Source organism: uncultured Sutterella sp. (genome assembly GCF_937923675.1).
Classification (GTDB): domain Bacteria; phylum Pseudomonadota; class Gammaproteobacteria; order Burkholderiales; family Burkholderiaceae_F; genus Sutterella.
Window position 1 is genome coordinate 1 of record NZ_CALDXB010000030.1, and the last position, 57,671, is coordinate 57,671.

The 57,671-nt window shown below is 60.6% G+C and carries 45 protein-coding genes and 1 riboswitch (1 of these 46 running past the window's edge); of the genes, 19 read left to right on the forward strand and 26 right to left on the reverse strand.

Annotated features, from left to right (window positions below):
- Positions 1-134 precede the first annotated feature (134 nt).
- The gene (locus tag Q0106_RS04030) at positions 135-449 is read left to right on the forward strand and encodes a hypothetical protein (RefSeq protein ID WP_297609157.1); all 315 of its coding nucleotides are present in this window, start codon (positions 135-137) and stop codon (positions 447-449) included.
- Positions 450-637: 188 nt separating this feature from the next.
- Here Q0106_RS04030 and Q0106_RS04035 read toward each other — a convergent pair whose 3' ends face one another.
- The 7 genes from Q0106_RS04035 to Q0106_RS04065 form a co-directional block, all read right to left on the reverse strand.
- Positions 638-2,437, reverse strand: a complete 1,800-nt coding sequence (locus tag Q0106_RS04035; protein ID WP_297609160.1) for an FAD-binding protein — start codon at positions 2,435-2,437, stop codon at positions 638-640.
- Between the two features lie 158 nt (positions 2,438-2,595).
- A complete protein-coding gene (locus Q0106_RS04040; RefSeq protein ID WP_297609162.1) occupies positions 2,596-4,047 on the reverse strand; it encodes an FAD-dependent oxidoreductase in 1,452 nt (483 codons plus the stop codon).
- Entirely contained in the window at positions 4,044-4,760 is a 717-nt protein-coding gene (locus Q0106_RS04045) for a response regulator (RefSeq protein ID WP_297609164.1), read from the reverse strand. The genes Q0106_RS04040 and Q0106_RS04045 overlap by 4 nt, the downstream gene beginning before the upstream one ends.
- Before the next feature lie 2 nt (positions 4,761-4,762).
- A complete protein-coding gene (locus Q0106_RS04050) occupies positions 4,763-6,448 on the reverse strand; it encodes a PhnD/SsuA/transferrin family substrate-binding protein (protein WP_297609166.1) in 1,686 nt (561 codons plus the stop codon).
- A 400-nt stretch (positions 6,449-6,848) separates the two neighbouring features.
- Complete coding sequence (locus Q0106_RS04055; RefSeq protein ID WP_297609168.1) at positions 6,849-7,424, reverse strand: pyridoxamine 5'-phosphate oxidase family protein; 576 nt, start codon at positions 7,422-7,424, stop codon at positions 6,849-6,851.
- A gap of 315 nt (positions 7,425-7,739) precedes the next feature.
- Positions 7,740-8,093: a cytochrome c3 family protein gene (locus Q0106_RS04060; RefSeq protein ID WP_152158144.1), complete on the reverse strand. Its 354-nt coding sequence runs from the start codon at positions 8,091-8,093 to the stop codon at positions 7,740-7,742.
- Positions 8,094-8,113: 20 nt separating this feature from the next.
- Positions 8,114-9,610 (reverse strand): FAD-dependent oxidoreductase, encoded by a 1,497-nt coding sequence (locus tag Q0106_RS04065; protein WP_297609172.1) that lies wholly within the window; start codon positions 9,608-9,610, stop codon positions 8,114-8,116.
- Positions 9,611-9,822: 212 nt separating this feature from the next.
- Between Q0106_RS04065 and Q0106_RS04070 the strand changes: the two genes are divergently transcribed.
- From Q0106_RS04070 to Q0106_RS04080, 3 genes are read left to right on the forward strand one after another with little or no spacing between them, the layout of a single operon-like run.
- Positions 9,823-11,676 (forward strand): sensor histidine kinase, encoded by a 1,854-nt coding sequence (locus Q0106_RS04070; RefSeq protein WP_297609175.1) that lies wholly within the window; start codon positions 9,823-9,825, stop codon positions 11,674-11,676.
- Entirely contained in the window at positions 11,673-12,275 is a 603-nt protein-coding gene (locus Q0106_RS04075; protein ID WP_297609178.1) for a response regulator, read from the forward strand. Before Q0106_RS04070 ends, Q0106_RS04075 begins: the two co-directional genes overlap by 4 nt.
- Before the next feature lie 37 nt (positions 12,276-12,312).
- Positions 12,313-12,963 carry a heme-binding beta-barrel domain-containing protein gene (locus tag Q0106_RS04080; protein WP_152158147.1) on the forward strand — a complete coding sequence of 217 codons (651 nt, stop codon included), beginning with the start codon at positions 12,313-12,315 and terminating at the stop codon, positions 12,961-12,963.
- 94 nt (positions 12,964-13,057) lie between these two features.
- Here the strand turns inward: Q0106_RS04080 and Q0106_RS04085 are convergent, their stop codons facing one another.
- Entirely contained in the window at positions 13,058-14,668 is a 1,611-nt protein-coding gene (locus Q0106_RS04085) for an AAA family ATPase (RefSeq protein ID WP_297609182.1), read from the reverse strand.
- Positions 14,669-14,883: 215 nt separating this feature from the next.
- Between Q0106_RS04085 and Q0106_RS04090 the strand changes: the two genes are divergently transcribed.
- Together Q0106_RS04090 and Q0106_RS04095 are read left to right on the forward strand one after the other, a co-directional pair.
- Entirely contained in the window at positions 14,884-16,539 is a 1,656-nt protein-coding gene (locus tag Q0106_RS04090) for an AAA family ATPase (RefSeq protein WP_297609185.1), read from the forward strand.
- An 84-nt stretch (positions 16,540-16,623) separates the two neighbouring features.
- Positions 16,624-17,610 carry a LysR family transcriptional regulator gene (locus Q0106_RS04095; RefSeq protein ID WP_297609188.1) on the forward strand — a complete coding sequence of 329 codons (987 nt, stop codon included), beginning with the start codon at positions 16,624-16,626 and terminating at the stop codon, positions 17,608-17,610.
- A gap of 7 nt (positions 17,611-17,617) precedes the next feature.
- Here the strand turns inward: Q0106_RS04095 and Q0106_RS04100 are convergent, their stop codons facing one another.
- Genes Q0106_RS04100 through Q0106_RS04130 form a run of 7 tightly spaced genes read right to left on the reverse strand, consistent with a single transcriptional unit; the run spans position 17,618 to position 26,572 of the window.
- Positions 17,618-18,673, reverse strand: coding sequence for a 4Fe-4S dicluster domain-containing protein (locus Q0106_RS04100; RefSeq protein WP_297609191.1), 1,056 nt, complete (start codon positions 18,671-18,673; stop codon positions 17,618-17,620).
- On the reverse strand, positions 18,663-21,014 hold the full coding sequence (locus Q0106_RS04105) for an FAD-dependent oxidoreductase (protein ID WP_297609194.1): 2,352 nt from the start codon (positions 21,012-21,014) through the stop codon (positions 18,663-18,665). The genes Q0106_RS04100 and Q0106_RS04105 overlap by 11 nt, the downstream gene beginning before the upstream one ends.
- A gap of 14 nt (positions 21,015-21,028) precedes the next feature.
- Positions 21,029-21,643 carry a 4Fe-4S dicluster domain-containing protein gene (locus tag Q0106_RS04110; protein WP_297609197.1) on the reverse strand — a complete coding sequence of 205 codons (615 nt, stop codon included), beginning with the start codon at positions 21,641-21,643 and terminating at the stop codon, positions 21,029-21,031.
- 26 nt (positions 21,644-21,669) lie between these two features.
- Entirely contained in the window at positions 21,670-22,359 is a 690-nt protein-coding gene (locus tag Q0106_RS04115; RefSeq protein WP_297609200.1) for a molecular chaperone TorD family protein, read from the reverse strand.
- Between the two features lie 29 nt (positions 22,360-22,388).
- Complete coding sequence (locus tag Q0106_RS04120) at positions 22,389-23,273, reverse strand: hypothetical protein (RefSeq protein ID WP_297609202.1); 885 nt, start codon at positions 23,271-23,273, stop codon at positions 22,389-22,391.
- A 15-nt stretch (positions 23,274-23,288) separates the two neighbouring features.
- On the reverse strand, positions 23,289-23,882 hold the full coding sequence (locus Q0106_RS04125; RefSeq protein WP_297609205.1) for a 4Fe-4S dicluster domain-containing protein: 594 nt from the start codon (positions 23,880-23,882) through the stop codon (positions 23,289-23,291).
- Positions 23,883-23,896: 14 nt separating this feature from the next.
- Entirely contained in the window at positions 23,897-26,572 is a 2,676-nt protein-coding gene (locus tag Q0106_RS04130) for a molybdopterin-dependent oxidoreductase (protein ID WP_297609208.1), read from the reverse strand.
- A 554-nt stretch (positions 26,573-27,126) separates the two neighbouring features.
- Here Q0106_RS04130 and Q0106_RS04135 point away from each other — a divergent pair.
- Positions 27,127-28,920 carry an AAA family ATPase gene (locus tag Q0106_RS04135; protein WP_297609211.1) on the forward strand — a complete coding sequence of 598 codons (1,794 nt, stop codon included), beginning with the start codon at positions 27,127-27,129 and terminating at the stop codon, positions 28,918-28,920.
- Between the two features lie 113 nt (positions 28,921-29,033).
- Here Q0106_RS04135 and Q0106_RS04140 read toward each other — a convergent pair whose 3' ends face one another.
- The 3 genes from Q0106_RS04140 to Q0106_RS04150 form a co-directional block, all read right to left on the reverse strand.
- A complete protein-coding gene (locus tag Q0106_RS04140; RefSeq protein WP_297609213.1) occupies positions 29,034-30,347 on the reverse strand; it encodes a CapA family protein in 1,314 nt (437 codons plus the stop codon).
- 214 nt (positions 30,348-30,561) lie between these two features.
- Positions 30,562-31,020: a hypothetical protein gene (locus tag Q0106_RS04145; protein ID WP_297609216.1), complete on the reverse strand. Its 459-nt coding sequence runs from the start codon at positions 31,018-31,020 to the stop codon at positions 30,562-30,564.
- A gap of 109 nt (positions 31,021-31,129) precedes the next feature.
- Positions 31,130-32,086 carry a LysR family transcriptional regulator gene (locus Q0106_RS04150; protein ID WP_297609219.1) on the reverse strand — a complete coding sequence of 319 codons (957 nt, stop codon included), beginning with the start codon at positions 32,084-32,086 and terminating at the stop codon, positions 31,130-31,132.
- A 128-nt stretch (positions 32,087-32,214) separates the two neighbouring features.
- Here Q0106_RS04150 and Q0106_RS04155 point away from each other — a divergent pair, with 128 nt between their 5' ends.
- The 4 genes from Q0106_RS04155 (at position 32,215) to Q0106_RS04170 (ending at position 39,085) form a co-directional block, all read left to right on the forward strand.
- On the forward strand, positions 32,215-33,792 hold the full coding sequence (locus Q0106_RS04155) for a TerB N-terminal domain-containing protein (RefSeq protein ID WP_297609222.1): 1,578 nt from the start codon (positions 32,215-32,217) through the stop codon (positions 33,790-33,792).
- 53 nt (positions 33,793-33,845) lie between these two features.
- Complete coding sequence (locus Q0106_RS04160; protein WP_297609225.1) at positions 33,846-35,171, forward strand: ATP-binding protein; 1,326 nt, start codon at positions 33,846-33,848, stop codon at positions 35,169-35,171.
- Between the two features lie 16 nt (positions 35,172-35,187).
- Positions 35,188-37,578 (forward strand): DEAD/DEAH box helicase, encoded by a 2,391-nt coding sequence (locus Q0106_RS04165; protein ID WP_297609228.1) that lies wholly within the window; start codon positions 35,188-35,190, stop codon positions 37,576-37,578.
- Between the two features lie 97 nt (positions 37,579-37,675).
- The gene (locus tag Q0106_RS04170; protein ID WP_297609231.1) at positions 37,676-39,085 is read left to right on the forward strand and encodes an amidohydrolase family protein; all 1,410 of its coding nucleotides are present in this window, start codon (positions 37,676-37,678) and stop codon (positions 39,083-39,085) included.
- A 104-nt stretch (positions 39,086-39,189) separates the two neighbouring features.
- Here Q0106_RS04170 and Q0106_RS04175 read toward each other — a convergent pair whose 3' ends face one another.
- On the reverse strand, positions 39,190-40,437 hold the full coding sequence (locus tag Q0106_RS04175) for a sugar transporter (protein ID WP_297609234.1): 1,248 nt from the start codon (positions 40,435-40,437) through the stop codon (positions 39,190-39,192).
- A gap of 183 nt (positions 40,438-40,620) precedes the next feature.
- Here Q0106_RS04175 and Q0106_RS04180 point away from each other — a divergent pair, with 183 nt between their 5' ends.
- On the forward strand, positions 40,621-41,046 hold the full coding sequence (locus tag Q0106_RS04180) for a transcriptional initiation protein Tat (protein WP_297609237.1): 426 nt from the start codon (positions 40,621-40,623) through the stop codon (positions 41,044-41,046).
- A gap of 92 nt (positions 41,047-41,138) precedes the next feature.
- On the opposite strand, the gene Q0106_RS04185 is transcribed toward Q0106_RS04180, so the two are convergent.
- Entirely contained in the window at positions 41,139-41,921 is a 783-nt protein-coding gene (locus tag Q0106_RS04185) for a nitroreductase family protein (RefSeq protein WP_297609240.1), read from the reverse strand.
- A 90-nt stretch (positions 41,922-42,011) separates the two neighbouring features.
- Here Q0106_RS04185 and Q0106_RS04190 point away from each other — a divergent pair, with 90 nt between their 5' ends.
- Positions 42,012-42,380, forward strand: coding sequence for a helix-turn-helix transcriptional regulator (locus Q0106_RS04190; RefSeq protein ID WP_297609243.1), 369 nt, complete (start codon positions 42,012-42,014; stop codon positions 42,378-42,380).
- Between the two features lie 148 nt (positions 42,381-42,528).
- On the opposite strand, the gene hmpA is transcribed toward Q0106_RS04190, so the two are convergent.
- Complete coding sequence (gene hmpA / locus Q0106_RS04195; RefSeq protein ID WP_297609246.1) at positions 42,529-43,734, reverse strand: NO-inducible flavohemoprotein; 1,206 nt, start codon at positions 43,732-43,734, stop codon at positions 42,529-42,531.
- An 853-nt stretch (positions 43,735-44,587) separates the two neighbouring features.
- Here hmpA and Q0106_RS04200 point away from each other — a divergent pair.
- Entirely contained in the window at positions 44,588-45,052 is a 465-nt protein-coding gene (locus Q0106_RS04200) for a hypothetical protein (RefSeq protein ID WP_297609249.1), read from the forward strand.
- Positions 45,053-45,159: 107 nt separating this feature from the next.
- Here the strand turns inward: Q0106_RS04200 and Q0106_RS04205 are convergent, their stop codons facing one another.
- Together Q0106_RS04205 and Q0106_RS04210 are read right to left on the reverse strand one after the other, a co-directional pair.
- Entirely contained in the window at positions 45,160-46,803 is a 1,644-nt protein-coding gene (locus tag Q0106_RS04205; RefSeq protein ID WP_297609281.1) for a formate--tetrahydrofolate ligase, read from the reverse strand.
- Positions 46,804-47,028: 225 nt separating this feature from the next.
- A complete protein-coding gene (locus tag Q0106_RS04210; RefSeq protein ID WP_226960285.1) occupies positions 47,029-47,655 on the reverse strand; it encodes a response regulator in 627 nt (208 codons plus the stop codon).
- A 194-nt stretch (positions 47,656-47,849) separates the two neighbouring features.
- Between Q0106_RS04210 and Q0106_RS04215 the strand changes: the two genes are divergently transcribed.
- From Q0106_RS04215 to Q0106_RS04230, 4 genes are all read left to right on the forward strand, one after another.
- Complete coding sequence (locus tag Q0106_RS04215) at positions 47,850-48,404, forward strand: pyridoxamine 5'-phosphate oxidase family protein (RefSeq protein WP_297609284.1); 555 nt, start codon at positions 47,850-47,852, stop codon at positions 48,402-48,404.
- Positions 48,405-48,497: 93 nt separating this feature from the next.
- On the forward strand, positions 48,498-49,034 hold the full coding sequence (locus Q0106_RS04220) for a hypothetical protein (RefSeq protein WP_297609288.1): 537 nt from the start codon (positions 48,498-48,500) through the stop codon (positions 49,032-49,034).
- A 47-nt stretch (positions 49,035-49,081) separates the two neighbouring features.
- Positions 49,082-49,198: riboswitch (TPP riboswitch) on the forward strand.
- A gap of 72 nt (positions 49,199-49,270) precedes the next feature.
- Positions 49,271-50,917 (forward strand): phosphomethylpyrimidine synthase ThiC, encoded by a 1,647-nt coding sequence (gene thiC, locus Q0106_RS04225; protein WP_297609292.1) that lies wholly within the window; start codon positions 49,271-49,273, stop codon positions 50,915-50,917.
- Between the two features lie 295 nt (positions 50,918-51,212).
- Positions 51,213-52,049 (forward strand): MetQ/NlpA family ABC transporter substrate-binding protein, encoded by an 837-nt coding sequence (locus Q0106_RS04230; RefSeq protein WP_297609295.1) that lies wholly within the window; start codon positions 51,213-51,215, stop codon positions 52,047-52,049.
- Between the two features lie 142 nt (positions 52,050-52,191).
- Here Q0106_RS04230 and Q0106_RS04235 read toward each other — a convergent pair whose 3' ends face one another.
- The gene (locus tag Q0106_RS04235) at positions 52,192-53,067 is read right to left on the reverse strand and encodes an aldo/keto reductase (protein WP_226963104.1); all 876 of its coding nucleotides are present in this window, start codon (positions 53,065-53,067) and stop codon (positions 52,192-52,194) included.
- 263 nt (positions 53,068-53,330) lie between these two features.
- Here Q0106_RS04235 and Q0106_RS04240 point away from each other — a divergent pair, with 263 nt between their 5' ends.
- The gene (locus Q0106_RS04240) at positions 53,331-54,497 is read left to right on the forward strand and encodes a hypothetical protein (protein WP_297609299.1); all 1,167 of its coding nucleotides are present in this window, start codon (positions 53,331-53,333) and stop codon (positions 54,495-54,497) included.
- Positions 54,498-54,576: 79 nt separating this feature from the next.
- On the opposite strand, the gene Q0106_RS04245 is transcribed toward Q0106_RS04240, so the two are convergent.
- Positions 54,577-56,193, reverse strand: coding sequence for an amidohydrolase (locus tag Q0106_RS04245; RefSeq protein ID WP_297609302.1), 1,617 nt, complete (start codon positions 56,191-56,193; stop codon positions 54,577-54,579).
- 103 nt (positions 56,194-56,296) lie between these two features.
- Positions 56,297-57,671, reverse strand: the 3' portion of a protein-coding gene (locus Q0106_RS04250; RefSeq protein WP_297609305.1) for an amino acid permease. Its footprint extends 23 nt past the window's final position; 1,375 of the gene's 1,398 nt are visible here — the last part of the coding sequence; its start codon lies beyond the right edge, outside the window — the gene reads right to left on this strand; the stop codon is at positions 56,297-56,299.

Here is a 57,671-nt window from a genome sequence, read left to right on the forward strand (position 1 = left end):
CCTTGTCGCCATGCAGCTTCAGGGGGTGGTGTTACCGGATTTCTGGGAATTCACGTAGTTGTAAACACTATAAGAATCAAGATTTTAGGATTAATTTTCAATGTCAATAAACCATTCCGGGCCGGATTTCGGGCATGAAAAAAGCCCCAAAAATGAGGGAAACTCATCTGGGGCTTGTACGAAATTTCAACTTGTTGATTTTTAGGAACTCTTCATGGTGCGAAGATCTGAGGTTCTTTTACTTAACAACTGCCTCTACAGAAAAGCCTCAACATCGGATCGGTGCTGAGGCTCTCGGCGTTGTTTTGGGTACTGTCGGCGAAGTGGAAAAACTGGCTTTCCGAATTTATGGAAGCCCCCTCAAAATAAAAAAGGAGAAGGTCAGCTTCTCACGTTGCGACTGTGTATCTTTCGAAAGCAATAAACAAATTATTATTAATGAGCCGTAAATGGTGCAGGCGGCCATGACAAAGTGCAGTTGCCAATAAATCATGAACCATCTCGTCTATGGATGACGGATGGGAAGCTGATCAGCCGCAATGGCAGCTTGGATCAGAAAGCGAAACCTCCGGAGCATTGCTGCCGCCGGAGGCTTCCTCTGTACCGAAGACGATCTGGCACGCCTTCAGCGTGAAGGTTACTTCTTCAGGTTTTCGATCGCCGATTCAGCAGCGACATAACCCGAGACGATGACCCAGGTGTTCTTCATCGTGGTGAGGGCGTCAGCACCGTTAGCACCGCCCACAACGCTGCCGGCACCGTAAAGGTTGCCGATGGGCTTCCCTGCAGTGTTGAGGATGCGCATGTCGGCGTCAGCCTTCAGGCCGCCGAGCGTCGTCTGGTAGCGGCCCTTCTGCTCGATGATGTGGTAGGGGCCTTCGCCGATCGCCTTGAGGGTCGTGCGGCCGAAGTCCGCATCCTTGCCCGCCTTCACAAACTCGTTCCAGCGCGCAATCGAAGCCTCGACGCCGGCAGCGTTGATGCCCATTTCCTTCGAGCAGTGCTCGATCGTGCCTTCGCAAATGATGGGCTTGCCGTTGTTGCGGATCGACTTCCAGCTCTCAAAGATGTCCTTTGAGGTAACGGTATGGTCGTCGATCGCCTTCTGCTGATAGATCTGCCAGGCGGCGTTGTCGAGCACCAGGTAGAGCGTGTAGTCCTTCTGGCTCATCGTCGCGCGGGCGAGGGCATTGAGGGACGAATTCTCGTTGATCACGCGCTTGCCGTCGGAATTGACGTAGATCGCGCTGTTGCGGACGGCCAGGGTCGAGGAGCCCGTCGTATCCATCGAGCGGCCGGGCTGGACTTCGAGGCCGTTCGGATAAACGGTGATGCAGTCCATGTTGATCTGATCAGCACCGATTTTCCGCGCCATCTTGAAGCCGTCGCCGGTTTCCGTCGGAATGCCGTAGAAGAGCGCGTGCTTGGCGATTTCAGGAACCATCTCATGGTCTGCGCCGTAGCCGCCCGAAGCCAGGATGAAGGACTTTGCCTTGAATTCATAGGGCTGATCGTTCACGCCCGTCGCGCGGACGCCGATCACGCTGCCGTCCTTGTCGGTTACGAATTCCTGCGCGCGAACGTCGGTCATGATGACGCCGCCGTGCTTCTTGTAGATGTCGAGCATCTGCTCCTGCCAGTGCAGCGAATTGCCCTTGGCGCTGATCTGACGGGCGGCGCTGTGGCCGGGGAACTTGACCCAGGCGGCGCCGTATTCGATCTTGAGGTCGTCGATGAGCCAGTTGCCCACTTCGCCCACGCGTTCTGCGGCCATGCGGGCGAGCACCTTGTCGTTTCGGTTGTCGCCGCCGACAAGCATGTCCTTATAGAGGAGCTCGGCGCTGTCGTTCTTTTCCTTCATGACCTCGCGCTGATAGCGCGTGCCCGTGGCGGCAAGACCGCCGTGGTTGAGCGCCGAAACGCCGCCCACTGCCGCGCGCTTCTCCATCAGGATGACCTTCTTTCCGGCGAGAGCTGCCTTGACAGCAGCGGTGATGCCGCCGTTGCCCGCACCGATCACGAGGATTTCGGAATCGACTTCCTTCACGGGCGAGCCGGCGAGGGACTGGTGGCCCACGGGCTTCGTGAACTGGGAAATGTCGGCGCCTGCGTTCTTGAGCGCAGCCACGACGGCGTTGATGATGGCGTTCGAGGTGAGGGTAGCCCCGCTGATCACATCGACCTTGGCCGTCTGGTTCTCAACGATCGCGGCAGGGATGCGTTCGATGGCGGGATCGGAAATGCCGACGGATTCCTTGTGGCTTACAACGTCGACCTTGGCAATGCTGCCGGCCTTGAGCGTGACTTCAACCGTGACGGGGCCGTTGCGGCCCATGCTTTCGCCGCGATAGGCGCCGTCGGCGGGAGCCGCAGAGACGGCGGCCGCAGCGAAGGCGGCGGAAATGGCGATGGCGGCGATGGCAGGCTTCATCTTCATGATGTGGTTTCTCCTTTGTCCTTTGGCGCTCCGGCGGGGCGCTTTTCTGTGGATGCGCGGAATTTTTCCGCGTTCACCACTTTTCCGCCATAAACATTTGTTGAGTGGCGGTTTGGGAAAGGATGAAAGACGACTCGCAGGATGCGCGCGAATTCGCGTCAGAGCCGTGCTATGTCCGCGCCTGCGAGACGCCCGAATGTGAGGCAGTCGCTGAGGCCGTTGCCGCCCATCTGGTTGTCGCCGTGAAGGGACCCGGCGGCCTCACCGGCTGCGTAGAGCCCAGGAATGACGCTCCCGTCGGGGCGCAGCACGCGGCTCCAGGCGTCGACCCGAATGCCGCCCTGACAGGCGTGGCGCGTCATGCCTGCGTAGCATCCCCAGAAAGGCGGCGTTGCGATGCGGGACGCCCGGACAAGGTTCTTGCCGAAGGCGTCTCGCTGAATCTCAATGCCGTCGTTGTAGCGCTGAATGGTTTCCGAGAGCGCTTCGGGAGGCATCCCCATCGCGCGGGCAAGCTCCGGGATGCTCCGGGCAACAAAGGCGTCTCCGGTTTCGACGCCCCAGACCGTTTCCTTCTGAATGAGCACGTTGTAGCTTCTCAATCCCTCGTCGTCGACGACCGCAAAGGCCGTCTGCCGGGGAAGCGCCAGAACGCGGTCGCGCAGAATGTCGCGCCGGGCATCTTCGCGCACGAATCGGCGGCCGTCCGGACCAACGAGAATGAAGCGGTCGACCTCGTTGTGAAGACGCACGCGGTGACTGCGCCCTGGAGGGGATCCCGGCTGACACTGGATCTTCTCCATGTCGACGAGGGCGGCTCCCGCCGCGCGGGCGGCAAGGAGCATTTCGCCCGTGATGCCGGGGGCGTTGTTGTGGGTGAGATTCGCAAAGCGCGGCGCAAACTCGCTGATCATCGCTTCGCTGGCGGCGTAGCCGCCGCTGGCAATGAGAACGCCTTTGCGGGCGCAGAATCGCTCGGGAGCGGCGCCTTCAGAGCGGACTTCGACGCCGCGGACGGTTCCGTCCTCGGAGAGGAGCCGCACGACGGAAGCGCCGCATCGAATCTTCACGCCGAGGCGGTTCGCATGATCGAGGAGCGTGCGGATGTAGCCCGATCCATTCGGCATCAGAGGCTTTGAAGCTCGCGGGAAGTGTTCGCCCGAAACGGTATAGATGCGCGGCGAGAATCGCATGCCGTGCGCCTCGAGCCATTCGAGCGTCATCCCGGCTTCGCGGGCGAAGCGCCGGATGCGCGCCCTGTCGGCGGTCGGCCCGGCGTTCTCGAGAATGTCCGCTTCAAAGCGCTGCCAGTCGTCGAGGATGTCCTCCGGGATCTGCCGCTTCGGCGCGGGGGCAGAGTAGTAGCCGCTCGCAATGAGCGTGTTGCCGCCCGGAGCGGCTTCCTTTTCAAGCACGAGCACGGATGCGCCGTTCTCCGCCGCGCTCACGGCTGCGGCAAGTCCCGCGCCGCCAGCACCGGCGATGATGATGTCGAAGCCGGGGAGATTCCGGAGAGTCCCGCGCGCGGCCGCCTCGTGGAGGAAGGTTCCTGCAAGGGACGCGGCCAGAAGCCGGCGCCGCAGGAGCGACAGTGGGGAAGCGCTGCTCATCGGGAGTTACTCTCTTCGCCGACGCCTGCGTCCTTATCAGGAGCGCTCTCCGGAGAAAGCATCCGGACAGTGACGAAAGCCCTGGATTCGGATTCGCCGGCTATAAGCCCGGCGGCCCGGAGCTTCCCGAGAATCTCAACAGGCGAATGGATGCCGAGCTTGCGGTAGATGCTCATGCGGTGGATGCGGACGGCCTGTTCGGAGATGCCGAGGGCGGCGGCAGCAGGCTTGTTCGGAATCCCCTGAGCGGCCTGCAGCGCGACTTCGAGCTCCCGGGGCGTAAGGCTTGCGACCCTGCGGCGCAGGCTCTCGAGCTCCGCCTTTTTCGTCCTTTCCTCAATATGCCACTCGAGAAGTGTGCGGCAGGCCTCGGCGAGTGTTTCGGCTTCGACGGGCTTCTGCAGAAAGTCTGCTGCGCCCCGCTTGACGGCAAGGAGCGCCATGTCGATGTCTCCGTGGCCCGTGAGAAAGAGAACCGGAAGGTCGATGCCGCGTTTTCTTAGGACTTCCTGACATTCGAGCCCCGACATGCCGGTCATGCGCACGTCGAGCACGACGCAGCCCGGGCGGGCGAAATCGTCGAATTGAAGGAATTCTTCTCCTGATGAGTACGTGCGGACCTCCATGCCGGCAACGTTGAGGACGAAGGAATGAGCGCGCAGAAGCGCTTCATCGTCGTCGACGAGTCTAACGAGAGGAGGAAGCAGGGGCATTTTTAGTCCTTTCCTGAAAGGGGAAGAGAAAGGCAGGCGCATAGACCGGGGCCGGGAGATGCAGGTTCATAGTAGAGGCTTCCGCCATGCGATTCGGCAATGCGCTTCACCAGCATGAGGCCGAGTCCGAGCCCTTCGGGCTTGCTGCTCGCTGAGGGAAGTCCGAGGCTGCGGATTTGCTCTTTGCTCATGGGGAGCCCTCTGTCCTGCACAGCAATGACCAGACGTTCCCGTTCGACGCGTGTGAAGATTTCTATATCCGGGCGAGAACTCTCTCCTGCATTATGCGAGGAGGAAGCTGCATTCTTGATGAGGTTGAGGAGCGCAAGTTCGATTTCAAGGGGTTCTGCAAGGATGCGGATGTCGGAGGCGGGTAGAGCAATTTCCATTCTGGTTGTTCGCCCTGCAGCGGTTCCGCAGAAGGAGTCGACTGCACGGGAAATGAGTTCGGCTGCGCAGAGAACCGAGCGGGGATGTTCGCGGTTTTTGGCGTAGCTGCTCACATGTTCAACGATGCGCGAAATCCTCGCCGCTTCTTCATTGATGCCTTCAGCGGCTTGAGCTACGAGAGGAGAGATGCCGCCCCGCTGCTTCATGAACATGCGGAGTCCCCCGGAATAGGCCACGAGGCTTGCAAGCGGCTGTCGCACTTCATGCACGAGCATGGAGCAAAGACTCGAAATGATTCCGGCGCGCTCCATCAGGTAGAGGCGTTCCCGTGCCTCCCGAGCGCTCTGGTTCGCAAGCGTGAGTTCCTCGGTTCTGCGACGAACCAGGAGATTCGCGCGTATGGAATGAAGGAGCATGAGAAGAATTAGGGCGAGGCAGGCAAGGATGGCGGTTTTGTAGCGCTTCCAGAGAACGAAAGGGGAAATTTCGTTGAGGTAGCTGTAGGGACCGAGCCTCAGCACCTGGTAGACCTTCTCGACGGGCGTGAAGTTGTCGGCAATGCCGAGGGCGTAGCCGCCCCGCGAGGCCGGCAGCGTGAGCGCGGCGATCATGAAACCTTTGAGAAGGTTCGGGTTGAGGCCGGAAGCCGAAGCGAAAACGATGTCGGGGAAAAGCGGGCTTGAAACGATGCAGGAGAGGGCGGACTGGGGCCGGGGATTGACGACCCGCAGCGCATTTTCCGGAACTGCGCCCTGGGCGAGAAGTTCCTCAATGCGGCATGAGGGAAGAACGGCCGCTTCGGCTCTCCCCGCGAGCACTTCCATGACGGGATCGGCCTGGCCGTAGCCTGTAACAACTGCGCGCTCATCGAGCGCTTTGACATTCACGCCTTCTGTTTCGAGCATGGCCTTGAGTACCAGCCAGGTGCTCACGTCGTTGCGGTCGTAAACGGCAAGGCGCTTTCCGGCCAGGTCGGCAAGCGTTCTGATGGGGCTGTCGGCCTTTCTGAGGACGGTCAATGCGGCCGACTGCGAGGGATCGGAAGAGCGCGGCGAAATGCGCGAGCCGATCTGCACGGCCTTTCCCTTGAGGCGCAGGCTGCTGAAGATCCCGCTGTCGGCAAAGAAGAGATCGACCTCATTTTTCTCAACGGCTTCGACGAGCGCGTCGATTCCGAGCATCCGGCTTTCAAAGCGCATTGCAGGGAAAAGCGTGCGCAGATGGAGCATCGTCGGCGCAAAGGTCTCGATATAGAAGCGCGGTTCGAGCGTTTCCTGCACCGCGACGCGGACTACCACCGGCCGCTGTTGAGCAAATACGCTGCTTCCCGAAAGCGCCAGGCTCAGAAGGAGAAGGATCGGGAAGAAGAGGCGCATGCGGGACGAGTCGAATCAGGAAAACCGGAGGGAACGTAAGCGAGAGATTCCGCGGCAGTAAGGTACTCGCCGCTTCCGCAGACGCTTATCCTGAGTATAGGGCTTCCTTAAGTTCATTCTGGAAAGCCCTTCGTGCTCCCGGTACCCGGCCTGGCTGCACATTACTTTTTTGAACGGTGGTCCCAACGATTATCTTGACAGCGGGTACTGTCTCATCTGCTCTATCTTCAGGCTACCCGAACAACTTGGGCTTCCTCCGTGCCTTTATGCAAAGAAGCGGGCGGCCGAAATGGATCGCCCGCCTTCATAACGAGACAAAGGATTAAAGCGGCACGTCCTTCAACCATGCCGAGGGCCCCATGTCCTGCACTTCGTAGACGCTCTTGCCCTTTTCCCATTTCGCCGCGCCGCGGGCCTTGCCGGTGATTTTCTCGATCTCAACCTTCCAGATCATGGCGAGCGGACCGCGAACCTTGAACTGAACGTCGTTTCTGACCTTGCTGTTGCCCGGAGCATGGCGCCTGAGAATCGCTTCAAAAGCCTCCCGCCATTCCTTTTCATCCGTGACCGGATGGACCTTGCCCGTGACAACTGAGGAGGCAAAATCGACCGAATACCATTGCGGCAGCGTCGTTGCCTTGGCGATGAAGCAGAGCGAGACGTTCGGGTTCATGAGCATGTTGTCGGCCTTGCGGCCTCCGGGCAGACCGGTCGAGTGAAAGTAGAGCGCGTCGCCGACCATGACCGGGGAAACCGGGACGGCATAGGGAAAGCCTTCCGCATCGCAGGTTGCAAGGACGGCATGTTCAGCGGCCTCTATCACTTCACGGGCCTGATCGAGCGTAAGCTCGCGGGCCTTGCGCCGCATCGGGCGGTTGACGGTGGATTCGTTTGGCACGGCAGCATCTCCTTCTCTGATCCATGCATTTCGTATGTGGTCGCCTGCGCCGGCGGGCGCAGCAGGAACGATCATACGTCGGGAACAATGTCGGACTTATCAGTACTTGATCCAGTGATCCTCCGATCGGCAGCGATTGAAGGCTCGGTGAATCTGCAGATGGTTGAGAGCCCGGGCTTTCAGAAAAATAAGGAAAAAATCCAATAAAAAAAGACCTCAAACCGCATTGCAGTGCGATCTGAGGTCTTTTGCAATTGCTTTTTCACTCTTCAGGCCCGGAGGTCTTCCCCGGGAGCCCGAAGGAGCGTTCCGCGATTACTTGCTGTGCGGAACCTGAAGCGAGAACTGATGGCACTGGTTGCACATGAGTTCGGACTTCTGGTGACCCTTGTGGCAGTCCGTGCAGTTGACGTCGCCCAGGTGCGAGTAGTGCGGATTGGGTTCGTCCTTGGCGGTCTGCTTAGCGAGCGCCTCATAGCTGTGGCACTGCTTGCAGACGTCCTTCTTCACCTTCGCGCCTTCGGTCGGCGCGGTCTTGTGGCAGGTCTCGCACTTCTGGCCGTGGGCAAGATGGAAGTCAGCCGTGTAGTCGGAAGCAAGCGCCGACGAGGAAAAAGCGGTGCCGAAGCAAAGCGCGGCGGCAAGAGCGATAAAGGTATTCTTGGTCATTTTGAATTTCTCCCCGTGATTCAGATCTTCGCCTTCTTGGCGCGGGCAGCCATTTCGCGGGCTGCAATGCGGCCGAAGACCGTAGCGGCGCCCAACTGCGCGCCGCCCGCATAGTTGAAGTAGAAGATGCCGCCCGCGGCATTGCCCGCGGCGTAGAGGCCGGGGATGCTGCCGCCGTCAAGGCTCTGAATCTCAGCCTTGGTGTTGATGAGCGGGCCGCCGAAGGTGGCCGTCATGCCGCCCTGGAAGGGAACGGCGTAGAACGGGGCCTTCGCAACGGGGTGCGGGTTCTTGTAGGTGCAGGGAGGCGTCATTTCGTCGAGCTTGCCGGCGGCAAGCGCGTCGTTGTAGGCCTTCACTTCCTTGAGAACGTTCTTCTCGGGGAGGTTCACCTGCTTGCAGAGGGCTTCAAGCGTATCGGCCTTACCGTAGGGGCTGTTGAGGCGGTCGAACTTGGCGATCACCTTCTCAAGCACCGGGCAGGTGCTGTCGACGATCACCCAGGCCTGGTTGTCGAGCGTCTGGAGCGCCGTCGTGCGGGCCTTCACCACGTAGGTGTTGTTCTCGTCCATGAAGCGCTTGCCGGAGGTGTTGACCTGAACGCCGTAGCCGGAATTGAGCACGTCGGCGGGGTTCACGTGCGTGACGCCGATGATCGGGCCGCAGTGGAACTGGTCCATGTTCACGAACTTCGCATAGAGCGGAAGCGTGAGGGAAACGTTTTCGCCGGTGGTCGACTTCGAGCCGCGCAGCACCATGCGGGTGGCCCAGCCGCCGATGTAGCGGTCGACCATTTCAGGGTTGGCGGAGAAGCCGCCCGTCGTGAGGCAGACGCCGCCCTTGGCGAGCCATTCCTTCTGGCCTTCGTCCGAGAGGGTCTTCACGCCCGTCACGCGGAAGTGGTCGTCGTGAAGGAGCTCGATCACCTTGTGCTCGTAGCGGATTTCGATGCCGCGCTTCTTCGCGGCGGCAAGGAGGTACTGCACGAGGCGGGCGCCGCCCGTGATGCCGTCGCCCAAGACGCGGCAGGTGCGGCCGAGACGCGGATAGGGCATCGGACGGATCTTGCCGAACTTGACGCCGATATCCTTTTCAAGCCAGTCGATGCCTTCGGAAATGTTGTCCGTGTAGGTGCGGTTCAAGGACTTGTCGCCCATCTGCTTGGAGATGTCCATCATCATGGCGTAGAAGGCGTCAGCCGTATCCTCGATGCCCTGTTCCTTCTGGTGCCGGGTGCCCCAGCCGCAGATGGAGCCGAGGGCGAAGATGGCGTTGCCGTCCGGACGGTCGCGCTTTTCAAAAAGCACCACCTTGGCGCCGAGATCGTGCGCCGTAATGGCGGCGATCAGGCCGGCAGGACCGGCGCCAACAATGATGGCATCATAGACCGGGTCCTTCGCCTTGCCCGCGGTCTTGGCTTCGGCAGCGCCGGCAATGCCGGCGGCGCCGGCAGCGGCTGCGCCGAAAATGGAAGTCTTCAAGAGGCCGCGGCGGGTCATATCCGTGCTCGACATCATGCTTCTCCTGTTTTTTGTTGTATATGAATGCTGAAAGGACTTCAGATAGTCCCTTTGGAGTCAGCCGGAAGTGTAGGTGCACCCCACCGATAAGTATGGTTGCTTCAGGACAAGAAAAAGGACTTTTCTGAAGCGAGCCTTAAAGCTTCTCCAGGGTTTCCCGACAGACGTTCTGTAGACTCCATTACATTGATCCTCCGGCATTTTTCCCCATGAATAAGGCCATTCCTTCTCTCTTTTTGGCAGGCTTTCTCCTCCTTTCTCTCTCCGGTATTTCGAATGCTGAGGGAGGCGCAGCTCCTGAGGCTCCGGCGCAAAGGCAGATCCGCGTGGGCGTCGGCGCCTTTGCTCTTCCCGAGCAGCGGGATGAATTTGATGCGGCAACCCTCACGACGCTCTTTGATACCTTCGGGATTGAGAACGTGACGGTGACGGACTACACGGTTGCCGATCTCGAGAAGGCCGTGAAGGCGGGCGAGGTCGACGTCTTCGTGAGCAGTTCCGGGGCGGCAAGACGCTTTGCGCCCATGGGCGCGAGGCCCCTCGCGACATCCGTGGCGCCGGGCCTGAGGGATCCCAACCACAATGAAGGCACGGCGATCATTCTCCGCAGGGGAGATTCAAGAACGCTCGCCGAACTCGAGGGCGCAAGACTTTCGGCCAACATGGCCTGGGGCTTTTCGGGCTATCAGATCGCGATGGGGGAGGTTGCTGCGCTTGGGAAGAATCCGGACAAATTCTTCGGCCGCACGCAGTTCTTCAACCGCAGCGACTCGATGGAGTCTGTTGCCCGGTCGGTCGCTTCCGGGACGACGGACGTCGGGTTTCTGAGGCTCTGCGCTTTTGAGGAATTAAGCCGCAAGCATCCGGATGTGACGGGAAAGCTCCGCGTCCTTGCGCCCCCGAAGGGCGTCGACACGAGCGCGGTCTCCTGCGTTGCGAGCACGAGGCTCTACCCGGCCCACAGCCTGTCCGTCATGCCTACCGTGACGCCCGAGCTCTCGCGAAAGCTCCTCGTTGCGCTCCTCACCATGCCCGCGACGGAAAGCGGCCGCGAATGGTCGGTCGCGACGGACTTTCATGCGGTCGACAAGCTCCTCGAGGACCTGAGGATCGGTCCCTATGCGTATCTCAGGGACTGGACGATGAGCCGCTTCGTCAATGCCTTCTGGCCCTATCTCCTTATTCTTCTTCTTGCGGTCGCGGGGCTCGCCTATCACGGCTGGCGGCTCAGAGTCCTCGTGGCAAGGAGAGAACGCGAGCTCGAGGAAGTGCACGTCCGCGAAGTCGAGCAGAGTCAGAGAATTGCAATGCTGCAGCGCGCCGGCGCCGTGGGGCAGCTCTCAAGCCTCATCGCGCACGAGGTGCATCAGCCGCTCTCTGCCATCCGACTCTTTGCCGAGGGGCTTGAGCGGAGGGCTAAGGCCGGAACCGCCACGAACGAGAGCGTTCTCAAAATCGCCGGGAGGATCGCCGGACAGGCCGAGCGCGCGGGGGCGATCGTCGACCGCGTGCGGGACTATGCGCACCAGCGGGAGCCCGTTTTCCAGCGGATCCGGGTAGCGGATCTCGTCCAGCACATTCGGGAAACGTATCCGAAGCTCGAGGCAAAAACCGAGGTGATCATTTCCCGGGAGGCGCGGCATTCGGAAGTGCGCGGGAGCGTTCTTGAGCTCGAGCTTGCCGTCGTGAATCTCATCCGCAATGCCGTGGAAGCCGTTCGCGGCGTCGAGAGCCCCCGGGTCGTCCTCGAAGTAAGCTCTTTCGGGAACAAGGTGCGCTTTGAGGTTTCCGACAACGGCCCGAAGCTTTCCGAAGAGAAAATCCGCGCGCTCGCATCTCCTATTTCAAGCGAGAAGCCCGAAGGGCTCGGCCTCGGTCTCTCGATCGTGAAGCACCTCGTGGAGCGCCACCAGGGCGAACTCGTCTTCCGCTCCGGCGGGGGAGCCGCAGGGGACGGGCTCGCAGCGGATATCATCCTGCCGACGGCCTCCCCGGATGCGGGGAATGAGAAGGAAATGACGGAAGAAAAGAACGAAAGAAACGAAAAGGAGATCCGCGCATGACGAAGTCTGAAGAACCGCTCATCCGCATCGTCGACGACGACGAAGCGCTCTGCGAGGCGATTTCCTTCGTGCTTGAGGGCGAAGGCTATGAGACCGCCGTTTATCAGAGTGCGGAAAGCTACCTCGAAAAGGATGATCCATCGAGGTATGGGGTGCTCCTTCTTGACGTCAAAATGGGCGGCATGAGCGGTCCGGAACTTCAGGAAGCGCTCATCCGGGCCGGGCAGAAGATTCCCATCATCTTTCTTTCCGCGCACGGCTCGATCGACCTTGCGGTCGACCTGATGCAGAAGGGCGCGGTGAGCTTCATCCCGAAGCCCGTGGGATCCGAGAAGCTTCTCGCGACGATTGAGCATGCCTTGAAGGATGCTCCGGTCTTCGGCGCTTCGCACGCAGAAGCAAAAATTGCAACAGATCCTTTAAGCGATCGGGAGGAGCAGGTAGTGCGTTTGGTCTGCGAAGGCCTTACCAACAGGCAGATTGCCGAACGGCTCGGCGTCTCGAAGCGCACAATTGAATTCTTCCGCGCCAATGCAATGCGCAAGCTCGGAGCTCATAATGCGAAGGAGCTGCAGCATCGATTCCAGCTCAAGTACTGAGGACGAAGCTGCCGTATTCCATTTTCAGGATAAGACCATGCATCACGAAGATATTTACACCGAGACCCCCGCAAGCCCGGATACGCTTGCCAACCTCGGCCCCCTCGCGCCTCTTGCCGGCACCTGGTACGGTGCTGACGGCGTCGATACGCATCCGGTCGCCGAAGGCACGGAATCCGAACCCTTCGTTGAAACGCAGACCTATGAGCTGCTCGACCCCCAGAACAGCGGCCCGCAGCTCCTTTACGGCCTTCGCTACCACGTGGCGATCACGAAGCCCGGCGAACTCAACGCCTTCCACGATCAGGTGGGCTATCTCCTCTGGGAGCCCGAGACCGAAACCGTCTTCATGACGCTCGCCATTCCGCGCGCTCAGGTCGCGATGGCGGTCGGCAAGGCGAAGCCCGGCGACAAGCAGATTCACCTGCGCGCCGAACGCGGCTCGACCATGAACGGCATTGCTTCGAACCCGTTCCTTGAGAAGAACTTCCGCACCGAGTCCTGGGACATCACGTTCACCTTCAATGAGGACGGCTCCATCTCCTACGAGGAAGACACGGTGCTCGTGATTCCGGGAGTCGAAAAGGAATTCCATCACACGGACAAAAACACGCTCCGCATGATTGCCGCTGCCCGCCCGAACCCCGCGATGGTTCAGGAAGGCCTCATGAACCGCAATCCGAAGTAATCGCGCGGCTCTGATCTCGTTTGAATGAGAAAAAGGACGGATGGCCCGGGAAATTCTCCGGGATCCGTCCTTTTTTTGCGCCGCTTGGGACGGGCTATGCCGCGGCTCCAGGCACGACTTCCCAGCGGTCAAACCGCCTTTCCCTGCCGTTGAAGACCATGGCGACGGCAATGAGCTCTCTGCCGTGAGGCGCTTCGCCGTACCTGCGATCCCGGATCTGCATGACGGCGCTCCGGAGGAGCTTTTCGGCATTTGTGCCGTCAGCGGAGAATTTGAGTTCGAACACCCAGCGGCGATGAGGCGTTTCCACCTCGAGATCGCTTCTTCCGAGTGCGGAATGCTTTTCCACATCCGGCACCATTGCGCCGCCCATCAGAAGTACCAGGAGGTGGCTCCTGCAGGAGGCTTCATTGACAACCGGATAGCGTGAATAGTCGATGGCGTTGAAGACCTGGTTGAAGTGCGCAATAACCGTTTCCGGGCGTTCCCGGTCGAGCATCTTCGCGAGCCGGGAGACGCCGGCATCGAGCCGGTTGATGTTGCGGAGCATTTCGTCCGCATAAAGCCGCGCCATGGAAAGCTCGACTTCCTTATTCGGATATCCCACCTCGACTTCCGCGACGTTGAGCTGCTCTCTGATTGTGAGGTAGCCCGCCTGAAAGAGAAGCGCCTCGACCGAAAGCTTGTCGTACTGGCGGACGGCGCCCAATTCGTCGAGCGTCATGGCGACGGGAACGTCGAAGGACTCCGGCCGAACCAGCTGATGCTTCTCGAGGTATTTGAGTAGGAGCGAGGGCTGCCCGCCGCTTTCGTACCAGTAGTTTTTGAAGCCCTGCTGAGGATACTTGAAGAAGTTGAGGACCGACCACGGGCAGAACACGTGGGATTGAGCGGAAGGCTCAAACGAGAAGCCGTCGTAGTTGTCCCGAAGGTTTTGAAGCACGTGTCTTTCAGTGGTGCCGAGCTTTTCCGCGGCATTCCGAAGGTATGCAGCAAACCCCGATTTGATTTCCTCTTCGGTATAGCCGAGAAGCGTTGCATAGGCCGGATTTAAAGTAATGTCGTCGAAGTTGTTGAGTTCGGAGAAGATGCTGGTTTGACTGTATTTTGTGATGCCGGTCATGAAGAAGAACCGGAGGCAGCCTTCATATCGTTTGATGACGGCGTAAAAGCGGCTCAGGACTGTCCTGATCTCATTAAACAGACGGGAATTCTCGAGATGCGCGGTGAGCGGCGCATCGTATTCGTCGATCAGGAGAACAAAGCTGTTGGATCCCAGAGTGGAAAGCCAGAGCTTGAACTGATCGAGAAAGAGACTCACGGTGTTTGTCGGGTCGTACCGGAAGCCGATATCCGCAAAGGCGGTCGCAATCATGCTGCGAAGCGACTTTTGGAACTCTTCCGCGGATGGGAGATCCTTCAAGTCGGAGAAGTCAAGCCTGGCGACCGGATAAGTTTTGTCCTTCCAGAGCTTTTCAATCATGAGGCCCGAAAAATCCCGCAGGCCGTTTTTGAAAAGCGATTCAAAGGTTGATACGAGAAGGGACTTCCCGAAGCGCCGCGGGCGGACGATGAGAATCTTGCTGCGGACGGAAGCGAGCTCGTAGATTAGAGCGGTCTTGTCGATGTAGATCTCGTTGGAGTTTCTGAGCGCAGCGAAATCTGATGTCCCGAGAGGGAGTGCTTTTCCCGGTAGAGCATTCATTTGAGCCTCTGGAGACATCTTTGTTAATGGCAGAATCCATTCGTGATTCCCGTAAAACCATGAGGTTACGGGACGATTGCCAAGTCTAAGGCATTCGCAGTGCGGCAGGTGCCGATGCTGCTGCGTTGGCATCCGGCTGGAAGGATGCGCTCCTGCGCTTCAAAGCGGCGGAGGCCTTCGGAAGCTTTGTTAGACTGCCTCGCAAAGGAGACGAAATGAAAACGGTATCCCTGGGCATTGAGGATTTCGGTCGAATACGGGCATCGAATTATTTCTATGTCGACAAGACGGCCTTCATCCGCGACTGGTGGGAGAACGCGGCGCTCGTGACCGTGCTCACGCGTCCGCGTCGATTCGGCAAATCGCTCATGATCGATACAGTGGAGCGCTTCTTCACAGCAGCGGAAACCAATCAGGAAGCGCTTTTCGGGGATCTTGAAGTCTGGTCAAGCGAGGAGATGCGCAGTGTCGCCGGAAAGATTCCGGTCATCCGTCTTTCTTTTTCCGGCGTCAAGGCGCCGACCTTTGAGGAAGCGCGCGATCTGATCGTGCTGGCGCTTCGGGAACTTTTTGGTAAATTTCCCTTTTTGACCTCAGCGCCTGAGCTTGATGACGAGGAGCGCTCCTACTTCGCGTCATTCGGGCTCTCTTCAAATCCTGCACTCATTAAATATAGTCTCCGGTTCCTCTCGACTGCACTTCATCGGGTTTACGGCGTGAAGCCCATTATTCTGCTCGATGAATACGACACGCCGATGCAGGAGGCATGGCTTAACGGCTACTGGGATGCACTGGCGCAGTTCGTCCGTGCCTTCATGAACCTTTCCTTCAAAGACAATCCCAGTCTGGAGCGCGCGCTTCTGACGGGCATTACCCGGGTCAGCAAGGAGTCCATTTTTTCGGACCTCAATAATCCGGATGTCATAACGGTGCTGTCGGATGAATACCAGACGGCATTCGGCTTCACGGAGGCCGAGGTTGCGGAAGCATTGAAGGAATATGGTCTCAGCGATCTGGACGATGTGAAGACCTGGTATGACGGGTTTTCTTTCGGCTCCGTGAAGGGCATCTACAATCCGTGGTCGGTTACGAATTACCTCAAGAAAAAGCGTCTGGCTCCGTATTGGGCCAATACGAGCAGCAATGAGCTCGCGGGCCGCCTTGTGCAGACCGGCAATTCGGACGTCAAGCAGGCCTTTGAGAGCCTCTTGAACGGCGGGTCCGTAACGGTTTCGCTCTGTGAGGAGATAGTCTTCCAGGACATTGAGACGAGTCCGGCGGCTTTGTGGTCCCTGCTTCTTGCAAGCGGCTATCTCAAAGTCGTGCGTCAGGCGGATGACGACCACTACGAGCTCGCACTCACCAACCTGGAGGTGCTTAAAACCTTCGATGCGCTCATCGGCCGGTGGTTCTCGAGCGCACAGGAATCGAACTATCCCGACTTCATCGAAGCGCTCCTTACCGGCGACATTGAGAACATGAACTTTTTCCTCAACCAGCTCACGTGTTCGGTCTTCAGCTTCTTTGACGCCTCGGGTTCCGAACCGGAGCGGTTTTACCACGGCTTCGTTCTCGGGCTTCTCGTCTCACTCCGGCGCCGCTATGTCGTGACAAGCAACCGGGAGAGCGGGCTCGGGCGGTGCGACGTGATGCTCGAACCGCTCGACAAATCGAAGGACCTGGCCTTTATCCTCGAATTCAAGGCAAAGCGCCCGGGAACATCCGGGACGCTCGAGGATGCAGTGAAGGAAGCGCACGAGCAGATCGAGAGAAAGCGCTATCGCGAGGAGCTCATCGGCCGCGGCATTGAGGCTTCCCGAATCCGCGTCTTCGGGTTCGCGTTTGAAGGAAAGCGCGTGCTGGTCGATTGATAAGCGGAGTAAAAGCCGGGAAACGGTAGAATTCTTGAAAGCGTCTAATGCGCTTTCTCTTCCTCTGTCTTTCCCGTCGCGCTCATGAAATGCCTTCAGAATCTTCTTGCCTGGCAGGTTTTCGTTGCCGCCTGCCGCACGCGCAGCATTTCTGAGGCCGCGGTGCTGGCGGACATTGATCTCCCGAAAGCCTCGCGGCTGATTGCGGGCCTGGAGAAGGAACTGGGAAAGTCTCTTTTCGACAAGACCCGCCGCCCGATTCAACCGACGGCGGAGGCGGAGAAGCTCCGCGCAGCGATCGAACCCCTTGTAACGGGCTTCCAGGAAATTCTGGAGCCGAAGAAGGATGAGGCGGGCGAGCAGATCATCCGCTTTGCGGCGCCGATTGAACTCGCGCAGGAATACTTTTCCGAGCAGCTTTTGCGCTACAGCGGCCTTTTTCCGGGCGTCGCCTTTGCGGTTGTGCCGGAAACAGGGCCCGATGAAGTGCGCCGGGGCGAGGTCGACGTAGCTGTTCTCAACCGCAGGCCCGCGGACCCGGCAGGCCTCATCATCCGCAACTACAACAATTCCACGACGGTGCCGCTCGCAACGCCCGAGTACCTCCGTCGCGCCGGGATCCCGGAGAAGCCTTCAGATCTTGCGAAGCACGAGGGTCTCCTTCTCAAGGCCTACAACGACGAAGCCGTCACCGGGGAGCTTTTCTGCGGGAAAGCCTCTGAACCCCTTGTCTGGCGAAAAACCTTCGTCACGCACGACCAGCTCACGCTGAAGCGCCTTCTTCTCGAGCACCACGGCATTACGGTGGATCTTGCGCTTCTGCACGTCGAGGATGAAATCCGCGAGGGACGGGTGGTTCCGCTTCTCGAAGGCTGGACCCGGGCGCCGCGCTACATGTGCCTGGTCGACCGGCGGGAGGAGGAGCTCAATAACGCGAAGCTGAGGAACTTTGTCCTCTGGATGACGGCGACCGCCCGCGAAGACATGCAGAAGCGCACGGTCGACAACTTCACGTGGCTGCGCGACGCCTACAGGCGCTTCGCTGAGGCGCGCGCTGCTGGCCTCGTCTGAAGCGCAGTCACGTCCGATAGACCGGAGCATTGATCAGCCCCGAGAGCTTATCCTCCCAGGTATCGAACGCCCGGGCGTCATTCTTTCGGGCGAAAAGCGTTTTCGCAGGCGTCGGGAAGACTTCTTCGAGCGACGCCGCTTCGTGAAGCGTGACGGCGTTCATGAAGCAGATGTCGGCGCAGAGCCGGCAGCCCGTGCAGGCGCCGGCGTTGAGAAGAAGCCTGAGCGTTCCGCCTTCCCCCTGCGATTGAAGTGCTCCCGTCGGACAGACGGCCGGGCAGAGCGCGCAGCCGGAACATTTCGCGGCATTGATGCGGGGCGCCGAAAAGAGCTTTGCGGCTTCCCGACTGTCGGCTTTCCCCGATTTTTCGAGGAGACGCTTGAGCGCTTGGATGAGTCTCAAGCGGCTGTCCGGGATCCGCACAAAAGGTTCTTCAAGAAGCGTTTTGGCGATGCGGCTTCGCGCCTCCTGAGTCTGAGGCGAAAAGGCGTCCTGAGGCTCAAGCGCAGCGCCGAGCCTCGAAAAGAAGCGGCGCCGGCCGGCGTCGACTTTCGGGGCGCCCCGAAGGGCTTCGAGCTTAAGAGGGAGATGGAGCTCCGCGCAGATTTTCCGCACGATTTCGATTCGGCTCGTGATGTCGGAAAGCTTTTTTTCGTCGACGCTCCCCGGCGCATAAAGAAGCCTGATTTCCTTTGCACCCAGAGCAACGGCGAGAAGGATCCAGTCGACCGAGAGATGAAGGAGCGAGGGAAGAAGAATTTTCTTCCCCGTCGCTCCGGCATTGGTTGCGGCAAAGACGATGCGGCCCTGAGGCGCCTCCCGGAGGAGGGCATCTTCCAAAGCTTCGCTTGTAAAGGCGGGCGCAATCAGGGCGTCCTCCGGGCAGACGCTCGTGCAGGCGCCGCACCCGGTGCACCTTGAGGCGGCGAAGAGGAGGCGCTTTTCCTTCAGGACGAGCGCTTCTTCCGGGCAAATGTCGACGCAGGCCGTGCAGGTCGAGGAGATGTGGCGGGTGCGCAGGCACCGCCTTCCGGCAAGAAGCGGCTTCGCGTCATCGTGCATGATGAAGTTCCTCACAGAGGCCGAGATCCGAAAGAATCGCTTCCGCGGCAGTTCTGCCGTCGGCAACGGCTTCGGCCGCGAGCGCCGCGCCCCGGACGGCGTCGCCTCCGGCATAGATGCCGGGAACGTTCGTGCGGGTGTTCGCTGCTTCGATCCGGCCCTTATCCGTGAAGCGTACGCCGAGCGCTGCAATCCACGGGTGCGGTTCCGTGCGGAAGCCGCAGGCGAGAAGAATCAGATCCGCAGGAATTTGCCGGATTTCGCCCGAAGGGACATGACGAATGTCGAGCGCTTTGACCGCTCCCGAGTCATCCGTGCAGATGCGCTGCGGGATGGCTTCAAAGAGAAGCTTCGCGCCTTCCTCGCGGGCGGCGAGGACTTCAGACGGGATTGCGCGGATTTGAGTTTCGGGCTTTCTCGCGATTGCGAGCACAGAGGAGGCGCCCTCGCGAATGGCGGCCCGCAGGCAGTCCATGGCGGTGTCGCCGCTTCCGATGACGACGACGCGTTTGCCGCGGACTTCCGCTGAAGCAGGGGGCGCTTCCGCGTGCTTTTGAATATCTTCCGGGAGCATCCGGAACGCCGAAGCTGCAAGGTAGGTTTTGGCCTCTTCCACTCCCTTGGCCTCTTCGCCGGGGATTCCCGGGGAAACGGGCTTCTCGGCACCCGAAGCGATGAAGAGCGCATCGGCATCTTTAAGAAGCTTCGCGGCGGAAGCGTCTCTCCCGACTTCCGTTCCGAATCTGAATTCAACGCCCATTCTCGAGAGCATCCGGCGGCGCCTCAGAACAAGCTCCTTTTCGAGCTTGAAGGCGGGAATGCCGAAGGTGAGAAGTCCCCCTGCGGCAGGCGCGCGGTCGCAGACGACGACGCGGAGGCCGGCCTGGGCGAGGATGTCGGCTGCCGCGAGACCGGCGGGCCCCGCGCCGATGATGACGACGGATCGATTGAAGTTCTTCCCCGGGCGCTTCGGCTCCCAGCCGCGCGCAAGGACGCGCTCAACCGCGGCGCGCTCGAGCGAGGCAATCGGGACGGCGCCGCCCGCGACGGGACAAACCGATTCGCAGAGATGCTCAGACGGGCAGACGCGGCCGCAGATTTCCGGCAGCCGCCCTTTCTCAAGCATCAGGAGCGCGGCGTCGCGCACGCGCTCTTCGCGAAGGAGCGCCATCCAGGCCGGAATGTCGGGGTGCTGCGGACAGGCCCTGACGCATGCTCCGCATTCGATGCAGCGGGCGCTTTGTTCCCGCATTTCGGAGAGCGTCAGGGTGCCGACGGCGGGAAGAAATGTCGTGCGGCGCTTTTCGAGCTCAAGCGGCGCGCCCGTCCGGCGCTGTGATCGCGGCTTCTGAGCGTCTGAAAGTTCCACTTTCCCCGGAATCAGAGGAAAGGTGATGGCGCCTTCCGGGCAGCTTTCGGCGCAGCGCCGGCATTTCGTGCAGTGCGCATGGCTTGAGCCTCCGTCAGGCTCCGTGAGCCGGATCCCTTCGGGACAGGCCGTGGCGCAGACGCGGCAGTTGAGGCCTTTCGACTCTCTGAGGCAGGCCCGGCTCACCGTCGGACGAAGCGTCCGGTTGAAGCGCGAGAGGAGCGTCATCAGGGCGCCGAGCGGGCAGAAGTTCCCGCACCAGCGGCGAAGAACGAAGATTTCAAGGAAGAGAAAGCCCGCAAAGATCGCGATCGACCAGGAGAGGTCGTTCACCTCGAAAAGCCGCCAGAGCGCGATGAGAAGCGCAAAGGTGAGGCCTACCGGACAGATGAGGCAGAAAACGGGAAAGCCGAAGACTGCGGACGATGCGAGCGCGCCCGCGAGAACGGCAAGAGGACCGGCATTCCGGGCGCCCGGGGAACGGGAAGAATGTTCGGTTTCGGCTTGCGCTTTCCTGACTGAAGCTGAGGCGCTCAAGGCGGGTTCAGCTTCCATGGCGCAGTTGGCCGGAGACGACTGCGCGCAAGCAAGAGGACCGGCGGCGGCTCCCTCAGTCTTTTCTTCATGCGGAGCGCCGGGCGCTCCCCGGGTTTTCTGCTCATCAATCCGGACTTCGTCGCGCTTCCTGAAAAGGCGCTTCAGGAGCGGTACGGGACACACCCAGCCGCAGAAGATGCGCCCGAAGATCGTGCAGATGAGGAAAACGGCAGCGAGTCCGAAGAAGGCCTGCGGGATGAAGGTCTTCTCGGCAAGCATGACTTCTATGGCGCCGAGCGGGCAGATGAGCGCAATGTCCTTCCAGCCGAAGCTCGAGAGCGTTCCCCAGCCGGTATGCCAGAGAAGCCCCGCGGCAGTGAGAAGCAGAAAAAGAATTGCCGTGAGGGAGCGGAGAACTTTGGATGAAATCTTCATTTGGAGCCTCCCTCTCAATCAGACGGCGCTATCGAAAGCGGCCTCACGACGATGCCGCGCTCCGCTTCTCCGCGCCAGGACTGGTAGACGTGCGAGGGGCAGATGAGCTCGCATTTGCCGCAGCCGTTGCACTTTTCCGCGTTCACGATCGGGCGGTTTCTGGGGTCAAGGTCGATCGCCTCATAGGGACAGGCTTCATGACATTTGGTGCAGGCGCCGGTTCTGAGCGCAATGCAGGAGTCGGTGACTTCCGCGAGTCCGATTTTTGCCGTTTCCGGGTCGAACGCGGCAATGGCGCCCGTCGGGCAGACTTCCGCGCATTTCTCGCAGAAGTCGCAGAAGCCGAGCCGGAAATCCATGACGGGCGTGCGAATCGCGAGGATTCCGTCGGAAAGCTTCCCAGCGCCGATCACATTGGTGTGGCAGACGCTGCGGCAGCGGTCGCATCTGAGGCACCGGGCAAGGAAGCCTTCGGGCGAAACGGATCCGGGCGGACGAACGAGATGGGATTCCCCTTCGGCGCTTCCCCAGGCGCCGAGCAGAAGGAGGCCGGCCGCACCGGCGGATCCTGCGAGAAGTCCGCGGCGATCGAATTTCGGGGGAGATTTTTTCTGGCTTCCGGCCGGCATGTCGGGGTCCTTCTTCTTATTGCCGGTCAGGCTTCTGCCTGCGGCATTCCGTCGTTTTTGAGTTCCTGAAGGAGGTCCTTCAGAAGCGCTCCGTCCACGATCAGGAACCCTCGCATGAACTGAGCGACGGCCGGGTAGAAGGGCTTTTCGGCATAGCGCTCGACGTCGCGGGCGAAGCCCTTCGTCCAGTTGAGGAGATGGTCCCCGAGGAACGACGCCTGCGCCTCAAGACTCGCAGTCACGGCTTCCGAATCCCCGCGGGCGGCGAACTTCATCGCGTCGCGGCAGAGCTGCGCCATGAAGTCGAGTTCGAGCGCAATATGGTCTTCGTGAATGTCGGAGTGCTCCTTCCGTGCGAGGCCGTGGCGGCGGTAGATTGCGCAGACCTTCTCCCAGGCTTCCTGCATGACGAGTCCCTGCGGGCTCGTATAGACGGATTCGTACGGATAGGCGGCTTTTCCGCCCGTGACGCCTGCGCCGATGAAGATCCGGGCATAGTCGACGGCAAGGTCCGTGAGCGGATCGCCGCCCGGGTTTTTGAGCCAGTCGCCGAGCTTTGCGGCGCCTTCCTTCATCGCTTCGCTCGGGTAATCGGCCGTGAAGTCCATCGAGCGGATCTTCTCGAGGAAGGTCCCGTCGATTTCCGTCTCAAAGACGCGGGAAAGAAAGACGTAGAGGCCGCAGCGGCTCTGGAAGAAGGGAAGAAGCTCTTTCATTTTGAAGTGAAGTCGGTTGGAATGGATGGTCAGAAGAAGCGCCACTCAGGGACGCCGAGCTTGAGGACGCTCCAGCTGAAGGCTGCGGAGCCGAGGGCGGCGAGAACCGTGAGAAGGAGCGCAGGTGCGGCAATCCCTCTAACTTTTCCTGCCTTCGATTGGACTCTCCTTCGAATCGCCCGGGCGATGAGTGCGGGGCAAATAATGCCCGAGAGGAGCGCGCCCATCCAGAAGGGAAGCGCGAGGTCGCCCGTGAGAAGCCTCCCGGCGGTCGGCGCATCGGAGGGCGCTTCGCCCAACCCAAGCCTCGCGAGAAAAATGAGGAGGCCGAGTGCGGGAAGAAGCGGCGTGAGGATAATCATCCGAAGCGCGCCTTCGCGGAGCGTGTTCTTCCCTTCCTCCTCAAAATCCTCCCGCCGTGCTTCAAGGTCGGCGATGAGAAGAAAAATGGCGGCGCCGGCCGAGATGCTCCATCCCAGAGCGGGAAGCCCCATGGCGAGCGTGTGCCAGCCGGCGCGCCAGGGCATGTAGAGGGAGAGCGCGGCAAAGACTGCGGCGAGCGTGCCGGCGATGCCGGCGAGGGCCGCAGCGGGCTTTGTCGTTCGCTCAAGCGCTCCGCGGCCGGCCAGGACGAGGTAGAGGAGAAGAAGAACGAGGGCGCTCCCGAGGCTCGCGAATTCCCGGAAAAGCCCGGTGCCGGGGTTCCTCAGGACGCCGAAGATGAGTTCGGGCCGCCCGAAGGAGAAGGCCGCGGCTGAGCCTCCGAGAATGAAGAGGAAGAGCGCTGCGAGCGCCGTTCTTTTCACAGCGCGCGCTCTCACTCCCATGCATTCGCCGAGGGCGAGCGCAAGTGCGGCTCCGGCGCCGAGCGTGGCGCAGAAGAGGAGCGTGAAGAGCGAGAGCGCGTTCGTCATGCCGGCAATCCCCGCTTAAAGCATCTTCGGCGGGTTGGCCTGCCAGTCGCCCGTCTTCTTGTGCAGGATGTAGCGCACGGTCGGGTGGTTCCCCGAATCCGGCATCGAATGCACGTTTTCGGGGCCGGCGGCGGCAATGACCTTCGAAACATCGCTTTCCGGATCATCAATGTCGCCGAAGAAGCGCGCCTTGGCGCAGCAGACCTTGACGCACGCGGGCTGTTCGCCCACGGCCTGAAGGTGCTGGCAGAGCGTGCACTTTTCGACCACATTCGTTTCCGCGTTGTAGGAACGCGCGCCGTAGGGGCAGGCCGCCATGCACATCTTGCAGCCGATGCACTTTTCCTTGTCGACCAGAATTTGTCCGTCCTCGGTCTTGTAGGTCGCGCCCGTCGGGCAGACCTTCACGCACGGGGCGTCCTTGCAGCCCTGGCAGATGGAGGGGAGAAAGTACTGCTTGATCTCAGGGAACTTTCCCATCGGACCGATCGAGAGCACCTTGTTGTAGTGCACGCCGAGGGCCACGTTGTTTTCCTGCTTGCAGGCGACTTCGCACGCAAAGCATCCGATGCAGCGGTCGAGGTCGATAACCATTGTTTTCTGGGTCATGATCGTTGTCTCCGTCAGAACTTCGCGTCAGGGGTCGTGTCGGTCGGCTGCGGGAGCCAGGGCTTGAAGTCCTCTGGCTTCTGCCAGATGCCTTCCGGAGCGCCGGGCGCCTTCGAGATCTGCACCTGGAAGCCGCGCAGCGTATAGGTGCCGACCATGTCGTTGAAGGGAGCATCGTTCTTCGAAAGAACATTGACGTTCGCTTCCTGCCAGCCGCCCGTCTTCGTGTCGAGCGTTTCCGGGAACCAGAAGCGCTCCATATAGACGATCCGGGGCGGGATGCCTTCGGTGAGGCGGACCTTCCCGCGGATGCGGCCGCGGAGCGACTCAACCCAGACCCAGTCGCCCGTCGCGACGGCATAGTCCTTCGCCGTCTCGGGGTTCACCCAGATTTCGGGCACCGGGTAGATTTCGCGCAGGTACGGAATGTTGCGCAGCGTCCCGTGGTGGTACATCGGGAGACGCCCGTTCGTGAGAACGAGCGGATACTTCTTCGCAATCTCGCCCGAGGGGCTTTCCGCCGGCTCAAGGTAGTAGGGAAGCGGGTCGTAGTCCTTCTCGACGGGCGGGAGCTTCTGGAGCGCATAGGGCTTGCCGGTGCGGCCGAGTTCGATGAAGACGTCGCCGTAGAGCTCGAGCTTCTTCGTGGGCGTTCTGAAGCCCTGGGGGAGCCCCGTCTTCGGATCCGTCTTCTTGTAGACGTAGTAGGAATTCCACTTCTCGTAAGGCATGTACGTGACCGGATTGTGCTCGAGGAGCTCCTTCCAGGTCATGTTGATGCGCTTGAGTCTTCCGTTGAGGAGCTCTTCCATCGAATCCCAGTAGGCGAGGTCGTCCTTCATGAAGGCGGGATCGCAGGCGCGCTTGCAGTTGTCGTTCCCGAGTTCGGCGCAGCGCTTGATGAGCTTCGACCAGAAGAGCGTTTCGTCCTCGGTCTCCCAGACGTGCGCCACGGCCTGGCGGGCGAAGACCATGTTCATGCATTCGACGAGCATGTTGGTCTCAAGCCATTCGCGGGCCGGAAGCAGAATGTCGGCGAACTTCGAGAAGGATGTCGGATACATGTACATGTGAACGACGAGGTCCATCTTCTCGAGGGCGGGAACCCAGGAGGCGGCATTGCCGTTGACGCCGAACTTGTTGCCCGAGCGTTCGAGCCATACCTTGAGGGGATAGGGCTTTTCGGTGAGGATCGCGTTGAGGATGGCCGAAGGCTGGCCGGCGTCCCACTGGAGGAGCCCCTTATGTTCGTTGGAGCCGAGTCGCTTCGTGAGCTGGCCTTCGGGAAGAAGGTAGGAGCAGCGCGTGGCGAGGCTCCCGGCAGGAACCACATTGCTCGAGGGATTTCTCTGCATGAGGGCGCCCGGGCGCTCCACGTTCCCCATGAGGGCGTTGAGGATGACGGAGCCCATGGCGGCCTGGACGGAGTTGGGCGTCTGGTCGGTCGCAACGCCGAGCGCGATGCCCGCAGGGCCGTCGGCGTACATGAGGATCGCTTCCTCAATCTTCTTGGCATCGAGCCAGCAGACTTCAGCGCCCTTCTCGAGCGTCCAGGGCTCGGCGCGTTCACGGAGGCAGCGGAAGCCCGTCTTGTACTTCACACCCTGGAATTCAAATTCGCCGTCGAGCACGGGTTCGAGCGCGTCGTCCCACGGATAGCGGATCGCCTTCGGGCTCTTCGTCCTGGCATCCCAGACGACGAAGGTCTTCGCGTCTGCTGCCGGATCGAGCTCATTGGCGCGCACGAGGCGCTTCGTTTCCGCATTGACGAGATAGGGAAGGTTCGTCCACTTAAGAACAAACTCATGGTCGTAGAGGTTCTTTTCGATCAGGTAGCGCGTCCAGCAGAGCATGAGCGCAACGTCGGTGCCCGGACGGATCGGGAGCCAGATGTCGGACTTTGCGGCATCGGGCTGGAAGCGCGGGTCGATCGAGATGGTCTTCACGCCCTTGGCGCGAAGTTCGACGAGGGCGCGGCCGCCGCCCGCGGTGCAGCTGTAGGAGGCGTCCGTGCCCCAGAGGACGAGCGTCTTGATTTCCGTATTGGGGTTGTAGATTTCGCGGGCGGATTCGTCGGCAATCGAGGTCGAGGGACCGCCGTACATGAGGTCGTAGGCGAGCGTGCGCGGGAGGTAGCACTGCGCGCACCCGGGCTCGTACCAGTTGGGGGTGCCGAAGGCGTTGCAGAAGCGCGGAATGCCGCGGAAGGCGGGATTGCCGCCGCCGCCCGTCGTGACGAGAACGGATTCGGCGCCGTACTGCCGGCGGACTTCCTCGAGCTTGTTGGCGATGATGTCGACTGCTTCCTTCCAGGAGATGCGCTTCCATTTGTTCTCGCCGCGCTTGCCCACGCGCATGAGCGGGTACTTGTTGCGGTTCGGGTGGTAGAGGGCGCTTACGCCCGCAAGCGCCTTGGCGCAGAGCGAGCCCTTCGACATCGGGTATTCGGGGTTGCCTTCGAGCTTCACGACGCGGCCGTTGCGCACATGCGCGAGGACGCCGCAGTTGTGAATGCAGGCGCGGCAGCAGGTCTTGACGATTCTGGTTTCGCCTTCCTGAGCGGCGCCGGGAACGGCAGCCTTTGCGGCAGGCACAAGACCTTCCGAGATCGTTCCGGAAAGCGTCGCGGCGGCGCCTGTGGCGGCAGCTGCTTCAAGGAAGCTTCGGCGGGAGATTTTGGGGAATTCCATGGCTGGACTCCTGGGTGACGGGAAACGCTTGCGGTCTGCCTTCATGTGAGGAATGGGGCAAACCGTTGAGACGGAAGCAGGTGCGGCTCCCTGTTGTTCTGATCTTTTTGAAGCCGCTTCTCTACGTCTTTCGGCTTAGTTTCTTAATCTCCCGATGATTGCGCCATACAGAATTTGAAAGCTAAGTTGTTGTTTTCGCAAGAATATTTTGAGAATGATTCTTATTTACATAAAATGCCATATAAAACAAGAAATAACGTTCTTTTTGATGCCGTCATCCGACGGCAGGGAAGCAGGAGGAATAACCCTGAGAGAGCGTTCGGGAGCGATATGAGTGCTGCTGGCGCTGGTTGGATTTGAGGGGGGAAACCGTGCGGCATGGAACGCTGAATCAAAGCTTGATTTAGTACCTCTAAAAGAGTATGAGTGCGATTGCTTCGGGACTGCGTTCGAAAGTTATGGAGCATGCGGCGGCAGCGAACGCGCGGGATAGTCGGGTGCAAAAAGGCTCGTGATAGACTCAAAATCACCTGTTGCAGCATTTGAAACTCGCTATGAAAAAAACGCTCGTAGTCGGCAATTCGTCCTTCGTTACTCTGATCGAGGATGAAAACTACTATGTCGATAAAACGGCCTTCATTAAGGCGGTGATGGAGTCGGGCCATTTCGTGGATCTCATTACCCGGCCGCGCCGTTTCGGCAAGACGCTTTTCATGGATACACTCAATGCCTTTCTCACGATGAATCCCGAGACTTCGGGCGGTAAAACCAGGCAGCAGGCATGGTTTAAGGGCCTGAAGATTGCCGAGGACAAGCCTTTCTGCGAAAAGTTCCTTGGACAGTTTCCCGTCATTTTTCTTTCTTTGAAAGGCGTTGAGGGACAGAATTTCCAATGGGCATATCGGAGCTTCTCCCGCAAGCTTGTCACGGAGGCAAAAAGGCATGAGTACTTGCTCGAGAGCCCTCGTCTAAGCGATGAAGAAAAGACGATGCTGCGGAACTACTCCTCACAGATGTTCATGCGCGAGTTGTCGCATCTTGATTTAGCTGAGAGCTTCCTTGGCGATATGATCGCGATGCTCGCAAAGCATTATGAAAAGCAGGTGGTGCTCCTCGTTGATGAGTACGATGTTCCGCTCGCGAGGGCTGCCGAGCGCGGATACTTCTCCGAAATGTGCGATCTTCTGAAAGCTTTCCTTGACCCGTTGAAGCCGGAAACCGGGCCGGTCGTCAATGGTCGTCCTGTATTGAAAAAAGCCGTCTTCACCGGGTGTCTGCGCGTCAGCAAGGAGAGCATCTTCACGGGCGTCAACAATTTCACGGCCAACACGGTCTGCACGGAGAATGACCCGGCGCTCGCAGCTGCCATGGGATTCACGCCGGATGAAGTGAACGAAATGCTCCGGTACTACGACCTCGAGTCGGTTCGTGAGATCGTGAAGCACTGGTACGACGGATATCGTTTCGGGAGGCAGGATATTTATTCGCCCTGGGATCTGATCAGCTTCTGCAGCAAAGCCGCTAAAACATCGGATCCGGCGGCCCGAGTGCCGGAAAATTACTGGACGGCGACAAGCGGGAACATCGTTATTGATGAATTTCTTGGGTTTTTGTCTGATGCTGATGCCGACAGAATGCAAATGCTGGTTGACGGCGGCGTCATTGAAGTCGAGATTAATGAGCAGCTCACTTACGCGGACATGGCTTTTCACAAGTCGGAAGACTTCTGGACGCTTCTTCTCTTTACGGGCTACTTAACTGTTGCAGAACGGCTGGCTCCGAAGCACTTCCGCGTAAGAATCCCCAATGAGGAGATTCGTCAGACTTTTAAGGAACGTGTTCTTGCCCGGTACTCGGCAGAGAATCGATCCTTTGCTCGCCACGGTTCGAGGCTTGTGCAATCCGCATTTTCCGGTGATGTGGATGGGATGGCATCGGTGCTCGCACCGCTCCTCAGAACTTACGTTTCGGTGCGCGACGCTCAATCCAGAGCTCCGGCGGAGAACTACTATCACGGGTTCCTCTCGGCGCTTCTGGCTTCTGCAGGCGATCAAATACAGAATTTCAAGTCGAATATCGAAGCGGGCGACGGCTATGCCGATATTGTCTTCGATTCGGGAGCCGGTTCGGAAAAGACGGGCGTTGTCCTGGAAATCAAGCGCGCCGGGCGTGATGAAAATATGACGAGCGTTCTCAATTCGGCTCTGGCGCAGATCGAAGAGAAAAGATACGGCGAAATCTTCGACCATATGGGCTGCGCGAAGTACTACGCCTATGGGCTCGTCTTCCGTGGGAAAAACTGCCTTGTCGGAGGCGGCACGCTTCGGATGATCGGTTCGAGCCGCTGATGCCTGGTCGCCGGGCGGCGTCCTCCAATTTTTCCTCCTTTCTCATTCTGAGAGAGGAGGATTTCCAGCCGGAACTTGAAGAAATTCCGGCTGCGCTTGATCGTCAGCCGGCTTTAAGGCGCCGCATCCTGATTGAGCTTCAGACAGCCGACGCCATCGCGGATTTCTATGTCGGTACCGTAGCGTTCTGAGAGCTTCCGGAGGTGCTCGAGCGTGATATTCGAATGGGAGAGCTTCGGGATGCCGCGCCGGGATCTCGTCCCGTGCTGGGAAAGATCGATCGGATAGAGACGCACGTCCCTGATTCTTCCATCTTCGATCGTCCAGCTCGGCATGACAGCGCGCCAGATGTTCTCCTGCACGATGTAGCCACGGGTGCCGTTCTTCGAGCGGTGGTCCATGTAGTCGCCTATCTTCATGTCAATCGGCAGTCCCTTCGAGCTGAAGGCGTCGAAGGGCTGGAGCGCAACGGTTTCGGTTTCAAAGATGAAGTTGCCGATGCTGTAGAAAATCAGGCCGTTCTTATAAACCTCGATGCCGCGCAGTTCGTGCGGACCGTGCCCGATGACGACGCTGGCGCCCGCATCAATGCAGGCGTGGGAGAACGTTTCCAGAAATTCTGCGGCGACGGTCGAGTCGGTGCCCCGCATTTCGTGCGCGTGAAGGCTCACGAGAACAATGTCGGCCTGAGCGCGGGCGCTGCGGATCTCGTCGATCGTGCGGGCGAGATCCTTCTCGTTCGGAACCGTTTCGTTGTATTCCGCTTTGTCCGTCAGCGCGAAGAACATGCTCCCGAGCGGAAGCGTGCCTTCGGGGAACGGGGGCCGGTAGCCGTTCCTGATGCTCAATTCCGCCTTGGCGTTGATCTGTGAAACGGCGGCGAGCGTCTTCGCCATTTCAAAGTGTTCCGGATTGACGTGATGAATGGTTCGGAAGCGGAGCGGATTAAGGCCCGGGCGGCCGCGCATGGTGCCGCTCTGACCTCCGGCAGCGGCTGCGGGATCAAAGGTCGCGGTGATGCCGATCAGTGCAACTCGGGCTTCCCGGGTTTCGAGAAAGCATGCGCCAGCGGCTTCCTGAAGCGTATTGCCGGTGCCGGCAAACGTCATCCCTCTCTCGTTGAGGTGCCTGATCGTGGCGCTCACGCCCTCCTGCCCGAAGTCGCCCGAATGGTTGTTCGCGGTATTGAAGAGGTTGAAGCCGAATCGCAGCATGTCGTCGAGCATCGAGGGATCGGTCATCGCCCATGTGCCGCCTGATGCCGCGGCCGGCCAGCCCTCCTGCCGATGGAAGGTCATTTCGAGGTTGGCGAATTTCACGTCGTGCGCTTCAATGAGCGCTCTGAGTTCGTCAAAGCCTTCGTAGCCGTCGGCTGCAATATGGCGGGTGATGAAGCTGTCGCCGGTAGCAATGAAAGAGGTCTTCATGATGGGACTCCCCGGAGGATCGATAGAGAGATTGACGGCAGACGGGCAGATTTAAAAAATCAGCCCTTTTCTTTAAATAAGCGCGCGGCTAATTTAAATTTTGTCGGCTTGCGGGAGCAGGAAACCCGGCTCCTTATTCCTGAAGGCGTGTGCGAAGCTGAAGCGTACGAGGCTGATTGCCGCCGGATTGCCGGGTTAGCTGCCGGGAAGATGGTTACGGCCAGTAGTAGAAGCCGGGGGCAAACCGCGGACCCCAGAACCAGGTGTTGTCCATGTAGAGGCGCATGCGGTCTCTTTCGGCCTCCGCCGCGCGGGCGCGCTCCTGAGCCCGGCTGAGCGCAAACTTCAGGTCTTCATCGAGCCCCGGCGCATTTGCCGGACGCTTGAGTTCAATCTGAGCGCCGTAGCGGAAGTCCATCACGGTGTAGGGATTTTCGGATTCCGCACGGGCGCCTGAAGGCCACGTCGCGATGAATCCGGGGATCCGGCCGCCCGAGGCCTCCAACGCATCCTTGTCGAAGGGAATGCTGACGGGGGCTCTGCCGTAGGTGGTCGAGCCCTCTGCACTCGAAATCATGGCGCCTTCCGGGTCGCTCGATACCTGCACGTAGGTCGTGCAGCCGGAAAGCAGCGTGAGCGCGAGAACCGTGCCCGTGAAGAGAAGTGAGCGCATGGAGAATGCTCCGCAGAAAAATGAGGCGAAAAGGAGAGACTCGCCTCTGAGAAAGCATACATCCCGAAAAAGTCAGTACTTTGCAAAATATGCAAGCAGAGGCAACGGCTTATCGGTCGGGCTCTTCGACAACGCCGAGGCGCCTCGCTTCCGCTCTGGCGCTTCCGACGATGACGCCCCGCACCCACTGCAGGAAGAGATCGGAATGCGTGCCCTTATGCCAGACGACGGAGGGCGTAAAGGCGCTCATCTGCTGAGGCGCCGGGAGCATGCGCAGTTCGTAGCGGTCGTCGCGAAGAAAGTTGAGGAGCGTGAGGACGGGCGCAATGTAGGTGAAGTCCGTCTCCATGAGCGCGCAGGGAACGGCGAGATAGTAGGGCATGGCGATCCCGACCTCCTGCTGCGCATCAAGGGACGGCCCGAAGTCGGGCGCTCCCGCATTATTCATTTCCACCTTGCGGTAGGGCCGGAGGTCCTCGGGGGTTAAATGCCCCTTTTTGTTGTAGAGCTCAATAAGCGGGTGGCCCTTCCTCACGAGAATGCCGCGGCGGGAGTGGTAGAGCTCGACCACATGGAAGTCCTTCGGCACGGTTTTGAGGGGGTAGATCGCAATGTCCGCACGGCCCGTGCGCAGGAGTTCGAGCATCTGCGGATCAATGGCCTTGATTTCAATCGTGGCGTTGGGGGCGTCCTTCGCGAACCGTCCGATGGCTTCCCGGAGAATCGTCATGACGGCATTGTCGACGCCGAGAATTCTGACGGTGCGGCGGGTGTTGGCGAGGTCGAAGGCGTCGCTGCTGAAGAGCGACTGGGTGAGGGAGAGAAGATTCAGAACTTTCGGAAGCATCGCCCTCATGCGCGCCGTCGGGAGCATCTGCAGGCCCGCGCGCACGAAGAGTTCGTCCTGAAAGGCTTCGCGAAGCGATGAGAGGCGCCGCGAGGCCGCACCCATGCTGAGGCCGCGGCTGCTTGCCGCCTGTGTGAGGCTCTGCGTCTCAAAGAGCGTGACGAGAAACCTTAATTCGTCCAGACTAAGGTCCGGCTGGGCCTTATCGAGCATTTCCATTTTCTTTTCCTCGCGCAGAGTCCTGATGAATACATCGTAGCGGAAGCGGCAAGGTTTACGCGCGGAGCGGCCGCACGCATTCGCGGGTATTCTTTTCGTCTTGAAAGACGGCAGGAGAGATTTTGAGGATGGAAGAGCGCATTTTTACCGATGAAGTCATTCCGAGGCACGAGGAACGGCTCGAAGCCAGGCGGGTTGATGAAGGAGCCCTTCCGGAGCGCATCCGGCAAATGCTCGAGCTCGGCGCCCGGGCTGAAGCGAACGGCCAGGGCGAGGAGCGGGTCTTCAGGCTTCAGGCGGAATTCATGGCGGACTGGGATTTCCCGGATCTCCATCGGTCGTGGTTTTCGGCCTACTATCCCACCTACGCCCGGATGTCCGGGCCTCAGCTTCTTTCCTATTTTTCCTGGCGCACGCGCTGGAAGGCGGGCGAGCGGAAGATGGGCGCTCCGGTTTCCTTCGCCTTTGTTCACGTCTACGAGCTTCTGAACGGCGCGGGCGCTTCGGGGCCTCTCGATGCTTTTGAAAAGCTTTCCGCCTTCTGGGAGGAGTATCGGAAACTCGACTTCACGCTCGACCGCTATGTTCCGCAGTGGCTCGACGACCTGGTGGTCTACGAGGGGCTCGACCAGAGTCTCATGCGGCGCGAATACGTGCCGAAAGCGGACCGCACGACCGCCGATGTCGTTGCGAAGCTCGAGGCCGGCGTCGACTTTGATGCCGACCCGGAATTCGCGGAAGAAACTTTCCGGCTTCTCTGCGCGCGCTCGTCCTACAAGCTCGAAAAATCCTCCTTCTGGCCGGGCCACGAAAGGGAACTGAAGCGGCTTGTGCTCGAAAGCTTCAGAAAGCTCAGGGACCGCTGCGCCTTTGGCACCGACCGTTGGTTCGGCACGCGCTATATAAGAGATGCAGAGCTTTTCGCTTCCGCCGTTTTTGATTTTTCGCGCCGCCCGGAAGACCGCATCTATACGATTTCGCCCTTCAAGCGCTGGGTTTGCGAAAAGGGATCCTGGCGGCTTGAGGAGCTTTTTCCCGAGCGTGCGGCGCTGCCGGAGATCAGCGCTTTTCTGAAGGCGGCGGATGCGGAGCTCCGCAGCGCCCTTGGATGCAGGAGAAAGCTCTCTGTTTCCGATCCGACGGGCGAATTCACCCGCGCCGTGCGCGAGGTGCTCGGCGACTGGGATGAGGCGAGGCGAAAGGCCGCCAACCCCGTGCGGCAGCTTGATTTCGGGCGCCTTGCCGGCATTCGTGCGGATGCGCTTGAAACGCAGGAAAAGCTGATTGTTGAGGAGCCTTCCGAAGAGGAGCTTCCCAGGGTGGAAAAGGCCTTCCCGGAGGCGGCAGCGTCCGGAGGCGTCGACGAACCCGAAAAAAGCGCATTCGCTGCGACAAAAGCCGGCGCATCGATGGGCGATACTCCCGAAGGCACGCCTCTGGCCGATGAATCCGAAGAAGTTCCGCAACCATCTCCGGAGGATCCGGACGCGCTCTCCTCCGGGGACCGGGCGCTTCTCGAGAGCCTTCTCGCGGGAAGCTCTCCTTCGGATCTCCCCGGCGGCGCTTCTCCCGAAATGACGGCCGACCGCCTCAACGAAAAGCTCTACGATGCGTTCGGCGACGCATTCCTAGAGGTTGTCGGCGGGAAGCTCTCCCTCATTGAAGACTATGCTGAGGATCTGCGGGAGCTGCTTCAGAGCTCCTGACGGCGGCTTCAAAGGCGTTATTCAGCTGTAAAAACCAACATTTCGAAGAAAACATGGCTCAAGAGCAGAAAGTTCCGAAACGCATTGCCCGCACGGTATTGAATGCCCTGAAGGGCGGCGTTGTGCCGCGCATCGGACTTCCCTACATTGCCGTAGGCCGCAAGAAGGAAATCGATGCGCTTTTGTCCGACATTGAGATCGTGAGCGAGGGAGGCGCCTCGGTGCGCTTCATTACCGGCCGCTACGGTAGCGGCAAGAGCTTTCTCCTCCAGACGATACGGGCTTATGCGATGGACCGCGGGTTCGTGGTGGCCGACGCCGACCTCTCGCCCGAACGCCGCCTTCAGGGGACGAAGGGGCAGGGGCTCGCGACCTATAAGGAGCTCATGCAGAATCTCGCCACGAAGACGATGCCGGAGGGCGGGGCGCTCACGCTTATTCTCGAGCGCTGGATGAGCGCGATCCGCGCCGGGCTCGCTGAAGAGAACATTCTCCCCGGCAATCCCGCCTATCTCGCGCAGGGCGAGAGCCGCATTCTCGCGCAGATCGCAAAGCTCGGCGAAGTCGTGCACGGCTATGAATTCTCGGCGCTCCTCGTCAACTACTTCCGCGCCATGACCGCGGGCGAGGACGAGGTTCGCGCCAATATCGTCAAGTGGCTGCGCGGCGAGTACGCGACGCGCGCCGACGCGAAGCGCGATCTCGGCGTCAATCTCATCGTCACGGACGACAACTGGTACGACTTCGTGAAGATCTTTGCGCTCTTTCTGCGGGGCGCGGGCTACTCGGGGCTTCTCGTTCTCATCGACGAGCTCGTCAATCTCTACAAGATCCCCAACAGCATTTCGCGCCAGTACAACTACGAGAAGGTCCTCACGATCTACAACGACGCGCTGCAGGGCCGCGCGCGCTATCTCGGCATTCTGATGGGCGGGACGCCCCAGGCGGTTGAGGATCAGCGCCGGGGGCTCTTCAGCTACGAGGCCCTCCGCTCGCGCCTCGCCTCGGGGCGCTTCAGCGAGGAAGGCCGTCAGGATCTGATGTCCCCCGTCATCCGGCTCGAGCCCCTCACGACCGAGGAGCTCCTCGTTCTCATTGAAAAGCTCGCGCACATGCATGCCGGGCTTTACGGCTACCCCTGCAGGCTCGGCGAAAAGGATTTCGCGCGGTTCCTCGAGATCGAATACGACCGCGAGGGAGCGTCGAGCCACCTCACGCCCCGCGAAATCATCCGCGACTTCATTGAGGCCCTCAACCTCTTCATGCAGCATCCGGACCTCACGGTGGAGGCGCTCTTTAAGAGCGACGAATTCGCTCCCGCTAAGAAGGCGGAAGCGGACGGGGATAAGGAAAAGCTCTTCGCGGAATTCGACATCTGAGTGAGAGGGAAACGTCATGCCGTCCATCTTCAGCCGCTATGCGCCCTTCGTGCAGGACTTCATCTACAGGAACGGCTGGGAGCGCCTGCGCGGGATCCAGGTGGCGGCCGGGGATGCGGTCTTTAATACCGATGCGCACGTGCTCCTTACGGCATCGACCGCCTCAGGGAAGACCGAGGCCGCCTTTTTCCCGATCCTCACGCTTCTTTCGGAAAACCCTTCAGCTTCCGTGGGAGCGCTTTACATTGCACCTTTGAAGGCCCTCATCAACGACCAGTTCGAGCGCCAGACCGACCTCTGCGCCGAAGGCGGCATTCCCGTCTGGTCCTGGCACGGAGACGTCGCGCAGTCCAGAAAGAAGAAGCTCCTCGAGCATCCTTCTGGGGTGCTCCAGATCACGCCCGAGTCGCTTGAAGCAATGCTTCTTCGAAAGCACGCGATGATCCCGACGCTTTTCGGCGACCTCCGCTTCATCGTGATCGATGAAATCCACTCCCTCATGCGAAGCGACCGGGGGCTTCAGACCATGTGCCTCATCGAGCGCCTCTCGCGCCTCGCAGGAACGGAGCCCCGCCGCATCGGACTCTCGGCCACGATCGGCAACACGACGCTTGCGGCGGAGTTTCTGCGGAGCGGCTCAAAGCGCCCCGCCCTCGTGCCGAAGGTGGATTCGCCTCCGGTGCGCTGGCGGCTCTCGATGGAGCATTTCTGGGCCGGGGGTGAAGAAAAGCGCGCGCCCGATGCTGCAGTTACGGAGGTTTCCTCCGACGCCCGCGCCGTGGCTCAACCCGGCGCGGCGGAAAAGGAAGAGCTCTCGCGCGCCTCGGACCTCGCGCCCGGCGGCGCGGACCCCGGCATCGGCTACATCTTCGAGCATACGCGCGGGCGAAAGTGCCTCGTCTTCTCGAATTCCAGGGAAGAGTGCGAGTTCGTGACCTCGACCCTTCACAAATACTGCGAGCTGCGGCACGAGCCCGACCGCTTCGCCATTCACCACGGGAACCTCTCTACTGCGATCCGGTCTGATGCCGAGGCGCTTATGAAGGATGAGGAGAAGCGCGTCACCACCTGCACGACGGCAACGCTCGAGCTCGGGATCGATGTGGGGCGCTTGGAGCGCGCCTTTCAGATCGATGCGCCCTTTACGGTTTCGGGGTTTCTGCAGCGCCTCGGGCGCACGGGCCGCCGGGGCGAGCCGCCCGAAATGTGGTTCGTGATCCGCGAGGACGAACCCGAACCCCGGGCGATGCTTCCGGAAACGATTCCCTGGAAGCTTCTGCAGGCGATTGCCGTTGTGGAGTGCTACCGCGAGGACCGCTGGGTGGAGCCGCCGAAGCTCGACCGCCTCCCCTACAGCCTTCTCTACCACCAGACGATGATGACGCTTGCGTCCGAAGGCGAAATGAAGCCCGCCGAGCTTGCCGGCCGCGTGCTTACGCTTTCCGCTTTCCGCAGGATTTCGCCCGACGACTACAAGGTCCTTCTGCGGGGGCTGCTTGCGAGCAACCAGATCGAGCGAACCGAGACGGGCGGACTCATCGTGGGGCTCCAGGGCGAGCGGCAGCTCGCGAGCTTCCGTTTTTACGCGGTCTTTCAGGAAAATGAAGAGTTTTCCGTGCGCTGCGAATCCGAGGAGCTCGGCACCATCGTGCGGCCGCCCCCTGCCGGGGAAAAAATCGCCATCGCGGGGCACGTCTGGCGCGTCGAGGACGTGGACCTGAAGCGTCACGTCGTCTGGTGCTCGCGGGTTGAAGGCACCGTTCCCGCCTTTTTCGGGCTCTGTCCGGGCGACATCAATACGTACATTCTGGAAAAGATGTGCGCGGTGCTCCGCTCCGACGCCGACTACCCCTACCTCATGAAGGGCGCGCGCGAGCGCCTTCATGAGGGAAGGCTCGCGGCCTTCCGCGCGCGTGCGACGGAGACGCCTCTCATTCCCCTGGGCGAAGGCCTCTGGTGCCTGCTGCCCTGGCTCGGGACCTATCCCTTCCTTGCGCTCGAGCGCCTCATTCGCCTCCATGCGGCCCGAAGGATCGGATTGAAGAGCTTCGACGCCTCGCGCCCCTATTTCATTCTTCTCAGGATGAAGGCGGGCGCAGCGGAATTCTTCCGCGCGATCTACGAAGCGGCCGAAAACCTTCACGATCCGATGGAGCTCCTCTATCCCGGAGAAATTCCGGTCTTTGAGAAGTACGACGAATTCGTGCCCGGGGAGCTCGTGCGGAAGGGCTTTGCCTTTGGAGTCCTGGGCGTCGCCGAAATGAAGGCGAGAGTGCGCGGCTGGGCGGGCATCTACGCGGGCAAAACGCAGGCGATTGCAAATCCCGCGGCCTCGATTGAGGAAGACCTTCCAGACGCCGGCATTTTGGGAGCATCATTAAGGGATTCAGCGGGAATCAGACCCTGATTCCTGCAAATCAAAAGGACGGGCATTCGTTTCCCGGAAAAACGTCTCGGAAAGTGAGGCGGCTTGGCTCGTCCTCGATAAGAAAAGGAGAGCAAACATGTGGGATCGAATTATTCGCGGCGCCCGCGTCGTGGACCCGAAGAACGGCTTTGACGGCATCGCGGACGTCGCGATCGAGGACGGCCGCGTCGCCGCCGTGGCGACGTCGCTCGCCGGCCGGGCAAAACTCGATGAGGAAGCCGACGGCCTCGTGCTGATGCCGGGCCTCATTGATTCGCACCTTCACCTCGGGAGCGTTTTCGGGTCTGCCTACGGTCAGCGCATGGCGGCGCTCGCGGGCGTCACCACCTGCCTCGACATGGCCGGTCCCTTTACCGACATTCTTGGAACCATTCCCTATGCGGGGGCCGGCATCAACGTCGCCTCCATTGAAGGCTTTTCGCCCGACGCCCTTTTCGGGACGCTCTCGCCCTCGCGGGGAGAGATCCGCTCCTGGCTCGAAAAGACCGTTGAGGCGGGTTCCGTCGGCGTGAAGCTCATGGGCGGCCACTGGCCGCTTCCGCTTGAAACCTGCCGCAGCGTGGTTGAGATCGCAAACGAAATGGGCGTCTACGTTGCCTGGCATGCGGGGTCGACCACTGCGGGCTCCAATATTGAAGGCATGCGCGAGGTGATCGACGCCGTGAAGGGTCTGAAGCTTCACCTCGCCCACATCAACGCCTACTGCCGCGGCCGCATCAATCCGGTTGAAGAGGAAGCGGCTGAAGCCATCCGCCTCCTGATCGAGAATCCCAACATCTGGTCCGAAGGCTACGTGAGCCCGATGAACGGCACGATCCTCACCTGCGACGAGAAGGGCGAGGTGATCGACCACGTGACGCGCACGTGCCTCAAGACCTACGGCTTCCCGATTACGGCGGACGGCATCCGAGGCGCCATCAGAAAGGGCGTTCTCTTCGTCGTGCGCGATACGGGAATCATTTCTGACCTTGCCGGAGGCGAGGAGGCGATACGCTTGTGGGAATCCGCGGGCACGAAGACCGCGGGGAGCTTCCCCGTCAATCCCGCGCTCTCGCGCCTGATGATTGCAGAGGCAAAGCGCCCTGACGGGACCTTCGTGGTCGACGCGATCTCGACCGACGGCGGCTGCATCCCGAGAAACGTGCAGATTTCGATCGGCCTCTCGCTCGTCAAATTCGGCGCCCTCACGCTCTCTGAATTCGTGCAGAAGACGTCGCTCAACCCCGCGCGCCATCTGAGGCTCTTCGACCGCGGGCATCTGACCCCCGGCGAAGCTGCTGCCGACATGACGCTCTTCCGGCTTGAAACCCAGGAGGTCGCGGAAACGATCGTGGGCGGCAGAACCGTCATGAAGAAGGGCCAGCTGACGGGCAGGGGCGCATCGCTCATCACGACGAAGCACGGCCGGGCGTCCCTTGAATCCCAGGGCTTCCGCGTGATCGAGACGCGCTTTGACGACGCGGAGCCGGAACGCATCCGCATCTGATTCGTCTTTACTGACGAAATGACAAAAGGAAAACGGGCGGCGCTTTTTATTGAAGCTTCCGCCCGTTTTCGTGTCCGGGAATTCTGGAAAGATCCTTTTTGGGATCAGGCTTTCTTCTGCGTCGCTTCCGGAACGGCCGTGCCGGGTTCGCGCGAGAGGTCCTCGTGGGGCAGGATTGCAGAGCCCGTCTTTGCGAGAAGGACAAGGCAGAAGACGGCCGAGACCGTGATGAAGCCGCCGCCCACAAAGCTTACAGGCGCAAAGCCGAAGTGCTGCGAAACGAGGCTTCCCACGAAGGCGCCCCCGCCGATGCCGATATTGAAGATCCCGGAATAGAGCGACGTGGCGACGTCGGCTGCGTCCGAAGCAACATTAAGCACCACGGTCTGGAATGCCATGCAGATCGCAGTCTGCGCGGCGCCCCAGACGAGAATGAGCGGCAGAAGCGTGCCCCAGGAAGAGCAGAGCGGAACGAGGAGGTAGAGCGAAAGCGCAAGGAGGACGAGCGGAACGGTAAGCGACCCCGAGGGGAAGCGGTCGACCGTCTTCGAGCTGATGACGGTTCCGATGATGCCCGCGAGCCCGTAGATGAGAAGCACGTTGACGACGTCGTTCTCAAGCATCCCGCCCTCATGCTGCAGAATCGGGCTGATGTAGGAATAGGCCGTGAACTGGCCGAGCACCGTGATCGCCGTGAGAGCATAGAGCTGCAGGAGCGCAGGGCGCTTCAGAATGACGGGGAGGCTCTTCACGGATCCTGCCTTGGTGCTCGGGCATTCGGGGAGCACCATCCAGAGGAGCGCAAAGCAGACTGCGGCGCCGAGCCCGATGATGAAGAAGGATTCGGCCCAGCCGAAAAGGTGACCGAGCTTGGTGCCGATCGGGACGCCGAGCACGGTGGCGACAATGGTGCCGCCCATGACGGCCGCAAGCCCCACGGCGCGCTTCCCCGCGGGCGCCATGCGGGCCGCAAGCGGCGTCATGATCGACCAGAAGACGGAGTGCGTGAGGGCGACGCCCACGCGCGTTGCGTAAAGCGTCGCAAAGCTGTCGACGAAGATGACGGCAAAGTGGCAGCAGGCGAAGACGACGAGGAGGAAGAGGAGGAGCTTTCTGCGCTCGAACTTCGCGGTCGCAAGCGCGAGCGGGAGCGACATGATCGACACCACCCACGCGTAGCCCGTGATCACGAGTCCCATGAAGGAGACGGTTTCATTGAGGCTCTTTGCCATGTCGGGAAGAAGGCCGACGGGCAGGAATTCCGACGTATTGAAGACGAAGGCGGCAAAGGCGAGGCCGATGACGGGAAGCCAGGCGCGAAAGCCTGAGCGTGCGCGCTGCGGGGCAGTCATAAGGGGAAAGCAGAAAGAGAAAAAAGAATGGATTTTTTCGGTGCGCATCGTAGCACGCCGGAATGAGGGAAATCCCGCGGTTTTCTGAGGTGTATCTCCGAATTGAGCGTCCCTGCGTCATGAATTGGCGGTCTCTGATGCAGAATAAAAAAAACTTCCATCACGGAAAAGGAGATGGCAGAAATGGATGAAGAGAAGACCATGAGACGAACGCTCCTTGCGGCTGCGGGGGGCATCCTTCTTTCGCTCGCGATCCTCCCTGCGACGACTGCCGAGGCGCTTTCGCTCACTGACCCGCCCGGGAGAATCTACGATGAGAAAGGGCGCTATCAGGGACGGGTGAAAGAGAACGGAGATCAGTACGATGCGCGCGGGCGCTACGAGGGGCGGCGCACGGAGGACGGGCGCCTTTACGACTCAAAGGGCCGCTACCAGGGGCGCATCGACAGTTCCGGGCGCATGTACGATGAAAAAGGCAGGAGCACCGGGCGCGTGACGGAGGACGGCAGACGCTACGACTCCAGGGGGCGCTACGAAGGCCGCACGGACCCGCGGACCGGCAGGCAGTACGACGAAAAGGGGCGCGTAACGGGCCGCGTCGGTCAGTAGTAGTGCGCGGGCCGGGAAAAGAAAATCGCCGCAGCGTGAAAAGCACTGCGGCGATGGAGACATGAAGCGGCAGGAACCCGGGCGGCTCCGGACTACTTGATGTGATCGAGAATCGACTTCGCGGGGTAGCCCACCGACTGGGCGGCCACCACTTCCTCGTCGGGCTTGAGGTGAAGCTTCGCGGCGAGCTTCTCGGCCGAGAAGCCCGTGCGGGCGACGCAGCTTAAGCCCATGGCTGCCGCCGCGAGGTAGACCGACTGAATCTTTGCGCCCACGTCGATGTTGGTCGAGCGGATGCGGAGCTCCCGGATCGCTTCCTCGCTGAAGGCGGCGCTGCGGATCTTGGGCGCAATTGTTTCGACGGCGTCCGTGATGAAGCTTCTCGTGCGCGAATAGTTCGTGACGTAGACGAGTTCAAGGGGCGGGAGCGTGAACTGCGAGTTGAGGAGGTAGGACTCCTCGCGGATGTCGTGGAGCGCGCAGAAAAGGAGCGCGCGGCGCTCCGGAACCCAGCGCCAGATGCCGTTGGCCTTCAGAAGATAAATATCCGTTTCGCGCCAGTTGAGGGCGGTCGGCGTCGTTCTTTTCCCGCCCTTGCGGTTGATGCCGTCGGCCGCGAAAAGAAGATTGCTCACGAGCTGGTCGGGAAGGGGCTCGTTGCTGAAGCTCCGCTCGGACTCGCGCTCCTCGAGCGCCTCCATGAGCGGCATCGTCATGCCGTTGGGTTCGGGGAGCGCGCGCAGGATCTCGTCGCCGGACTTTCGGCCGAGGCTTCCGAAGCGGCGGTCGATTTCGGCCTTGAGCTCTTCAATCTGGTCGCCGATTCCGGTCCTGATGTCGTGAAGCTTATGGTTGAGTGTTTTGCGGATGGACATGAAAAGTGTGGCTCAAAAAGAGAGTGTCGCGAGACCGTTAAAATACCGCGGGCGGCGTTCTGCTGCGAGTGTAAACAAGAGGTCCATGAGATGACAATCCGGCTCGAGCGAATCGACAACGAAGACGGCAGAACGGAATTCCGCATCGCTGTCGGGAAGAGCGATGCGGACGCATGGGAAACCGCGCTCTCTGCGCTCGTCGGGCTCGCAAACGGCTCGCGTCCTCCTCTTCGCAAAGCGTCGCCGGAAGACAACTCAGCCCGCGAACTGCCGGGAAAGCTCCTGAAGCGCCTGCGAACGGAATGCCGCATGACGCAGAAGGAAGCGGCTGCCATTGCGGGCACCACGCAGACCCGGATTTCCGACTTCGAGTGCGGCGTCCGCACGATTCCCCATGAGATCGCGGTCATCTTTGCGCGCCGCTTCGGGGTTGAACCGGGAGATTTTGAAGTCCGCTGAAAGCGGGCTCCATACTCCATGAAAAAGGCCGGCGTCCGCATGGGAAGCGGACTTGACCGGCCTTTCGGCATTCGGATCCGCAATTCGGCGGACCCGTGAAGCCTCTTCCGGAGGAAGACCCTGCGGTCTCTCCGGAAGGCTGCCTCCATTACGCGCCGAAGCTTTCCGTGTGGATGCGCGGCTCAATCACGCCGATCTGGCGCAGCGCCGCGGTGATGTCCTTCATGAAGGAGGTGGGCCCGCAGATATAGAAATCTGCGTCCGGATCCTGACAGAAGTTGCGGATGCTGGCGGGCGTGATGCGGCCGGACGCATCGAAGTCCTGACCGAGATGGTCGTCGGGACCGGGCTTCGTGAAGAAGACCGCCTTGGCGCCGTTGGGGAGCCCCTTCATCACGGCGTCGACCGTTTCCCTCAGGGGATAGGCGGCCTTATTCTGCGTCGAATAGAGGAAGTGCACCGAACGGAGCGGATTTTCGGTCGAGAGCTCCTCGAGCATCGCCACCATCGGCGTGATGCCGATGCCGGCGGCAATGAGAACGAGGGGATGGTCGTCCTTCACGTCGTCGATGACGAAGGTTCCCGTGGGAGCCGTGAGCTCAACCTGACTGCCGACCTTGAGCGTATTGACGAGCTGGTTGGAAACGACGCCGGCAGGAGCGCCTTCCTTCGAGCGGATGGCCTTCACGGTAATGCGGAGCATGCCGGAGCCCTTTGCCTGCGAGAGCGTGTAATGGCGCGGCTGCAGGACCTGGAGCCCGGGGACGTAGACGCGCAGCGTCACGTACTCGCCGGCCCGGTAGGCGGGAATCTGTCCGCCGTCGGCAGGAAGGAAGTAGAAGGAGACGACCCCCGGGCATTCCTCAACCCGGTTGACGCAGTCGAAGGTGCGCCATCCGCTCCAGCCGCCTTCCATCTGAGCCTTTGCCTTATAGATGCCGGCTTCAGCCGCAATGAGAATGTCGGCGAGCTGCTGGTAGGCGGCTGCCCAGGCGGCGATCAGTTCGGGGGTTGCCGCATCGCCGAGCACTTTTTCGGCAGCGGCGAGAAGGCACTTTCCGACGATCTGATAGTGTTCGGGCTTGACGCCGAGCGCGGCATGGCGCTCCGCAATGACTTTGACGGCGCCGCTGAGATTCTGAAGCGCATCGATGTTTGCGGCGTAGAGAGCAAGGGCTGCCGCAAGCGTCTTTTGCTGCGTTCCGGCAGCCTGATGCGAAAGATTGAAGATATTTGAAAGCTCAGGGTGTTCAGCCAGCATGCGGCTGTACATGAGCTTCGTAATCTCAAGACCGTGCGCCCTGATGGCAGGTTCCGAGGATTTGATAAGGGCGATCTGAGAGGATGTAAGCATAGACAACTCCTTGCCAATATTGGATCGAGCCCGGAAGGAGTCCGGTCTCGGAGATCGGATAAATCGCTTCATCTTGATTCGATAATACACCTCAAAATCATTTCAGAAGCGTCGGAAATCAAAGAAATACCTACGACGGAAGGCTTAAGTTTGATACGTGCTGCAGAGCATTCAATTGAAATCGGTATTTTCAATTTATAAAAAGCAATGATGGATAACCCTGGTCGACTGTCATTTCTTGTTCATTTTCGCGTTTAACCTCAGAACTTATTATTTATATGATTTTGATATACAGGAAAATTCGTTGAAGATACAAATTGTTTCAATGAATATTTTGCATTCAGGTCAGCAGAACGACAGATCAACATTCGTTCATGTATACTGCACATATGTTCGGTTGGTTCGATCGATTGCTAAATATCGTTTCGGCAATCCGAACAGAATGACGCGCCATGACGTCGGAGGCAACTCCTTTCATGGCAGCACTTCAGTGTGCTTTTTTCTCCTTTTTGTGGTTGATAAGGTTTCCGCGCGCTTAGATCGGCTGGTCCCCGGCAGGCGCTTCTGAAGAAATTCAGCGACAGGCGGAGCCTCAGACATCGGCTGCAGGACTTTTCCGTGAACGGCGAAGGTTGCAGTCAAAAGTCAGCGCAGACGTCAGGGAACGGCTTTCCGCCCCCGGCAGACGCCAATGCGCAGCCCTTTTGCGGCGGCCCGGTTTTCTCCTTTCCCGGGCCGCCGTTTCTCTATCTGCGTTTTCCGCTTTCTTCCTTCCGCCTCTCGTCTTCCGTCGGTTCCGGCTTCCTGCTATCTTTTGAGCTCATGTCGGTTCGTTCATTCTGAGGATCTATCCATGATTGCGCGCAGACTATCTGTCGGTCTCGGCAGCCTTCTGGCGGCGGCGCTTCTCCTGAGCGGCTGCAGCGTCGTCAATGTGAACGGAACCGTGAGTACGGCGGACAACGACCTCTGCGTCGTTCCGCCCGAAGGGAAGGAGCCCGGGATGCACGCGCTCCTTCTGAAGCTTCTGCGCGAGAAGCGCTTCGATGTTCGCGAGCTCCCCGCTCATACGCCGCCTTCGGCATGCCGGCAGACGCTCGTCTACCGCTGGGGACTTGAACAGTACTACTTGCCGGCGCTCGTGAAGCAGTATCCTGTGGCGTTCGACTTCTATCTCGGCGGCGAAAAGACGGCGAATGCGAGCTTTGACCCGTCGAGGAATCCCATTTCTCCGCACGTCAAGTTCGTGAGGAGCTCCCGCTACTGGGCGAGAACGCTCGACCGGCTTTTTCCCGGCCGGCCTCTGGTGGGGGATTGAATCCTCGACAAAAGAAAAGGCTCCGGAACTGCTCCCGGAGCCTTTTTTTCAAATCTCAGCCGGGAATACCCGGAGGTCTTCCCGAGTGATGCTTAAATGCGCTTTTCTTAGGCGAGGCCCGTGATGCGGCCGTTGACGACGTCGATGCCCATCGCGGCAGGGCGCTTCGGGAGCCCCGGCATGCGCATGATGGAGCCCGCCATCGCAACGACAAACCCCGAACCCGCATTGAGGATGAGGCGTTCGACCGGAAGAACGAAGCCCTTCGGAGCGCCGAGCGCCTTCGGGTCGGCCGTGAGCGAGAACGGCGTCTTCGCGATGCAGACCGGGAGCCTGTCGTAGCCGAGGTCGGACAAGCGCTTCAGATCCTTCATGGCTGCGGCGGAAAGCTTGACGCCTGCGCCCCCGTACACCTGCGTGACGATGGCTTCGATCTTGTCGACCACCGGCGCGTCTTCCGCATAGGTGTTGACGAGCGGATGCGGATCGTCGGCAGCCTCGACCACTTCGCGGGCGAGCTCCATCGCGCCTTCGCCGCCCCTGGCAAAGCCGTCGCAGACCGCAAAGCGCACGCCGAGCGCGGCGCAGCGCATGCGGATGGCTTCGACTTCCTCATCCGTATCGGTGTGGAAGTGGTTGAGCGAAACGACGATGTTGGGGCCGAAGTGGCGCAGGTTCGCGATGTGGGCGTCGAGGTTGACGAGACCGCGCTCGACCGCTTCGAGGTTGGGGGAGCCGATTTCGGGGAGCGGGACGCCGCCGTGCCACTTGAGGGCGCGCGTCGACGTGACGAGGACGACCGCGGCGGGCTGGAAGCCGGCGGCGCGGCACTTGATGTTGAAGAACTTTTCTGCGCCGAGGTCAGATCCGAAGCCCGCTTCCGTAACGGCGTAGTCGGCAAGCTTCAGCGCGGCGCGCGTGGCCGCCACCGAGTTGCAGCCGTGGGCGATGTTGGCGAAGGGGCCGCCGTGAACGAAGGCGATGTTGCCTTCGATCGACTGAACGAGGTTGGGCTTGAAGGCTTCGAGAAGGAGCGCGAGGAGCGCGCCCGTGGCGCCGAGCTCGGCGCAGGTGAAGGGCGTGCCGTCGGGGCGCAGGCCGAGAACGATGCGGTCGATGCGCGCGCGCAGGTCTTCCATGTCGTTCGCGAGGCAGAGAACGGCCATGAGTTCGGAAGCGGCCGTGATGTCGAAGCCCGCTTCAGTCGGGATGCCGTTGGCCGGGCCCCCGAGGCCCGTGATGATGTTGCGCAGCATGCGCTCGTTCACGTCCATGACGCGGCGCCAGAAGATTTCCTTCAGAACAACCTGGCCCTGATGACGGGCGTTGTCGAGAAGCGCGGCGAGGAGATTGTTGGCCGCCGTGATGGCGTGGAGATCGCCCGTAAAGTGGAGGTTGATCGCCTCCATCGGGAGCACCTGGCTGTAGCCGCCGCCCGCGGCGCCGCCCTTCATGCCGAAGACGGGGCCGAGCGAGGGTTCGCGAAGCGCAAGCGCGGCGCTCTTTCCGATGCGCTTCAGACCCTGGGCGAGCGCGATCGAGGTCGTGGTCTTCCCCGAGCCCGCGGGCATGCCGGAAGTGGCCGTCACAAGAATGAGCCTGCCTTTTTCCTTGCGCGACGGGTCAAGCTGAACCTTGGCCTTGTCGCGGCCGTAGGGTTCGAATTCTGCGTCGGCGAGGCCGGCGGAATGCGCAAGCTCATCGATCGGAATGAGTTTGTGTTCCTGTGCGATTTCGATGTCGGTCTTCATGAGGACTCCTAAATTAACAAAAAGGGAAATCGGTCTCTGATGCGGACTTTTGTTGTTCTTCGGAAGAACGGAGCCGCTTTGCGGGCGGCTCCCGGAAAGAGCCTCTTCACTTACCTAGAGTATGCGCGAAACTTTGAGCGCGCAGGCGTATTCCGGGAGCAGAAAATGCGAAGCGCCGCAGTTCGCTAAGGAAGAGCAGCGCTTTCAGATGAAGATGGATCGGCGTCAGAGCGGGTCGCCCGAAAGAAGCAGGAGACGCGCAATTTCTGCGGCGTTGTGGAGGTCGAGCTTCCGGTAGGCGCTGCCGCGGTGAACCTGCACGGTTTTTTCGGAAATGCCGAATTCGGCGGCCACTTCCTTGTTGGAATAGCCCTGGGCGACCATGCGGATCACTTCGCGCTCGCGCTGCGTGAGCTGCTCGAGGCGCGACTTGAAGTCCGCGACTTCAGCCTGATCGCGCCGCATGGCTTTGTTGCGCGCAACCGCGGCTTCGATCGTATCGATGAGGCGCGATTCCTTCGGCGGCTTCTCAATGAAGTCGAAGGCGCCGTTCTTCACGGCATTGACGGCCATGTCGATGTCGCCGTGACCGGAGACGAAGACGATCGGGAGATCGCAGCCGATGTCCTTCAACTTGTTCTGGAGCTCCAGACCCGACATGGAAGGCATGCGCACGTCGAGCAGAATGCAGCCCGGACGGCGGAAGTCGGCAGAGGCGAGGAACGTGCCGGCGTCGCTGTATTCCGCGCACTCGTAGTTTTCGCCCGAGAGGAGGAACGACCACGATGAACGCACGGCGCTGTCGTCGTCGATGATGCGGATGAGGGGCTTATTGAATTTGCTGTCCATCATTTCATTCGTCTCGCTGAAGCGCTTTCGGGGCCGCCATCAGGGGCAAATGGCAGAAAGAACTTCAATCTGGGTGCGAATCGTAAAAAACAGAGAGTATTGTAACGGGCTATGTGTGCCGCAGAGGCCGGCAACAGACTCAAATATACGATTTAGATACTTTGTGAGTACCGACTCTCATCTGTTTGGGATAAAAGATGCAGCAGGAAGAACACGCTTCAGAATTTCTCGGGGAAGACGGCCGCACGGAGCGCCCCATGCGCCGGCGCGACCGCGAGCTTTCCTTTACCGATACGCTTCGCGTCATCAGGAATGCCGACCATGCCGTTCTCTCAACCGTGGATGAGGCCGGCTACCCCTACGGGGTTCCGGTGAGCCCGGTGCTCGAGGGCGAGAAGCATCTCTACTTCCATTCGACCCGGGCCCTCAGCAGAAAAGCCGACAACATGCTCGAGAATCCGAAGGTGTCGCTCTGCTTCGTCGCGTCCCAGAAGACGCTCCCCCTTGAATTCACGGTCGACTACGCGAGCGCCGTCGTCGCGGGACGCGCCTGCCTCGTCATGGACGAGGAGGAGCGGCGTCATGCGGCGCTTCTCATCTGCGCCCGCCACGCGGCTGAGGCCGGCAGGGAAAAGGCTGAGGCCTATTACGCAGAGGGCGGCCGCGCGATCACGATCTGGCGCGTCGATATTGAGAGCGCGACCGGCAAGTCCCGCGGCTGGGACCGCATTTCTGCCGGGCTCGCCCGCTGAAAAACGCTATTCTTTCGAACACGGGCGCGGGAGGCTCTCTTTGCCTCCTGCGCCGGCCATCCTTTTTTTGCTCCAGTTTTCAGAGGTTTCACAGTGCTTTTTTCGAAGGCAATTCCGGCAGCGATTCTTGCAGCGTCACTCGTCGGCTGCGCGTCCGGAACAACCGGGCGCGTCGATGAGACGGCCGATTTTGCTCCCGTTTCCTACCGCTCGGTCTGCCTCCTCGAGAACGACGCTGTGAAGAGCCCGAAGCTGCCGGATGCGATTGAATCGGGACTCAGGAAGGCTGGGGTCGAGGTGAAGCGGCTTCCGTCCGGAACGGGCCCCATGGCCTGTCCCTTCGTCCTCACGTACGACGTGCCTTCCGAGGACGGGCTCGTAAGCATCGTCCGCTTCCAGACCTTCGAGCACGGCATTCCGCGCGTCGACGCCGCGGGCCGTGCGCCTGCCGGGCGCGCCCTCACGGTGAATGCCGTCGAGGCCTACGTGCAGGAGCTTTTCTCAAAGCTCGCTCACCGCAATCGCCCGGCAGCGGACGAGAGCGTCCCTTCGGCTTCCGTCGCGCCGCCCGCGGCCGCGAAGACCTTCCGGAGCGTCCCTTCGTGGCAGGCTCCGGATTCCGGGAAATAAAGAATTCGCGGGCGGACGGCAGTCCGAACGCTTAAAATTGTTTACGAGCAGTGCGCTGGAGGTACCGCGGTTTTTTCCCCTTCGGGAAGCGAAGCCGCGGTTGAGAGACACTCCCATCATCGGATCAGGTTCATACCTGCGGCGAGAAGCGCTTTCAGCAATGCAGAACTTCATCGGGATTTTCTGCATTCCCTCCGGCACAGTGCTTTTCAATCATTTCTTCATGGAGAAGCGCTGTGACGAATTCCAAGCAGCAGATTCCGAGAGTCGTCCCGCAGCGGGATGCATCCCCCTGCGACCGTCTTTTTGCGGGGAGGCTCCCCGGGGTCCGCGTCTACGGGAAGTCTCAGGCGGGCGAACCCGTGCCCTTCAGGCGGATTGATTTAGCGCCCACGCCGGCAGCCTTCGGAGGCGGCAGGCAGCCCGCAATCTGCCTTGCAGACGTGACGGGGCCCTTCGGCGAAGGCGACGGGACGGGCGCGCCGCGCAGGCGCACGCGGCCGGCTCCGGGCGCTCCGACCCAGTACGAAGCGGCAAAGGCGGGCGTCATTACGCCCGAGATGTCCTTTGTCGCCGAGCGCGAGAATCTGAGGCGCGAGGCGCTCGAGGAGGAGCTCGAGTCGCTCGGGAATCCAAAAGCGAAGGCGCTCTATGAACGCTCTGCAAAGGCAAGGCGCTTCACCCCCGAAGACGTGAGGGCGCTCGTCGCCGCGCGGGAAGCCGTCATTCCGCTCAACTTCCTCCACCCGGAAGCCGAACCCATGGCGATCGGGCGGGCCTTTGCCACCAAGGTGAACGCCAACATCGGCACATCCTCGATCTCGAAGGACTGGCACGAGGAAATCGAGAAGCTCCGCGAGGCGCTCTTCTGCGGCGCGGACACGGTAATGGATCTTTCGACCGGCGCGCACATTGTGGAAACCCGCGAGGCGCTCCTGAGGAGCTCGCCGGTTCCCGTGGGCACGGTGCCGATTTACGAGGCGCTCGAGCGCGCCGGCAGGCCCGAAGACCTCTCCTGGGAGCATTTCTGCGACGTCATGGAGGCCCAGGCGAGGCAGGGCGTCGACTACATGACGATCCATGCGGGCGTGCTGAAGGACCACGTGGCGCTCACAAAGGATCGTCTAACCGGCATCGTCTCCCGCGGGGGCGGCCTTCTCGCCGCCTGGATGCACGCGAAAAAGGAGGAGAACTTCCTCTATGTTCATTTCGATGAAATCCTTGAGATTGCCCGCCGCTACGACGTGACGCTCTCCCTCGGCGACGGTCTTCGTTCCGGATCCGTGCATGACGGCTGCGACAAGGCGCAGTTTGCGGAATTGAAGACCCTCGGAGAACTCAACCGCCGGGCCGCGGAAGCAGGCGTGCAGGTGATGATCGAGGGCCCGGGACACATCGTGCTCCCGAAGGTGGAGCTCAATCAGAAGCTTGAGGACGAGTGGTGCAGCCGGGCGCCCTTTTATACGCTCGGGCCTCTCGTTACCGACATGGGCGCCGGTTACGACCACATCACGGCGGCGATCGGCGGCGCGCTGATCGGGGCGGCCGGCACGGCCATGCTCTGCTACGTGACTCCGAAGGAGCATCTCGGACTCCCCGATGCGGCGGACGTACGCGAAGGCATGGCCGCCTTCCGCATTGCCGCCCATGCGGCGGATCTCGCCCGCGGCATTCCCGGAGCAGACCTGAGGGACCTCGCCATGAGCTCGGCGCGCTTTGAGTTCCGCTGGAACGACCAGTTTGCGCTGTCGGTGGATCCGGCAAGAGCCGCGGCATTCCACGATGAAACGCTCTCGGGGAGCGGCGCGCGCGAAGCGCATTTCTGCAGCATGTGCGGACCGCAGTTCTGCCCGATGAAGCTCGCCCGCGATCTTTTTGATTGAGAGCCGGGCTTCGCTTAGGGGTTTCCCGCGGTTTTGAGGTATTACCCGGCGGCCTTTTTTCGCTCCCGGGTAAACTTCAATCCATCGCAGGCCCCGAGGGGGCGCATCTCAGAATCGAATCCTTCCGGATTTTTTCTCGTCAGAGCTCGCGGAGCTCCTCATCTCCTATCCGGAAACAAGTCGGAAGCCCTCTTTCCGACGCGGTTCGAAATCGCTTTCAAAGATTCATGGAAGCTTGCTTCCGGCGCCCCGGAGGGTGCGCAAAGCAGGCATGCCAGACCACAAGGATTTTCCCATGCAGTTCACCAGGCTTTTTGCTTCCCTCGCTCTTTCCGCCGGCATCACTGTCGGTCTTGCCGGCTGCGGCGACAAGGGCGCTCCCGCCCAGACGAAGGCGGACGCTGCGCCGCAGACGGTTACGCTCAAGGTGGGCGTTTCTCCGGTTCCGCACGCCGACATCATCAACTTTGTTGCGCCTCAGCTTGAAAAGGAAGGCGTCAAGGTGAAGGTGATCGAGTTCAACGACTACGTGCAGCCGAATCTCGCCCTTGCCGAGAAGGAGCTCGACGCCAACTTCTTCCAGCACAAGCCCTATCTCGACACGTTCGCGAAGGAGCATAAGCTTTCGCTCGCCGTTCTCTGCGCGGTGCATATTGAGCCGATGGGCGTTTATTCGAAGACCGTGAAGAACATCGCCGATACGCCTGAAGGCGCCAAGGTCGGCATTCCGAACGATCCGACGAACGGCGGCCGCGCGCTCAAGGTGCTTGAATCCGCGGGCCTCATCAAGGTTCGTCCGGAAGCGGGCGTTCTCGCCACGAAGAACGACATCACCGAAAATCCGAAGAAGCTCAACTTCGTTGAAGTTGAAGCCGCGCAGCTTCCGCGTGCGCTCGACGACGTTGCGCTTGCCGTCATCAATTCCAACTTCGCGCTTTCCGCGAACCTTAATCCCGTGAAGGACGCGATCGCGATCGAATCGAAGGATTCGCCCTACGCCAACATCGTTGCGATCCGCGCGGGCGACGAGAACCGCCCCGAGCTTCAGAAGCTCAAGGCCGCGCTTGCCACGCCTGAACTCAGGAAGTTCCTCGAGGAGAAGTATCAGGGCGCCGTGGTTCCGGCCTTCTGATCAGAGTGAAGCGAAGCCCGCTGACGCTTGAGAATCGAAAACGCATCTTAAGCGTCAGGTTGGGCAGGTTCCGCGAAAAAACCGGCTGATTCCTGATCGGGATCCGCCGGTTTTTCCTTATGCGCCTCTCAGGGATGCGCGATCAGAAGGTCACGGTATCGGGGTGGAGTCCAGAGAAGGCCGTCTGAGGCATGAGCGTAAGTTCATCGCGCTCTTCAGGCGTGAGCTGGAATCCGAAAATGTCGAGGTCTTCCTTCTGGTGGTGGAAGTCCGTAGCCTTCGGAATCGGGGCAATGCCGAGCTCGAGGCACCAGCGCAGCGCGACCTGCGCAGGCGTCACGCCGTGGGCGGCGGCAATTTTCTCGAGCGTCGGGTGACGCAGCAGCGTGCCGCGGCCGAGCGGGCTCCAGGCCTGAACGAGAATGCCGTGATCCATGCAGAAGCGCAGCGCCGCGCGCTGCGGATAGCCGGGGTGAATTTCAAGCTGATTCACCATGGGCTTCACCTTCGCGCGGGCGAGAAGCGGCACGAGGTGGTGCGGGAGGAAGTTGGAGACGCCGATGGCGCGGACGGCTCCCGCCTTGTAGATCTTTTCAAAGGCGCGCCAGGTGCCTGCGTTCTGGGCCTGCCAGACCATGGGCTCGCCCTGGGCGGCCGGCCAGTGAATGAGGAGCAGATCGAGGTAGTCGACCTGAAGCTGCTCGAGGATCATCGCGTAGGCATCCTCCGCGCTCTCGAAGGAGCGGTGCGACGCCCAGATCTTGCTCGTCAGGAAGAATTCCGAGCGGGGAATGCCGGATTCGCGGATGACGTCGCCGATCAGCGCGGCGTTGTTGTAGATCTGCGCCGTATCGAAGTGGCGGTAGCCGAGCTGGATCGCCGTCTGAATGGTGCTCTGGAAGTGCTCGTTGATGGGGATCTGCCACGTGCCGAAACCGATCGTAGGCATTTCTACGCCGTTGGCAAGCTTCACGGTCTGCTTCAGAGGTTCAATGACTGTTTTCTTTTTTGTCGTCACGATGTTCTTTGTCTCAATGGGGCGGGAGGCACCGGCAGGCCGGGCGAAAGCGCTTGTGGGGTAATGTCTGAATGAATGGTACCCGAGGAACCACGGATTTTATTTGATTTAAGAGAAGCGCCGATGAAAAATTCAGCGATCAGACTGCGTCTGGCCATAGACAAGGAGAGGGAAGTTGTGATTGTCATTTCCGGATTCGATTCCCGTCGGTAGAATCGACGGAGTCCTTCCAATTCGTCAGCCTGGCTAAGCCTCGGGGATCCATGACCCAACTTGATTCTGAAATCATTACCTGGCTCTTTATTGCCTTTGCCGGAGCGGCTTTCGGCGTACTGGCTCTGCGCAGGGTCTTTTCGAAAAAGGAACTGCCGGGGACGCGCCGTTCGGAAGGCGCTTCTTCAGAAGCCTCGCCGCGGCGGGAGCGCATTTCGTCCCGCCGGGAGAATCGGGCGCTTCCGAAAGTGGAGGTCCCGCCTCCGCCTCAGAAGCCTGAAATCCTGGGTCCCGGACGGCCCTCCGTTTTTGCCTTCTGCGCTGAAGGTTCTGATGCGCCCGTTGCGATCCTCCAGAGAGGCGATCGGTTTGACGACATGACCTCGTTCGAGGGAGCGGAAGTGAAGCCTGAGGGAAATGCGCTTCTTCTCCTTTCCGACCGGCTCGGCGCTCTCGCGCACGAGCCCGATGACGAACTCGCAGACCGCACCTGGATGATTGCAGTTCCTTCGGAGACTTCCGGCAAAACGGATGCTCTGGCGGGGAATCTGATGCTTCTCGCGTTCGACGAAAAAGGATGCCCGATGGGCGGGGCAGCGCCGATCAGGGACCTCTCGGCAGAAGCATTTCTTCAGGAATTGAAGAGCCTTCTCCCGAAGGAGGACGCAGGCGTCGCTTCTTTGCAGAAGCTCCTGAAGGAAGAAGCGGAACTGCTTCAGGAACTCCTTGATGCGGGTAAAAGTGAGGAAAGCGAAGGCGCTCTGGACGAAAAGCTCCTTCAGCTCCTTGCTTTAGTCCCGGCAATTTCGCCCGGGGGCTGGAGAGATTCATCCCTCACGCTCGATGCAGTCCTTCATGACGTGCGCGAGGCGATTGAAGAGAGCGACAGGGCGCTTGCCGGCGAAAAGGCTGAATCGACGGATGATCAGCAGACTGCGCGCGCTCTGATTCTCGACCATCTTCTTTTGATGCTTCTTCTCACGCGCACGATTGCCTCGGGCGACTATCTCCCGGGCATGCGCGCCTCCGCCGAGGCGGTCCGCCGCGCTGTCGTCTGGAAAGCACGAAAGGCATCGTCCTCCCGGACAGAAGCGCTTCTCTCGAATCTGAGGCGCGCCGAAGCGCTCATCGACGAGCGCGTGCTCGCAGCCGGCCGGATGCCGAGAACGCTCGTGCGGGCTGCGGGAGACGGCAGGATCGCATTCGGCTGCTTCTGAACCGACAAGCCCGGAAAAAGAAAACCCGCATGAGGATTTTCGTCCCCTGCGGGTTTTCTTCATGGAAGCGTTTGCTTTATCAGGCGCCCTGGCGCTCAAAAACAAATTCGCCGTTCATCATGGTGGCGTCGACCTTCGTCTCGCGAAGCTTCAGGGGATCCATCTCAAAGATGTTCTTCGAGAGCACCACGAGGTCGGCGTAGTAGCCGGGGAGAAGACGGCCCTTCACCTTTTCCTCGAAGCTCGCGTAGGCGCCTTCGATCGTATAGGCGTCGACGGCGTCGTAGATGTCGACGCATTCTTCAGGATGGAACCCTCCTTTGGGAGTCCCGTCGAGGCGGCGGCGGTTGACGGCGCAGTAGAGGTTGTCGATCGGGTTCATGTCTTCGATCGGGGAGTCCGTGCCGAAGGACATGTGAACGCCGAGCTTCTTCAGCGTTCCGAAGGCGTAGGACGTGGCGGCGAGGTCCTTTCCGACGCGGTCCTCGACGATCTTCGTGTCGTAGTGAAGGAAGATCGGCTGCACGAGGGCGAGAATGTCGTTCTTCGTGAAGCGCTCGAGAAGCGGCCGGTCGGTGATCTGGATGTGAATGACGCCGTGGCGGAGGGGATTTGAGCCCGAGAGCGTTGCGTCGTAGGCGTCAAGAATTCTTTCAATCGCGCCGTCGCCGATCGCGTGCGTCACGACGCCGCAGTTGTGGTCGGCCGCCACATTAACGAATTCGCTGATTTCTTCGGGCGTCATCGTCGGGATGCCGACCGTCGAGGGATCGTCGTGATAGGGCCTGCGCATGAAGGCCGTGCGGGCGCCGAGGCTCCCGTCGACGAAGAGCTTCAGGGGGCCGAAGCGGTGGAAGGCGTTGCCCGAACCCATGACGTGGCCGGCGGCGAGGAAGCGCTTGTAGTCCTCCATGCTCGACTGGAAGCTCGACTGATGCCAGACGCGCACGAGCGGGTGGTCCGCCATCACGCGGTTGTAGGCTTCAATCACCGTTTCCCAGGTGCCGCCGCGGACGTCGCAGGTGTGAACCGAAGTGACGCCGCATTCAGCCGCATGGCGCATGGCCGTGCGGATGAGCGCCACGTCTTCGTCGGCCGTGCGGTTTCTGAAGAGCATGAGGAGCGGCGCTCTGGCGTTTTCCGTGAAGATGCCGTTGAGGCGTCCGTTCGCGTCGCGCTCGATCGAACCGCCTTCGGGCGCAACGATCGATTCGTCGACCCCGGCGCGCGCGAGCGCGGCGGAATTGGCCGTAAGCATATGGCCGCAGGCGCGCTCGAAAACGAGCGGATATTCCGTCGTGATGGCGTCGAGGTCGTCCCTCGTAAGCATCCGCGGCTCGTCCGTGAAGTAGTCCTGGTTCCAGCCCATGCCGTGAAGAACGGTGCCGGGAGCGGGCTTTCTTTCCTCAATGTATTCGCGCGTGATGCGCTTCACGTCGGCAATGCTCTTCGCGTTCTGCAGGCGCACGTCGGAGAGCATCACGCCCGTGTTGAGGAGGTGCTGATGCGAATCGATGAAGCCCGGAACGATGGTCTTGCCCTGGGCATCCCAGACCTTGACGTCGGCGGGGGCCTCTGCTCTCAGGGCAGCTTCGCTCCCGACGGCGCGGATGATGCCGTCCTCGATGAGGAGAGCCTCTTCAAAATGACCGCGCCTCACGTAAGCGTGCGCGTTGCGGATAAGCATTGAAGACATGATTTCGGAAATCCTTCTGGGGATTTTTTAAGGGAAACGGTTTCTGGTGCCGGAAGGCTTCAGAGCGCCGGGGTTCCTGCGCTCTGAAGGTGTAAGAGAGGTTTTAATCCTTTTTGCCCGTCACTGCTTCGTGGCTTCTGCGGAAAAGAATTTCGTAGATGCCGAGGCCGAGGATCGGAACGATCAGACCAAGGGCGGCCGTCACCGGATCCTGCCAGATGGTGTTGATGATGAGCGCGAGCATGAAGATCAGCACGAGGATGATCGAGAACGGATAGAGCCAGACCTTGTAGGGACGCTCCATCGTCGGGTACTTGCGGCGCAGCACGATCACGGAGAGGAAGGTCATGCCGTGGAAGATGAGGCCGCAGATCGCCACGAGGCTCGTGAGTTCGGAGAGCGAGCGCGAGCAGACGAGGATCATCGCCATCACCATGGAGGCGAGCTGCGCGTTGATCGGCGTGCGGTAGGTCGGGTGGAGCTTGGCGAGGCTCCTGAAGAGCGCGCCGTCGCGGGCCATCGCGTAGTACATGCGCGGGAAGACCATGATGCAGCCGTTGAGGGAATTGAAGATGGCGAGCATCATCGCCGTGCCGACGATTGCCATGCCGGTGACGCCGAAGAGCGTTTCGGCGGCGGCCGTGCCGAGGTAGAAGTTGCCGTTCTTCACCATTTCAAGGATGGTGTCGTAGGGAAGCACGCGGTAGACGGAGTAGTTGAAGACCACGTAGAGAACGGCGACGCCGACGATTGAAAGAATGAGGGCGAGCGGGAGGTTTCTCTTCGGGTTCTTCATTTCCTCGGCGACGGTGTTGAGGTTCGTCCAACCTTCATAGGCCCAGAGGGTCGCGAGGACGGCGAAGGCCATCATCGAGAGAATCGACGAGAGGGACGGGGCTTCAGCCGGGAAGTGGAAGAGGTCGGGCGACTCCTGACCCATAAAGAGGCCGCAGCCGATGATGAGGAGAATCGGCAGGAGCTTCAGAACCATGAAGACGTTCTGCACCATGGAGCCGAGCTTGATGCCGCGCATGTTGATGAGGGAGAGCACCACAATCGACACGAGGGCGATCGCCTTCTGCACCATGTCGTCGAGCGGATACATGCTCGAAATCGCCGCCGCAAAGGCAAGCGCGAGCGCGGAGATCGAGCCAGAGGACGAAAGGAAGAAGTTCGTGATGCCGCACATGAAGGCGACGCGCTCGCCGTAGGCTTCGCGCAGGTACACGTAGTAGCCGCCGGCCTTCGGCATCATGGCGCCGAGTTCGGCAAAGCAGATGCCCGAAAGGAGCGTGATGAGGCCGCCGATTGCCCAGACGAGGAGCGCGAGGCCGAGATTGTCGCCGGCGCGCTGAAGCACGATGCCGCCGATGTAGAAGATGCCGGAGCCGACCATGATGCCGGCAAGAACGGATATGCCGCCGAAAAGGCCGACCTCGCGCTTCATGCCGACCTGCTGAGAAGTGGATGCGGATTCC

Bases quoted from the DNA above. Each gene is read 5' to 3' on its own strand.
- Q0106_RS04030 (WP_297609157.1), top strand. From the start codon at position 135: ATGAAAAAAGCCCCAAAAATGAGGGAAACTCATCTGGGGCTTGTACGA.
- Q0106_RS04035 (WP_297609160.1), bottom strand. From the start codon at position 2,437: ATGAAGATGAAGCCTGCCATCGCCGCCATCGCCATTTCCGCCGCCTTC.
- Q0106_RS04040 (WP_297609162.1), bottom strand. From the start codon at position 4,047: ATGAGCAGCGCTTCCCCACTGTCGCTCCTGCGGCGCCGGCTTCTGGCC.
- Q0106_RS04045 (WP_297609164.1), bottom strand. From the start codon at position 4,760: ATGCCCCTGCTTCCTCCTCTCGTTAGACTCGTCGACGACGATGAAGCG.
- Q0106_RS04060 (WP_152158144.1), bottom strand. From the start codon at position 8,093: ATGACCAAGAATACCTTTATCGCTCTTGCCGCCGCGCTTTGCTTCGGC.
- Q0106_RS04065 (WP_297609172.1), bottom strand. From the start codon at position 9,610: ATGATGTCGAGCACGGATATGACCCGCCGCGGCCTCTTGAAGACTTCC.
- Q0106_RS04070 (WP_297609175.1), top strand. From the start codon at position 9,823: ATGAATAAGGCCATTCCTTCTCTCTTTTTGGCAGGCTTTCTCCTCCTT.
- Q0106_RS04075 (WP_297609178.1), top strand. From the start codon at position 11,673: ATGACGAAGTCTGAAGAACCGCTCATCCGCATCGTCGACGACGACGAA.
- Q0106_RS04080 (WP_152158147.1), top strand. From the start codon at position 12,313: ATGCATCACGAAGATATTTACACCGAGACCCCCGCAAGCCCGGATACG.
- Q0106_RS04085 (WP_297609182.1), bottom strand. From the start codon at position 14,668: ATGAATGCTCTACCGGGAAAAGCACTCCCTCTCGGGACATCAGATTTC.
- Q0106_RS04090 (WP_297609185.1), top strand. From the start codon at position 14,884: ATGAAAACGGTATCCCTGGGCATTGAGGATTTCGGTCGAATACGGGCA.
- Q0106_RS04095 (WP_297609188.1), top strand. From the start codon at position 16,624: ATGAAATGCCTTCAGAATCTTCTTGCCTGGCAGGTTTTCGTTGCCGCC.
- Q0106_RS04100 (WP_297609191.1), bottom strand. From the start codon at position 18,673: ATGCACGATGACGCGAAGCCGCTTCTTGCCGGAAGGCGGTGCCTGCGC.
- Q0106_RS04105 (WP_297609194.1), bottom strand. From the start codon at position 21,014: ATGAAGATTTCATCCAAAGTTCTCCGCTCCCTCACGGCAATTCTTTTT.
- Q0106_RS04110 (WP_297609197.1), bottom strand. From the start codon at position 21,643: ATGCCGGCCGGAAGCCAGAAAAAATCTCCCCCGAAATTCGATCGCCGC.
- Q0106_RS04115 (WP_297609200.1), bottom strand. From the start codon at position 22,359: ATGAAAGAGCTTCTTCCCTTCTTCCAGAGCCGCTGCGGCCTCTACGTC.
- Q0106_RS04120 (WP_297609202.1), bottom strand. From the start codon at position 23,273: ATGACGAACGCGCTCTCGCTCTTCACGCTCCTCTTCTGCGCCACGCTC.
- Q0106_RS04125 (WP_297609205.1), bottom strand. From the start codon at position 23,882: ATGACCCAGAAAACAATGGTTATCGACCTCGACCGCTGCATCGGATGC.
- Q0106_RS04130 (WP_297609208.1), bottom strand. From the start codon at position 26,572: ATGGAATTCCCCAAAATCTCCCGCCGAAGCTTCCTTGAAGCAGCTGCC.
- Q0106_RS04135 (WP_297609211.1), top strand. From the start codon at position 27,127: ATGAAAAAAACGCTCGTAGTCGGCAATTCGTCCTTCGTTACTCTGATC.
- Q0106_RS04140 (WP_297609213.1), bottom strand. From the start codon at position 30,347: ATGAAGACCTCTTTCATTGCTACCGGCGACAGCTTCATCACCCGCCAT.
- Q0106_RS04145 (WP_297609216.1), bottom strand. From the start codon at position 31,020: ATGCGCTCACTTCTCTTCACGGGCACGGTTCTCGCGCTCACGCTGCTT.
- Q0106_RS04150 (WP_297609219.1), bottom strand. From the start codon at position 32,086: ATGGAAATGCTCGATAAGGCCCAGCCGGACCTTAGTCTGGACGAATTA.
- Q0106_RS04155 (WP_297609222.1), top strand. From the start codon at position 32,215: ATGGAAGAGCGCATTTTTACCGATGAAGTCATTCCGAGGCACGAGGAA.
- Q0106_RS04160 (WP_297609225.1), top strand. From the start codon at position 33,846: ATGGCTCAAGAGCAGAAAGTTCCGAAACGCATTGCCCGCACGGTATTG.
- Q0106_RS04165 (WP_297609228.1), top strand. From the start codon at position 35,188: ATGCCGTCCATCTTCAGCCGCTATGCGCCCTTCGTGCAGGACTTCATC.
- Q0106_RS04170 (WP_297609231.1), top strand. From the start codon at position 37,676: ATGTGGGATCGAATTATTCGCGGCGCCCGCGTCGTGGACCCGAAGAAC.
- Q0106_RS04175 (WP_297609234.1), bottom strand. From the start codon at position 40,437: ATGACTGCCCCGCAGCGCGCACGCTCAGGCTTTCGCGCCTGGCTTCCC.
- Q0106_RS04180 (WP_297609237.1), top strand. From the start codon at position 40,621: ATGGATGAAGAGAAGACCATGAGACGAACGCTCCTTGCGGCTGCGGGG.
- Q0106_RS04185 (WP_297609240.1), bottom strand. From the start codon at position 41,921: ATGTCCATCCGCAAAACACTCAACCATAAGCTTCACGACATCAGGACC.
- Q0106_RS04190 (WP_297609243.1), top strand. From the start codon at position 42,012: ATGACAATCCGGCTCGAGCGAATCGACAACGAAGACGGCAGAACGGAA.
- hmpA (WP_297609246.1), bottom strand. From the start codon at position 43,734: ATGCTTACATCCTCTCAGATCGCCCTTATCAAATCCTCGGAACCTGCC.
- Q0106_RS04200 (WP_297609249.1), top strand. From the start codon at position 44,588: ATGATTGCGCGCAGACTATCTGTCGGTCTCGGCAGCCTTCTGGCGGCG.
- Q0106_RS04205 (WP_297609281.1), bottom strand. From the start codon at position 46,803: ATGAAGACCGACATCGAAATCGCACAGGAACACAAACTCATTCCGATC.
- Q0106_RS04210 (WP_226960285.1), bottom strand. From the start codon at position 47,655: ATGATGGACAGCAAATTCAATAAGCCCCTCATCCGCATCATCGACGAC.
- Q0106_RS04215 (WP_297609284.1), top strand. From the start codon at position 47,850: ATGCAGCAGGAAGAACACGCTTCAGAATTTCTCGGGGAAGACGGCCGC.
- Q0106_RS04230 (WP_297609295.1), top strand. From the start codon at position 51,213: ATGCAGTTCACCAGGCTTTTTGCTTCCCTCGCTCTTTCCGCCGGCATC.
- Q0106_RS04240 (WP_297609299.1), top strand. From the start codon at position 53,331: ATGACCCAACTTGATTCTGAAATCATTACCTGGCTCTTTATTGCCTTT.
- Q0106_RS04245 (WP_297609302.1), bottom strand. From the start codon at position 56,193: ATGTCTTCAATGCTTATCCGCAACGCGCACGCTTACGTGAGGCGCGGT.